This is a genomic window from Bradyrhizobium sp. cf659, from assembly GCF_900113725.1.
In the GTDB taxonomy this organism is placed as follows: Bacteria; Pseudomonadota; Alphaproteobacteria; order Rhizobiales; family Xanthobacteraceae; genus Bradyrhizobium.
The window spans coordinates 279,756-336,621 of the sequence record NZ_FOQJ01000004.1 but is presented as its reverse complement, the minus strand read 5'-3'; the positions used below and the strand labels follow the sequence as shown (position 1 = coordinate 336,621).

General features: G+C 64.9%; 51 protein-coding genes and 1 tRNA gene (1 of these 52 running past the window's edge). 24 read left to right on the top strand and 28 right to left on the bottom strand.

Annotation, left to right across the window (positions count from 1 at the left end; genetic code table 11):
- Together rbbA and BM118_RS20590 are read left to right on the top strand one after the other, a co-directional pair.
- Window positions 1-2,121, top strand: the 3' portion of a protein-coding gene (gene rbbA / locus BM118_RS20595) for a ribosome-associated ATPase/putative transporter RbbA (protein ID WP_177234500.1). Its footprint begins 651 nt before the window's first position; only the last 2,121 of its 2,772 coding nucleotides appear in the window; its start codon lies beyond the left edge, outside the window; its stop codon occupies window positions 2,119-2,121.
- A gap of 2 nt (window positions 2,122-2,123) precedes the next feature.
- Window positions 2,124-3,236, top strand: a complete 1,113-nt coding sequence (locus BM118_RS20590) for an ABC transporter permease (RefSeq protein ID WP_092187308.1) — start codon at window positions 2,124-2,126, stop codon at window positions 3,234-3,236.
- A 27-nt stretch (window positions 3,237-3,263) separates the two neighbouring features.
- On the opposite strand, the gene BM118_RS20585 is transcribed toward BM118_RS20590, so the two are convergent.
- From BM118_RS20585 to BM118_RS20575, 3 genes are all read right to left on the bottom strand, one after another.
- Entirely contained in the window at window positions 3,264-3,752 is a 489-nt protein-coding gene (locus tag BM118_RS20585; protein ID WP_092187307.1) for a DUF2059 domain-containing protein, read from the bottom strand.
- Between the two features lie 53 nt (window positions 3,753-3,805).
- Window positions 3,806-5,017, bottom strand: coding sequence for an OpgC domain-containing protein (locus BM118_RS20580; protein WP_092187306.1), 1,212 nt, complete (start codon window positions 5,015-5,017; stop codon window positions 3,806-3,808).
- Window positions 5,018-5,355: 338 nt separating this feature from the next.
- Window positions 5,356-8,412, bottom strand: coding sequence for an ATP-binding protein (locus tag BM118_RS20575; protein WP_092187578.1), 3,057 nt, complete (start codon window positions 8,410-8,412; stop codon window positions 5,356-5,358).
- A 286-nt stretch (window positions 8,413-8,698) separates the two neighbouring features.
- Here BM118_RS20575 and BM118_RS20570 point away from each other — a divergent pair, with 286 nt between their 5' ends.
- Both BM118_RS20570 and BM118_RS20565 read left to right on the top strand, forming a co-directional pair.
- On the top strand, window positions 8,699-9,193 hold the full coding sequence (locus tag BM118_RS20570; RefSeq protein ID WP_441299760.1) for a hypothetical protein: 495 nt from the start codon (window positions 8,699-8,701) through the stop codon (window positions 9,191-9,193).
- 249 nt (window positions 9,194-9,442) lie between these two features.
- On the top strand, window positions 9,443-10,480 hold the full coding sequence (locus tag BM118_RS20565) for a thermonuclease family protein (protein WP_092187304.1): 1,038 nt from the start codon (window positions 9,443-9,445) through the stop codon (window positions 10,478-10,480).
- Window positions 10,481-10,596: 116 nt separating this feature from the next.
- On the opposite strand, the gene BM118_RS20560 is transcribed toward BM118_RS20565, so the two are convergent.
- Window positions 10,597-11,349, bottom strand: coding sequence for an SDR family NAD(P)-dependent oxidoreductase (locus BM118_RS20560; protein ID WP_092187303.1), 753 nt, complete (start codon window positions 11,347-11,349; stop codon window positions 10,597-10,599).
- Window positions 11,350-11,444: 95 nt separating this feature from the next.
- Here BM118_RS20560 and BM118_RS20555 point away from each other — a divergent pair, with 95 nt between their 5' ends.
- A complete protein-coding gene (locus tag BM118_RS20555; RefSeq protein WP_092187302.1) occupies window positions 11,445-11,756 on the top strand; it encodes an ArsR/SmtB family transcription factor in 312 nt (103 codons plus the stop codon).
- Window positions 11,757-11,876: 120 nt separating this feature from the next.
- Here the strand turns inward: BM118_RS20555 and BM118_RS20550 are convergent.
- A tRNA-Met gene (locus BM118_RS20550) sits at window positions 11,877-11,953 on the bottom strand.
- Between the two features lie 311 nt (window positions 11,954-12,264).
- On the opposite strand from BM118_RS20550, the gene BM118_RS20545 reads away from it, so the two are divergent.
- Together BM118_RS20545 and BM118_RS20540 are read left to right on the top strand one after the other, a co-directional pair.
- The gene (locus tag BM118_RS20545) at window positions 12,265-13,734 is read left to right on the top strand and encodes a coniferyl aldehyde dehydrogenase (protein ID WP_177234499.1); all 1,470 of its coding nucleotides are present in this window, start codon (window positions 12,265-12,267) and stop codon (window positions 13,732-13,734) included.
- A gap of 144 nt (window positions 13,735-13,878) precedes the next feature.
- The gene (locus tag BM118_RS20540) at window positions 13,879-15,471 is read left to right on the top strand and encodes a GMC family oxidoreductase (protein ID WP_092187300.1); all 1,593 of its coding nucleotides are present in this window, start codon (window positions 13,879-13,881) and stop codon (window positions 15,469-15,471) included.
- A gap of 156 nt (window positions 15,472-15,627) precedes the next feature.
- Here BM118_RS20540 and BM118_RS20535 read toward each other — a convergent pair whose 3' ends face one another.
- The gene (locus tag BM118_RS20535) at window positions 15,628-16,389 is read right to left on the bottom strand and encodes an SDR family oxidoreductase (protein WP_092187577.1); all 762 of its coding nucleotides are present in this window, start codon (window positions 16,387-16,389) and stop codon (window positions 15,628-15,630) included.
- Window positions 16,390-16,510: 121 nt separating this feature from the next.
- Between BM118_RS20535 and BM118_RS20530 the strand changes: the two genes are divergently transcribed.
- Together BM118_RS20530 and BM118_RS20525 are read left to right on the top strand one after the other, a co-directional pair.
- Complete coding sequence (locus BM118_RS20530) at window positions 16,511-17,023, top strand: CvpA family protein (protein WP_092187299.1); 513 nt, start codon at window positions 16,511-16,513, stop codon at window positions 17,021-17,023.
- 201 nt (window positions 17,024-17,224) lie between these two features.
- Complete coding sequence (locus tag BM118_RS20525) at window positions 17,225-18,007, top strand: SDR family oxidoreductase (RefSeq protein ID WP_092187298.1); 783 nt, start codon at window positions 17,225-17,227, stop codon at window positions 18,005-18,007.
- A 239-nt stretch (window positions 18,008-18,246) separates the two neighbouring features.
- Here the strand turns inward: BM118_RS20525 and BM118_RS20520 are convergent, their stop codons facing one another.
- Entirely contained in the window at window positions 18,247-18,723 is a 477-nt protein-coding gene (locus tag BM118_RS20520) for a DUF3775 domain-containing protein (protein WP_177234498.1), read from the bottom strand.
- Between the two features lie 123 nt (window positions 18,724-18,846).
- Between BM118_RS20520 and BM118_RS20515 the strand changes: the two genes are divergently transcribed.
- The 8 genes from BM118_RS20515 (at window position 18,847) to BM118_RS20480 (ending at window position 27,057) form a co-directional block, all read left to right on the top strand.
- Window positions 18,847-19,695: an MBL fold metallo-hydrolase gene (locus tag BM118_RS20515; RefSeq protein WP_177234497.1), complete on the top strand. Its 849-nt coding sequence runs from the start codon at window positions 18,847-18,849 to the stop codon at window positions 19,693-19,695.
- Window positions 19,696-19,943: 248 nt separating this feature from the next.
- A complete protein-coding gene (locus tag BM118_RS20510; protein WP_092187295.1) occupies window positions 19,944-20,786 on the top strand; it encodes a fumarylacetoacetate hydrolase family protein in 843 nt (280 codons plus the stop codon).
- 186 nt (window positions 20,787-20,972) lie between these two features.
- Entirely contained in the window at window positions 20,973-21,584 is a 612-nt protein-coding gene (locus tag BM118_RS20505) for a glutathione S-transferase family protein (RefSeq protein ID WP_092187294.1), read from the top strand.
- 15 nt (window positions 21,585-21,599) lie between these two features.
- On the top strand, window positions 21,600-22,469 hold the full coding sequence (locus BM118_RS20500) for an MBL fold metallo-hydrolase (protein WP_092187293.1): 870 nt from the start codon (window positions 21,600-21,602) through the stop codon (window positions 22,467-22,469).
- Window positions 22,470-22,616: 147 nt separating this feature from the next.
- Window positions 22,617-23,759, top strand: coding sequence for an alpha/beta hydrolase (locus tag BM118_RS20495; RefSeq protein ID WP_177234496.1), 1,143 nt, complete (start codon window positions 22,617-22,619; stop codon window positions 23,757-23,759).
- Window positions 23,760-23,846: 87 nt separating this feature from the next.
- Window positions 23,847-24,818, top strand: a complete 972-nt coding sequence (gene mbfA, locus BM118_RS20490) for an iron exporter MbfA (protein WP_092187291.1) — start codon at window positions 23,847-23,849, stop codon at window positions 24,816-24,818.
- Window positions 24,819-25,072: 254 nt separating this feature from the next.
- Window positions 25,073-26,545 carry an amidase gene (locus BM118_RS20485; RefSeq protein ID WP_092187290.1) on the top strand — a complete coding sequence of 491 codons (1,473 nt, stop codon included), beginning with the start codon at window positions 25,073-25,075 and terminating at the stop codon, window positions 26,543-26,545.
- Between the two features lie 158 nt (window positions 26,546-26,703).
- Window positions 26,704-27,057 (top strand): nuclear transport factor 2 family protein, encoded by a 354-nt coding sequence (locus BM118_RS20480; RefSeq protein ID WP_092187289.1) that lies wholly within the window; start codon window positions 26,704-26,706, stop codon window positions 27,055-27,057.
- A 248-nt stretch (window positions 27,058-27,305) separates the two neighbouring features.
- Here the strand turns inward: BM118_RS20480 and BM118_RS20475 are convergent, their stop codons facing one another.
- On the bottom strand, window positions 27,306-28,394 hold the full coding sequence (locus tag BM118_RS20475; RefSeq protein WP_027543401.1) for a Zn-dependent alcohol dehydrogenase: 1,089 nt from the start codon (window positions 28,392-28,394) through the stop codon (window positions 27,306-27,308).
- Between the two features lie 44 nt (window positions 28,395-28,438).
- Window positions 28,439-30,223, bottom strand: a complete 1,785-nt coding sequence (locus BM118_RS20470) for an acyl-CoA dehydrogenase family protein (RefSeq protein WP_092187288.1) — start codon at window positions 30,221-30,223, stop codon at window positions 28,439-28,441.
- A gap of 234 nt (window positions 30,224-30,457) precedes the next feature.
- On the opposite strand from BM118_RS20470, the gene BM118_RS20465 reads away from it, so the two are divergent.
- Complete coding sequence (locus BM118_RS20465) at window positions 30,458-31,159, top strand: SDR family NAD(P)-dependent oxidoreductase (RefSeq protein ID WP_092187287.1); 702 nt, start codon at window positions 30,458-30,460, stop codon at window positions 31,157-31,159.
- Between the two features lie 109 nt (window positions 31,160-31,268).
- Window positions 31,269-32,099 carry an enoyl-CoA hydratase gene (locus BM118_RS20460; RefSeq protein ID WP_092187286.1) on the top strand — a complete coding sequence of 277 codons (831 nt, stop codon included), beginning with the start codon at window positions 31,269-31,271 and terminating at the stop codon, window positions 32,097-32,099.
- 72 nt (window positions 32,100-32,171) lie between these two features.
- Here BM118_RS20460 and BM118_RS20455 read toward each other — a convergent pair whose 3' ends face one another.
- Window positions 32,172-33,062, bottom strand: a complete 891-nt coding sequence (locus BM118_RS20455; RefSeq protein WP_092187285.1) for a LysR family transcriptional regulator — start codon at window positions 33,060-33,062, stop codon at window positions 32,172-32,174.
- A 119-nt stretch (window positions 33,063-33,181) separates the two neighbouring features.
- On the opposite strand from BM118_RS20455, the gene BM118_RS20450 reads away from it, so the two are divergent.
- Window positions 33,182-34,021: an oxidoreductase gene (locus BM118_RS20450; RefSeq protein ID WP_092187284.1), complete on the top strand. Its 840-nt coding sequence runs from the start codon at window positions 33,182-33,184 to the stop codon at window positions 34,019-34,021.
- Between the two features lie 53 nt (window positions 34,022-34,074).
- Here BM118_RS20450 and BM118_RS20445 read toward each other — a convergent pair whose 3' ends face one another.
- Window positions 34,075-34,698 carry a GNAT family N-acetyltransferase gene (locus tag BM118_RS20445; RefSeq protein ID WP_092187283.1) on the bottom strand — a complete coding sequence of 208 codons (624 nt, stop codon included), beginning with the start codon at window positions 34,696-34,698 and terminating at the stop codon, window positions 34,075-34,077.
- A 67-nt stretch (window positions 34,699-34,765) separates the two neighbouring features.
- Window positions 34,766-34,969 (bottom strand): DUF1127 domain-containing protein, encoded by a 204-nt coding sequence (locus tag BM118_RS20440; RefSeq protein ID WP_092187282.1) that lies wholly within the window; start codon window positions 34,967-34,969, stop codon window positions 34,766-34,768.
- Between the two features lie 110 nt (window positions 34,970-35,079).
- Here BM118_RS20440 and BM118_RS20435 point away from each other — a divergent pair, with 110 nt between their 5' ends.
- On the top strand, window positions 35,080-35,979 hold the full coding sequence (locus BM118_RS20435; RefSeq protein ID WP_092187281.1) for a transcriptional regulator GcvA: 900 nt from the start codon (window positions 35,080-35,082) through the stop codon (window positions 35,977-35,979).
- Between the two features lie 141 nt (window positions 35,980-36,120).
- Window positions 36,121-37,446, top strand: a complete 1,326-nt coding sequence (locus BM118_RS20430; protein WP_092187280.1) for an MFS transporter — start codon at window positions 36,121-36,123, stop codon at window positions 37,444-37,446.
- A 142-nt stretch (window positions 37,447-37,588) separates the two neighbouring features.
- On the opposite strand, the gene BM118_RS20425 is transcribed toward BM118_RS20430, so the two are convergent.
- The 3 genes from BM118_RS20425 to BM118_RS20415 are packed head-to-tail and all read right to left on the bottom strand — an operon-like array spanning window position 37,589 to window position 40,192.
- The gene (locus tag BM118_RS20425) at window positions 37,589-38,002 is read right to left on the bottom strand and encodes a Rieske (2Fe-2S) protein (RefSeq protein ID WP_092187279.1); all 414 of its coding nucleotides are present in this window, start codon (window positions 38,000-38,002) and stop codon (window positions 37,589-37,591) included.
- Complete coding sequence (locus tag BM118_RS20420) at window positions 37,971-39,110, bottom strand: amidohydrolase family protein (RefSeq protein WP_092187278.1); 1,140 nt, start codon at window positions 39,108-39,110, stop codon at window positions 37,971-37,973. Before BM118_RS20420 ends, BM118_RS20425 begins: the two co-directional genes overlap by 32 nt.
- Before the next feature lie 23 nt (window positions 39,111-39,133).
- Entirely contained in the window at window positions 39,134-40,192 is a 1,059-nt protein-coding gene (locus BM118_RS20415) for an amidohydrolase family protein (protein ID WP_177234495.1), read from the bottom strand.
- Window positions 40,193-40,357: 165 nt separating this feature from the next.
- On the opposite strand from BM118_RS20415, the gene BM118_RS20410 reads away from it, so the two are divergent.
- Window positions 40,358-40,840 (top strand): CinA family protein, encoded by a 483-nt coding sequence (locus tag BM118_RS20410; RefSeq protein WP_092187276.1) that lies wholly within the window; start codon window positions 40,358-40,360, stop codon window positions 40,838-40,840.
- Between the two features lie 189 nt (window positions 40,841-41,029).
- Here the strand turns inward: BM118_RS20410 and BM118_RS20405 are convergent, their stop codons facing one another.
- From BM118_RS20405 to BM118_RS20345, 13 genes are all read right to left on the bottom strand, one after another.
- On the bottom strand, window positions 41,030-41,305 hold the full coding sequence (locus tag BM118_RS20405; RefSeq protein WP_027543415.1) for a DUF1488 family protein: 276 nt from the start codon (window positions 41,303-41,305) through the stop codon (window positions 41,030-41,032).
- 136 nt (window positions 41,306-41,441) lie between these two features.
- Window positions 41,442-42,047 (bottom strand): tetratricopeptide repeat protein, encoded by a 606-nt coding sequence (locus tag BM118_RS20400; RefSeq protein ID WP_092187275.1) that lies wholly within the window; start codon window positions 42,045-42,047, stop codon window positions 41,442-41,444.
- Window positions 42,048-42,168: 121 nt separating this feature from the next.
- Window positions 42,169-43,638, bottom strand: coding sequence for an AMP nucleosidase (locus BM118_RS20395; protein WP_177234494.1), 1,470 nt, complete (start codon window positions 43,636-43,638; stop codon window positions 42,169-42,171).
- A 242-nt stretch (window positions 43,639-43,880) separates the two neighbouring features.
- Window positions 43,881-45,215, bottom strand: a complete 1,335-nt coding sequence (locus tag BM118_RS20390) for an HlyD family type I secretion periplasmic adaptor subunit (RefSeq protein WP_092187273.1) — start codon at window positions 45,213-45,215, stop codon at window positions 43,881-43,883.
- Complete coding sequence (locus BM118_RS20385; RefSeq protein WP_092187272.1) at window positions 45,212-46,957, bottom strand: type I secretion system permease/ATPase; 1,746 nt, start codon at window positions 46,955-46,957, stop codon at window positions 45,212-45,214. Before BM118_RS20385 ends, BM118_RS20390 begins: the two co-directional genes overlap by 4 nt.
- Before the next feature lie 263 nt (window positions 46,958-47,220).
- A complete protein-coding gene (locus tag BM118_RS20380; protein WP_011090639.1) occupies window positions 47,221-47,490 on the bottom strand; it encodes a GlsB/YeaQ/YmgE family stress response membrane protein in 270 nt (89 codons plus the stop codon).
- A 116-nt stretch (window positions 47,491-47,606) separates the two neighbouring features.
- Window positions 47,607-48,587 (bottom strand): ABC transporter ATP-binding protein, encoded by a 981-nt coding sequence (locus BM118_RS20375; RefSeq protein WP_092187271.1) that lies wholly within the window; start codon window positions 48,585-48,587, stop codon window positions 47,607-47,609.
- A complete protein-coding gene (locus BM118_RS20370; protein WP_092187270.1) occupies window positions 48,584-49,999 on the bottom strand; it encodes an amidase in 1,416 nt (471 codons plus the stop codon). Before BM118_RS20370 ends, BM118_RS20375 begins: the two co-directional genes overlap by 4 nt.
- The gene (locus tag BM118_RS20365; RefSeq protein ID WP_092187269.1) at window positions 49,996-50,193 is read right to left on the bottom strand and encodes a hypothetical protein; all 198 of its coding nucleotides are present in this window, start codon (window positions 50,191-50,193) and stop codon (window positions 49,996-49,998) included. Before BM118_RS20365 ends, BM118_RS20370 begins: the two co-directional genes overlap by 4 nt.
- The gene (locus BM118_RS20360; protein ID WP_177234493.1) at window positions 50,190-51,251 is read right to left on the bottom strand and encodes an ABC transporter ATP-binding protein; all 1,062 of its coding nucleotides are present in this window, start codon (window positions 51,249-51,251) and stop codon (window positions 50,190-50,192) included. Before BM118_RS20360 ends, BM118_RS20365 begins: the two co-directional genes overlap by 4 nt.
- A 3-nt stretch (window positions 51,252-51,254) precedes the next feature.
- Window positions 51,255-52,157 (bottom strand): ABC transporter permease, encoded by a 903-nt coding sequence (locus BM118_RS20355; RefSeq protein WP_092187268.1) that lies wholly within the window; start codon window positions 52,155-52,157, stop codon window positions 51,255-51,257.
- A 3-nt stretch (window positions 52,158-52,160) separates the two neighbouring features.
- Window positions 52,161-53,114 carry an ABC transporter permease gene (locus BM118_RS20350; protein WP_092187267.1) on the bottom strand — a complete coding sequence of 318 codons (954 nt, stop codon included), beginning with the start codon at window positions 53,112-53,114 and terminating at the stop codon, window positions 52,161-52,163.
- A 192-nt stretch (window positions 53,115-53,306) separates the two neighbouring features.
- On the bottom strand, window positions 53,307-54,965 hold the full coding sequence (locus BM118_RS20345) for an ABC transporter substrate-binding protein (protein WP_092187266.1): 1,659 nt from the start codon (window positions 54,963-54,965) through the stop codon (window positions 53,307-53,309).
- Window positions 54,966-55,164: 199 nt separating this feature from the next.
- On the opposite strand from BM118_RS20345, the gene BM118_RS20340 reads away from it, so the two are divergent.
- Window positions 55,165-56,760, top strand: a complete 1,596-nt coding sequence (locus tag BM118_RS20340; protein WP_092187265.1) for an ABC transporter substrate-binding protein — start codon at window positions 55,165-55,167, stop codon at window positions 56,758-56,760.
- Window positions 56,761-56,866 lie beyond the last annotated feature (106 nt).

Sequence of the window (56,866 nt, the reverse complement as noted above, 5' to 3'; positions counted from 1 at the left end):
CAATTCGACTTCCTGATCGCGATGAACGCCGGCCGCGTGCTGGCGACGGGAACGCCCGCCGCGCTCAAGCGTCAGACCGGTGCCGACACGCTCGACGACGCGTTCATCCGTCTCTTGCCGGAGGCAGATCGCGGCAATTACACCGGCGTCGTCATTCCGCCGCGCAGCGCGGACCATGACGAGATCGCGATCGAGGCGGACCACCTGACCCGGCGGTTCAACGACTTCGTCGCCGTTGACGATGTGAGCTTCCGCATCAGGAAGGGCGAGATCTTCGGCTTCCTCGGCTCGAACGGGTGCGGCAAGACCACGACCATGAAGATGCTCACCGGCCTGTTGCCCGTGAGCGAAGGCAATGCACGACTGTTCGGCAATCCGATCGATGCCGGCGACATGTCCGTGCGCCGCCGCATCGGCTACATGTCGCAGGGCTTCTCGCTCTATTCGGAGCTGACGGTCACCCAGAATCTCGATCTGCATGCGCGGCTGTTCGAGCTGCCGGCGGAGACCATCGCCGCGCGCATCCGCGAGATGATCACCCGGTTCGATCTTGCCGAGGTGGCCGACGCTCTGCCCGATGGGTTGCCGCTCGGCCTGCGGCAGCGCCTGTCGCTGGCGGTCGCCATGATCCATGCGCCGGACATCCTCATTCTCGACGAGCCGACCTCCGGGGTCGATCCCGTCGCTCGCGACCGCTTCTGGCAGATTCTCGCCGAGCTCTCGCGCAAGGACAACGTCACCATCTTCGTCTCGACCCATTTCATGAACGAGGCCGAGCGCTGCGACCGGATCTCGCTGATGCATGCGGGCAAGGTGCTGACGTCGGACACGCCTGCCGCGATCGTGGCCGCACGCGGCACCGCCACGCTGGAGCAGGCCTTCATCGCCTGCCTCGAAGAGGCGATCGCCGATACGGCGGATGCGGCCGGCCCGCCTGCGGCCGCATCGCCCGCGCCGGCCGCGACCGCCGCGCCGCCGCGCAAGCGCAGCGCGACGTTCAATCCGACCCGCATGCTGGCCTATTCCCGGCGCGAGGCGCTCGAGCTGCGCCGCGATCCGATCCGTGCCACGCTCGCGATCCTCGGCAGCGTGCTGCTGCTGTTCGTGCTCGGCTACGGCATCAGCATGGACGTCGAGAACCTGACCTTTGCCGTGCTCGATCGCGACGACAGCGCGATCAGCCGCGACTACAGTCTCCAGATCGCAGGGTCGCGCTATTTCACCGAGAAATCACCGATCACCGATTACGCCGATCTCGACCGCCGCATGCGCGCCGGCGAGATCGGCCTCGCCATCGAGCTGCCGCCGGGCTTCGGCCGCGACGTCAGCCGCGGCCGCCATGTCGAGATCGGCGCCTGGGTTGACGGCGCCAATCCGACGCGTGCGGAGACGCTGCGCTCCTATGCGCAGGCGATCCACGCCACGTGGCTCGCCCAGAAGGGCCGCGAGCTCTACGGCGAGGCGGCGATCGCCGGCTCCTACCAGCTTCAGCTGCGCTACCGCTACAATCCCGACGTCAGGAGCGTCGTCGCCATGGCGCCCGGAATCATCCCGCTGCTCCTGATCATGATTCCGGCGGTGCTCGCCGCGCTCGCGGTGGTGCGCGAGAAGGAGCTCGGCTCGATCGTCAATTTCTACGTGACACCGGTGACGCGGCTGGAATTCCTGCTCGGCACGCAGCTGCCCTATGTCGTGCTGGCCTTCGGCAACTTCCTGCTCCTCGTCGGCTTCGCGCTCGCCGTCTTCGGCGTGCCCTTCACCGGCAGTTTTCCGACCTATGCGCTCGCCGCCTTGCTCTATGTCACCACCACGACCGGCATGGGGCTGGTGATCTCGGCCTTCATGAACAGCCAGATCGCGGCGCTGTTCGGCACGGTCCTGATCACGCTGGTCCCGGCCATCCAGTATTCCGGACTGATCGATCCGGTTTCATCGCTCCAGGGACTGGGCGCGCTGGTCGGGCGGCTCTATCCCACCACCTATTTCGTCACGATCTCGCGCGGCACCTTCTCCAAGGGCCTCGGTTTCGAGACCCTCCACAACGATCTCCTGGCGCTCGCCATCATGATCCCGGTGCTGGTGGCAGCCGGCGCAATGCTGCTGAAGAAACAGGCCCGCTGACCATGCGCATCGACAACGTGCTTCAGCTCGGCATCAAGGAATTGCGCGGCCTCGTGCGCGACCCGATGCTGCTCGTGCTCATCGTCTACTCCTTCACGCTGGCGGTCTATAGCGGCGCCAAGGCAATGCCGGAGACGTTGAACCGCGCCGCGATCGCCATCGTCGACGAAGACCATTCGCCGGTCTCGACCCGCATCGAGATGGCGTTCACGCCGCCCTACTTTTCCGAGCCGCGCCTGATCTCGCAATACGAGATGGACCGGCGGATGGACGCGGGCCTCGACACCTTCGCGCTCGACATCCCGCCGGACTTCCAGCGCGACCTGCTGGCGCGGAAGTCGCCGACGATCCAGCTCAACGTCGATGCCACGCGCATCTCGCAGGCCTTCAACGGCGGCGGCTATGTCGAGCAGATCGTCAGCGCGGAGATCGCCGAATTTCTGGCGCACACGCGCAATGCGCAGGCCGCGCCGATCGAGCTGGCGCTGCGGGCGCGGTTCAACCCGGAACTGAAGAAATCGTGGTTCGGCGCCATCGACCATGTCATCACCTCGATCACCATGCTCTCGATCATCCTCACCGGCGCGGCGCTGATCCGCGAGCGCGAGCACGGCACGATCGAGCACCTGCTGGTGATGCCGGTCACGCCATTGGAGATCATGGTGAGCAAGGTCTGGTCGATGGGAGCGGTGGTGCTGATCGCCTCCGCCTTGTCGATCGTCTTCGTGGTCAAGGGATGGCTGGCGGTCACCATCGACGGCTCGGTGGCGCTGTTCCTCGTCGGCGCGGCGCTACAGCTGTTCGCCACCACCAGCATGGGCATCTTCCTCGCCACCGTCGCCGGATCGATGCCGCAGTTCGGGCTGCTGCTGATCATGATCCTGCTGCCGCTGCAAACCCTGTCGGGCAGCATGACGCCGCGGGAGAGCATGCCGCAATTCGTTCAGGACATCATGCTGGCGGCGCCCAACACGCATTTCGTGATGCTCGCGCAGGCGATCCTGTTCCGCGGCGCGGGGCTGGAGTCCGTCTGGCCGCAGCTCGTCGCGCTCGCGTTGATCGGCGTCGTCTTCTTCCTGATCGCACAGCGCCGGTTTCGCGCGTTTCTGGCCTAGGCACGACGCGGCCGCGCACCGCCTGCCTCAGAGCTTGTGCCCCTTCTGCCGCAGCGCCTCGATCAGGCGCTGCTTGAGCTCGTCGGCCGCCTTCTGGCTGACGTCCTGGCCGATCTGCATGCTCGCTTGCGCCAACGCGTCCGACTTCTCCAGAAACTTCCGTCCGGCCGGCTGGGCGTAGAACGCCTCGATCTGGCGCAGCTCATCGACGGTGAAGCTGGCGGCGTAGAGAGCCGCGATCTGATCGATCATCGAGGTGACGAACGGAGCGTAGATCTCGGAGCCAGGCGCCGTCAGCGCATCATAGTCACGCTCGATCTCCGGCCTGTCCTGGGCGACCACGGGCCTGAGCTTGAGCAGGAGCTGCGGCAGCAATACGCGGTATTGATCCGCGATCTTCAACGTGACCACCAGCTTGCGTGCCGCATTCATCGCCTCCGGCGACGGTGCCTGCGCGGAGGCGCCACAGACCAGGAACAGGAGAGCGCCGGCGATCGTCAACAAACGTCTGGACATGAACCTCTCCGTTGGATCTCTCCGTGAGATGGCGGGCTGGCGCCACGATGCTTTCAACGGCTCGCGGGGGTGGCGGCCGTGGCCGGAGCGATTTCGACTGCGGGCTCGGGATCCTCGACCTCCGTCACCTTCACGAACAGGCTGGGCACGCGTTCGGCACGATCGAGCAGCCAGGCGGCGCCGATCATGATGACGATGCCGACGACGGAGACGGCGAGCTGCTCCCAGACGCCCTTGGTGTATTGCGTCAGGATCCAGTGCGCGGAGAACGACAGGAACACCCCCAAGCAGAAGATCGGCAGCGAATGCTGGCCGCAGAGGATGACGGGGCGCAGCCAGGGTCTGTGCAGCGACCGCCATTTGCGCGAGATGAAATGGGTGACCCAGATCGCCAGCGCCAGGAAGTGGGTGAAGCGCAGCATGTCGAGATCGGTCTTGTCGATCGGGTAGATCGCCTTGATCATCCATTTCGGGATCAGGGCCTCGAGCGCGGGCACGTGCCAGGTCATCACGATCAGGAGCGCGAAGACGAGCCAGGCCGCCGCGAGCGCCATCGCCGCCCTCGACCACACCCATTTCTCGATCTTCCCGATCTGGCCGATGCCGCACCAGGCCGCGAACACGAACATCAGCTGCCAGCAGAACGGGTTGAAGTACCAGGTCGTGCCGGGCGGATAGGAGGCGATGTTCCAGTTGAACCAGCGCGACAGCACATAGAGCACCACGGACGCCGCAAGCGTCAGGTTCGGCCGCCGCACCAGGCACCAGACGATGAAGGGTGCAACGAACACCAGCGCGATGTAGAGCGGCAGCACGTCGAGATTGACCGGCTTGTATTTCAGCAGGATCGCCTGGCCGATCAGCTCGTCCGGATGCGACAGGAAATTGAACACGTTGAACTCGTGCTCGTACATCGGATTGTCGAAGCGGCGCGCGGTGCGCGCGATCTGCGCCGTGAACAGCAGGAACAGCATGATGTGGGCGACGTACATCTCGACGGCGCGCCGCCACAGCCGCTTGAGCGCGGCCAGAAACCAGCCGCCCGCGATGATCGGCCCATAGATCCAGCCGACGAGGTAGCCGGAGATGAAGACGAAGAACTCGGCGGCGTCGCTGAAGCCGTAATTGCGCAGCGTCAGCCAGGCCACGACGTCATGCGGGATGTGGTCGAGGAAGATCATCCACAGGCCGATGCCGCGGAAGAGATCGAGCCGCAGGTCGCGCTCGATCGGCGCCAGGAGTGCCGACTGGTCCCGTGTGATCATGGCCCCGCCTCTTCCGGTGGGCGTCGCGCCATGGCGGCGCCGGCAAAATGGAATGCTAAAAAATCTGCATCAAAAGATCATCTGGCCCTGCGGCTAGCTGACCGCCAACGGTAACCGACCCAGATGTCCGCGCAAGAGACTTCGTCATCACGGGCGGCGGGACCGCCGCCGGGCCGCGCCGAAGCGGCGGCCGGCTCACAAAAACATTGAAAACAACCCCATGCACAGTAGAAGCAGCAGACTAAGTCTTTGTTTTATCTAATAAATAAAATGACCCATCGGGGCTGACAATCGCCACCGACGGTACGATCGCACGCCAAGCGGATTGACCGGCCAGATCAGGTGAGCTCGCCGCCCCGGGCGAGCATCTCGTTCAGCATCGCCTCCGCCTTCTGCTTCAGCGGCAGCGCGCCGCTGTCGGAGGCGATCGCGATCGCCGCACGGAGGGCGGCAAGGATCGCGGCCTTGTTCGCTTCGCCCGCGGGCGGCGTCACCACGGCTTCGCCGAACAGGGCCTCGGCCTCGAGGCCGGCAAACCCCTGCTGCCGGGCGGTGTTGCGCGCCTCGCGCAGCATGTTCTGCGCGGCCTGGACGTCGCCGAGCCGGGAGGTGGCCAGCGCCAGGTAGATCGAGCTGCGCAGCACCGCCGAGGTGTAGCCGACCGCCTTCGCCTCCTCGCGCGCCTCGCCGAGCATGCCGCGCGCCCGGTCGAACAGCCCCTGCTCGAGATAGGCGATGCCGAGATGACAGGCGAGCACCGGCACGAACAGCCGGATGCCGTGCTTCTGCGCGAGGACGAAGCCGTCCTCGAGGATGGCCGCGGCCGCCGCCGGATCGTTCCGCCCCAGCTTCAGCCACCCGCCGCTAGAGGCGGCGGCAACGCGGTCATAGGGACGGCCCGTCTCCTCCGCGATCGCGGCGGCCTGCTGCTGGAGCTGTTCGGCCGCATCGAGCTCGCCCATCACGGTGTGGGTGAAGCTCTTCATCATGCAGCAGAGGAGGAGTGTGTATTTTGGAGGCGTTCCGAAGGGCGCGCTTGCCTCCGGCCCCATGAGATTAGCGCGGCCTCGCGCCAACGTCTGCTCCGCTTCGCGATATCGACCGGCGAGAAAATAGGCCTGTCCCAGATTGTATTGTGCAAGGTTGCGCCAACCGGGGTTGCCTGACTTCTCGGCGAGGCCAACGACCTCCTGGCCGAGCGCAACCGCTTCAGTTGGCGTTCCGTAGAAATTCTGTCCGCCCGCCATGACGGTCATGGCGGCGACCTTTCTTCCGATGTCGTCAATTTCACTAGACCTGCGTTCGGCCTCTTTTCCGAGATCGATCCACTCGGCAACCTGACCGGACCAGATGAATGCCATTCGCGCCTCCATCCGGAGGTCAATTGCATCTGCCTCCCGCGAAGGAGTCATCGGCGTTTTGTCGAGCGAACTCATCGCGATCCCGAAATAGTCGACCGCATCGGCATATGCCGAGCGCACAAGACATTTCTGCGCGGCCCCCCTCCCGTACCCGAACGCTTTCAGCCAATCCTTCGCGCGCATTGCGTGGTAGCAAAGCGTGTCAGGACCGTCGCTCCATGTCTCGTCGCTTTCGAAGGCCGCAAGAATTCGCGCATGTATATTTTCGCGCACCTTTTCGACCATCGACTCGTAGGTCACTTGGCGGACCATCTCGTGCTGGAACTCGATCGAGTCCTCAAGTTCACTATCGATCCTGACGAGGAGCTCGGCTCGGTCGAGCGCTCCAAGGCAATCCTGGAGAACGTCTTCGGGCAGCGCGGCGACGTTCCGCAGCATCATCACGCTTGAGCGCGGCCCCAGCGCCGCCGCTATTTGGAGAACCGAGCGCTCCTGCCTTGAGACACGATCGAGCCGCGCCGCAATCACCCCCTGAATGCTGGTGGGGATGCCGAGCTCGTCAATGGGTCGAACGAGCGCAAGGTCACCCCACTGACCGCGAAGCGTGCCACTATCTTTCAGTCCACGGCAGACTTCCTCGAGAAACAGGGGAACGTTGGCCGTGTGAGAGATGATACGGTTCTTCAAATCGGTGTTCGTCGCCGACGGTCCGAGCATATCGGCCAACATGGCCAATCCCGAATCGTCATCCAGGGGGCGCATTGCAATCACTTCCGCATGGCAGCGCGCGATCCACTCGGGCATGCCGTTCGGCCTGCTCGTGAGAAAAACTATCAGGTTGGGACTCTGTAACGACGCGATTGCAGCAACAACCGCATCGCTGGCTCGGTCGATCCAGTGCAGGTCCTCGATGAGAAGAACCGTACGCTGTTGAAAGGCCAAGCTTTGAACGATGGCGCAACTTGCATCGGAAATGGCACGCGCGCGTGCGTAAGGCTCCAACTCACTCCAGCGAGGATCCACGACCGGAATATCCAATATGGAATCGATCGCGAGCTGATGGATTGCCTGCAACTCCTTTCGGATGTCGACCAGACTATCCGAATCTCTGGCGGTAACTTCGGAGATCGAAAGTATAGTGCGCTTGAGCGCGCTGAACGGCACGCCCTGAAGGTTCGGGCTGCACTCGGCGTCAATCAACCGCCAGCCATCGGCCTTGAGCTCCTGGGCGAACTCATGCGCGAGCCGCGATTTTCCGATGCCTGCATCGCCGATCAGAAGGACCGTCTGCCGGCTTGCACTAGACCTCTCCGCGGCACGTCCCAACAGGGCCCGCTCGGTCGTGCGATCGACAAACCGCGAAACGCTCCGGGCTCGTCGCACCCGCCAGCTTGAAAGGTCGCTCGCTCCGACGACACGGTAGACCGGCAGCGGCTCGTTGAATCCGCGCAGCACCTTGAGACCCAAGGATTCGAATCGGACATGTCCATCCGCGAGTTTCTGGCAGGCTTCCGACACGTAGATCTGATTGGCCTCGGCCGCTGCCTCCAGCCGCGCGGCAAGATGCTGAGCGGCTCCTCCGATCTCGTAGACCTTGGAAAACTCGCTGGCGACCATATAGGCGACGACGTGCCCCGAATGGAGGCCGACCCGAACCTGAAGTCCGGGATCGCCAAGACGGCCAACACGCCGGACAAGCTCGATGGCCGCATGGCAGGCCAGCGGCGCATGGTTGTCGTCGGCGATCGGGGCACCAAAGACCGCGGCCAAGCCGTCCCCCAACTCCTTGCTGACGATGCCGCCAAACTGGCGTACCGCGCCCCTCATGGCCGCCAGCGCAGGCTCCAGGCGTGAGACGGCTTCCTCCGGCTCCAGTTCGGCAACAAGCCCTGTGGAGTCGATGACGTCGGCTCGGAGAATTGTCACAAACCGCCGCTCGCTGTCGGGATCAGCACGCCGACGTACCGCCGCCCCACACTTGGAGCACCAGCTATCGTCGGGATCAATCGCCGACTGACACGCGAAGCAATGCATTCCTGCGCCTTCAAGGATCGCGGCGTCGCTGTCGTCCAGCGCCCGCGAGCAACTCGTGGTAAGAATACCAATCAAGAACCGCTTAGCAATCGGACTTGCCCATCGCCGTTTAGCGGGGCACGGTGCGGTTGGCGATCTGGACGAAACACAGTCCTGAGTGGTAGCGTACGCAAATCCCAGCAAAGATGGGGCATATATTCCGGCGAGGCCAGGTTGGCAAAACTAACCGGCGTCGTGGAGCTGTATGTATTTTCGCAAAGCCAAGGACATATTGAGGGAAAAGGCGATGGGGTCGAGAACTTACACCGGGGCTTCATTCAAAGATTTGATGAACGACAATTATTTCCCTCTGGAAAACATGAAGAGGAGCGTGGACATCCTCAAGGCGTCGCCGGACATCCACCTGCCGACCCTGGAGTACGGCCAGTACCATCTGATCTTGACGCCCGCAGACAAATGGCCGGACGGGAGCGCGGCGTACTGGCACAAGGAGAAGGGACGGGCTCGCGTCGACCTCACCACGCAGCTGAATACGGTCCCGCTGTCCAAGGACGAGTCTGGCGTGATCCCGCTGACGCGATGCGCGCTGCTCGATGCCTGCGTGCGGAAATGCTTCAATTCCGAGCCGCCGATCCCGATGAAGACGAACATCATCACCCACGCAGCGAGCGACGCCTATGCCGACCGGCACGAAATCCGGCTGGAGTGGGAGTACGACAACGGTGAGGACCAGGCGCCGACGCTGCTCCACCTGACGATGGTCTGTCCGTACAGATCCTGATTCCGGGCGGGACCAGGCGCGGTCGTTTTCGCACCAATCGAAGATGGTCCGTCGTCACCACAGCATACGTTGCACGACGAACCAATCATGCCCTCGCCCGCTCGGCTCGAAGGCCGCGCCGCACTGTCTCGCACCCTCGCGGCCGCGCCCCGTCATGGGCCTGTCGCACGAAGATGATCTGCTCCTTCCAGCTGCGCGCGCGAGTCGCCTGCTTGAGGCGACCGTCGCGCCCGTTGACAGGAGCGGCCGATGCCCGTGGGACTGCTGGAGGTCGAAGGCACCATCGAGGTCAGCCAGTTCTGGCCGGAGGGCCGGTCGGATGCTGACACCACCAAGGTCGTGGTGGCCGTCGCGCCCGATGCGATCCGCTTTCGCAAGAACGACACCTCGCCATTCCAGCCGACCCATGTCTTCGACAACGCCAAGGTCAAGGGCCGAACCAACACGGCGCCGATCAAGAACGGCAAGCTGACCGTTCGCCTCCAGGGCATCGACGCGCCGGAGCTGCACTACCAGCCGTCGCCGCTGTCGCCCGCCGAGAAGAAGGGCCTGACGGATGCCAAGCGGCAGGCCTATCACGAGGTCACGCACCCCTACCGGCAATTCCTCGGCGCGACGTCGAGCAAGGCGCTGCATGATTTCCTCAGCCGTGGCGGCGGACCGACGCTGGCCTGCCGGGTGTTCACCCATGTCGATGCGCCGAACGAGGTGTTCGACACTTATGGACGGCTGGTCGGCGACATCGAGGTGACGGTCGCGAACCGGACGGTCGACATCAACCACTGGCTGGTCGAGCAGGGCTTTGCCTATCCGACGTTCTACTCCTCGATGAACGACGACGAGATCAAGGCCTTCCTCGCCCTCGCCAAAACCGCGCGAACGAAGAAGCTGCTGGTCTGGAAACATCTCGCCAGGACCATTCCCGCGTTCGACTTCGACCTGCGCGAGCCAAAAAGGAACGAGACCGACGTGCTCGCGACCGACAAGGGCCCGGTGATCATGCCAAAGCTCTACCGCCGCTACACCAACTGGTCGGCGCGCAAGAAGGCGAAGGTGACCAGCCAGAATTTCCAGAAGTTCCTGGGCGAAGGCTCCGGCGGCAAGCCGGACACCTGCTATGAGATCGACGACTTCCTGACCAACGGCGTGCACTCGGCCACGCCGCGGAATTTCGCGGAGTTCGTCGAGGGCGGGAAGACGATCAAGTTTCAGCCGGAGGGGCTGGTGTTCGGCGAGGCGCCGTCGAGCCTGGTTGGGGCGGACAACAAACCCATCCTCCATTTCTGACGCTCGCCTGTCGCCAAAACAAAAATGGCCCGCATCATGCGGGCCATTTACTCATCAGAAGCTGCGACGTCCGAACTTGGCCTTCAGCGACGTCGCGCCGCCAGAGCACCTACTTGTTAGCGAAGGCCGCCGGTGACGTGAAGTGTCTCGCCGGTGACGTAGGACGCCTCGTCCGATGCGAAGAAGGCCACCGCGGCAGCGATCTCCTCGACCTTGCCGATGCGGCCAAGCGGGGTGGCGGATTCGATCCAGTTGCGCATGTCGCCCTCGTGCAGGCCGGCCGACACGACGCCTTCGGTGGCGATCATGCCCGGATTGACGGCGTTGACGCGGATCTTGCGCGGCGCCAGCTCCTTCGCCAGCACGGCAGAAATCGCATCCACCGATGCCTTCGTCGCGGTGTAGACGGCGGTGTTTGCCGGCGCGATCGTCGATACGCCGGAGCTGATGTTGATGATGCTTCCGCCGTTGGCGTTGAAGTGCTTCGACGCTTCACCCGAGACCAGGAGAAGGCCGAGCACGTTGAGGTCGAAATGCCTGTGGAAATGCTCGGGCGTGATGGCCTCGAGCGGCGCGAATTCGTAGACGCCCGCGTTGTTGACGAGGATGTCGATCGCACCGAACGCCTTGACGGTCTCCGCGACGACGCTCTTCACGTCCTTGGCGTCGGCGAGGTTGCCATGGACCGCGACGGCTTTACCCCCCTTGGCGATGATGGCGGCGACCACGCGGTCGGCGGCCTGCTTGCTGGAGCTGTAATTGACGGCAACCGCCGCACCCTCAGCCGCAAGCCGGGCGGAGATTTCGGCACCAATGCCTTTGGATGCGCCGGTCACGAGCGCAACTTTGCCTTCGAGTCTCTTGGTCATCGCATGTCTTCCGTTGTTCGGCGGGATGCCGATATTCAATAGTTCAATACTATTAAACTATTGAATGAATTCAAGGGGCATGCTATATTTTGGGCATGGTGCAGTTCGTTCACCCGGCGCGGGATGAGATTACGCTGGCCGGAGTGCTCGGCGCCCTCGCCGATCCCATGCGGCTGCGTATCGTCAAGAGTCTGGCCGCGCAGAAGGATTGCATGTCGTGCACCGAGGCTGCGCCTTGCCCTGATATGGCGAAGTCGACCCTGTCGAACCATTTTCGCATTCTGCGGGAGGCCGGCCTGATCCGGACGTCAAAGCAAGGCGTCCAGCACCGCAACGTCCTGCGCGAGGAGGACATCAACGCGCGGTTTCCGAAACTGTTGAAAATGATCCTGAGCTTTCCGGACTGAGGACATTTCGATCGCGCTTGCTCAAGGTATGGCCGATGTTTCCACACGGAGCGCTGGTCAAACAAAAATGGCCCGCTTGATGCGGGCCATTTTCGTATCGGAACCGGTGAAGTCCGAATTTGGTTGCGGGGATAGGATTTGAACCTATGACCTTCAGGTTATGAGCCTGACGAGCTACCGGGCTGCTCCACCCCGCGTTAAACCGTTGCGCGCCTTCGTCAAAATGCCGGGGACGATGAGGTAAGGCCGACGCTGTTCGCGTGGCTTGCTTCGTCCGTCCCAAAGGCTTCCTTGGAAGACAACCCCGGGGCAAAGCCCGTCGGGTGCGGGGGGTATGTACCAACCCGGGCTGCCTTTGGAAAGGGCTGCGGGGACGTTTTTTTCGACTTTATGACAGGCAGATGGACCGGATTCCGGCCCGCCAGCCGCACTCTTGCCAGAAGTTCCGCAAAGGACCAGCTTGCGGCAACAAAACCAAAGGCGAAACGCCATTTTGGGGAGGAACGCCATGGGCCAGATCAGGGACCAGATCTTCGACCGATCTTTGGACCGATCCCTGACGAGCGCCCCGCTCCGGGGCCTCGAAGACGCCTTCCACGCCATGGTCGCGCGGTCGCGGGCCGAGCCGGCCGCTGATCTGGCCGGGCGGCTCGACCGGCTGGCGCGATTGCGCGCCGTCGTCGCCGACAATGAGGAGCGCTTCCGGCTGGCGATCTCGGCCGATTTCGGCCACCGCTCGGCGGTCGAGACCACCATCGCCGAGACCATGATGGTCTACAGCGAGATCCGGCATGCCACGAAGCACCTGAAGAGCTGGATGGCGCCGCAGCGCATCGCCACCGCGCTGCAATTCCTGCCCGCGCGCAACCGGCTGATGCCGCAGCCGCTCGGCGTCGTCGGCATCATCGCGCCCTGGAATTATCCGCTCCAGCTGACGCTCGCGCCCGCGATCGGCGCCATCGCCGCCGGCAACCTGGTCATCATCAAGCCGAGCGAGCTGGTCCCCCACTTCTCGGCGCTGCTGAAAGAGACGGTTGCGGAGAGGTTCGATCCGACCGAACTGCTCGTCACCGGCGTCGAGGACGAGATCGCCAAGGCCTTTGCGTCGCTTCCCTTCGATCATCTGGTGTTCACCGGCTCGACCCGGGTCGGGCGGCTGGTCGCGGAGGCCGCGGGACGCAATCTCACGCCTGTCACGCTCGAGCTCGGCGGCAAGTCACCAGCGATCATCGACGCCTCCGCCGATCTCGAGGAGGCGGCCGAGCGCATCGCCTACGGCAAGCTGCTCAATGCCGGGCAGACCTGCATCGCGCCGGATTACGTGCTGGTGCCGGAGCACTCGTTGCAGGCCTTCGCCGAGAAGGTACGCGCGCAGATGCGGCGCATGTTCGGCACCGATCCCTCGAACAAGGACTACACCTCCGTCATCTCCGACCGGCACTACGCGCGGCTGGAGGAACTCGTCGCCGATGCCGCCCAGCGCGGCGCAAAGATCCTGCAACCGGCAAAGGCCGACGATCCCAACTGGAAGGCGCACCGCAAATTCCCGCCGACGCTGATCCTCAGTGCCACCGAAGACATGGCGGTCATGCAGGAGGAGATCTTTGGGCCGGTGCTGCCGGTGCTGGGCTATCGCGAGCCGGCAGATGCGATCGCCTTCGTCAACCGCCGCGACCGGCCGCTCGCGCTGTACTGGTTCGGCAAGGACCGCGATGCGCGCGACGCGGTGCTGTCGCGCACCGTCTCCGGCGGCGTCACCGTCAACGACTGCCTGTTTCACTTCGCGCAAATCAACCAGCCGATGGGCGGCGTCGGCGCATCCGGCAGCGGCGCCTATCACGGCGAGTGGGGCTTCAAGACGTTCAGCAAGCTGAAGCCGGTGTTCTACCGCTCGAAATTCAACCGCCTCGCCGACCTCTACCCGCCCTATGGCGGCAAGATCGCGCGGCTGGAGAAGTTGATGCGGTTCATGTCGTAGCTATCCGTCATTCCGGGGCGCGCGCAGCGCGAGCCCGGAATCCATTTGTCCGCATCAATGGTGGTGGGATGGATTCCGGGCTCGCGACTTCGTCGCGCCCCGGAATGACGACCAACAAGAAGACTCTCAAAGGGGGAAACAACAGTGACTGACACATTCGATTTCGTCGTCGTGGGCGCGGGCTCCGGCGGCTGCGCGGTAGCGGGGCGGCTGTCGGAGGATGCGGCGACGTCCGTGGCGCTGCTCGATGCGGGCGGACGGAACGACAATTGGCGGATCACCACGCCATTCGGGCTCGCCTTGCCATACCGCGCGGCCAACTGGGCCTTCGATACTGTGCCGCAGAAGGGATTGAACGGCCGCATCGGCTATCAACCGCGCGGCAAGGGCCTCGGCGGTTCTTCGGCGATCAACGCGATGGTCTACATCCGCGGCAACAAATGGGACTACGACCACTGGGCCGCGCTCGGCAATTCCGGCTGGTCGTATGCGGATGTGCTGCCCTACTTCAAGCGCTCGGAGAACAACGCCGATTTCGACGGCGAATATCATGGCAAGGGCGGTCCGCTGCATGTCAACAAGCTGCGCTCGGACAATCCGATCCATGACGTCTTCCATCAGGCTGCGCGCGAGGCGCAGTTCCGCATCCGCGAGGACTTCAATGCCGAGGACCATGAAGGGCTCGGCAGCTACCAGGTGACGCAGCGCAATGGCGAGCGCTGGAGCGCGGCGCGTGCCTATGTGGATCCCCACATGGACAAACGCGCGAATCTGCGCGTCGAGACGCAGGCGCATGCCACGCGCATCTTGTTCGAAGGCAGGCGCGCAGTGGGCGTCGAGTACCGGCAGGGCAAGGAGCTGAAGCAGCTGCGCGCCCGCCGCGAGGTGATCCTCGCCGCCGGCGCCTTCCAGTCACCGCAGTTGCTGATGCTATCGGGCGTCGGCGACGGCGATGCGCTTGCCGCGCACGGCATCGGCGTCGTGCATCACCTGCCGGGCGTCGGGCGCAATCTGCAGGACCATCCGGATTTCGTGTTCGTCTACGCCTCCGACTATCCGCACTTCGTTCACTCGTCACTCGGCCGGCTGCCATCCCTCCTGCGCGCGATCCAGCGGTACCGCCGCGAGCGACGCGGCCTGATGACCACCAATTTCGCCGAGTGTGGCGGCTTCCTGAAGACGCAAGCCCACCTCGACGTGCCGGACATTCAACTGCACTTCATCATCGCGATGCTCGACGACCACGGCCGCAAGAAGCATAAGGAAGCGGGCTTCTCATGCCATGTCTGCCTGTTGCGACCGAAGAGCCGCGGCAGCGTCTGGCTGAAGAGCGCCGATCCGCTCGCAGCACCCATGATCGATCCGAATTTTTTGGGCGAGGCGGAGGATCTCGAGACGATGGTCGCGGGCTTTAAGACCACGCGACGGCTGATGGAGACGCCTGCGATGCGCGCGTTGCAGAAAAAGGACATGTTCACGTCCGACGTGAGAACGGACGACGATATTCGCGCCATCCTGCGCAATCGCGTCGACACCGTCTATCACCCCGTCGGCACCTGCAAGATGGGCGCGGACGCGATGGCCGTGGTCGATCCGCAATTGAAGGTGCACGGCATCGAGGCCTTGCGCGTCGTCGACGCCTCGATCATGCCGACGCTGATCGGCGGCAACACGAACGCGCCGACGATCATGATCGGGGAGAAGGCGGCGGATATGATCCGGGGGGAGATGCGGTGACTCTTCTCCCTCTCCCCGCTTGCGGGGAGAGGGTCGGGGTGAGGGGGAGTCTCCACGAGGACGGTGACAATTGAACTTGCGGAGACTCCCCCTCACCCGGAATTTGCTGCGCAAATTCCGGCCTCTCCCCGCAAGCGGGGAGAGGCGAAGACACAATCAATTCAACAAGAACCCGCCATCCACGGTCACCACGCTCCCCGTCATGTAGCGCGAGGCCTTCGAGGCCAGCAGCAGGATTGCGCCGTCGAGATCGGACTCGGCGCCGACGCGGCGCTGGGGGATGCGTTTTGCCAAACGCTCGCCCGCCGGCGTCGACCAGAAGGCGTGGTTCATTTCCGTGTCGATATAGCCGGGCGCCAGCGCGTTGATGCGGATGTTCTGCCCCGCGAGCTCCAGCGCCATCGCTTTCGTCGCCTGGATGATGCCGGCCTTGGAGATCGCGTAGGGCGACACCGCTTTCAAGACGCCGGTGCCGAGCACGGAGGCGATGTTGACGATGTTGCCTTCCTGCTTGCGCGCGATCATGCGCCGCGCGACTTCCGTCGCGAGGAAATAGGCGCCCTTGAGATTGGCGCCGATCACCGCGTCCCAATCGGCCTCGGTCTGCTCGGTCGCAAGCTTCTCGATGGCGATGCCGGCATTGTTGATCAGCACCGTGACGGGACCGAGCGCGGCCTCCGTCGCATCGACGGCCTTCGCGATGGATGCGGTGTCGGTGACGTCGAGCGCGACGGCGGCGGCGCGGCCGCCGTTGCCGCGGATCTCCTGTTCCAGATTCTTCAACTTGTCCGTTTGCCGTGCCGCAAGCGCGACGGCCGCGCCATGCGCCGCCAGCACCCGGGCAAACTGCCGCCCCAGCCCCTGGCTGGCACCGGTGACAAGGATGGTTTCTTTACTGACGTCGAATAGGCCTGACATGACGATGTCCTTGGACATGACCCCTGAGCTTCTGGAGCCAAAAATACAGACGATTTTAGCGATCTGAAACTGGAATGATCGGTTCGGCGTTCATTCGTTCCACCGGTGCAGGGCCTTGCTCATGAACAGTTTCGATCTCGCGGTCTATGCGGCGCTCGCCATCGCCATCGGCTTCGGATTCAGGACCGGCCTGCTGCGCAGCGCCATGACCATCCTCGCCTATCTGCTCGCCGCGCCCATCGCGGTCGCGCTGATGCCGCTGATCGCGCCGCAGATCACCAGCAATCCGAATTCGCCGCTGCTCCAGAACTGGGTCTGGTTCTTCGGCATCTTCGTGGTGGTCGGCATGTTGTTCGGCCATATCGGCCGTATCGCGCTGAACGACACCATCGGCGAGGCCGGGATCGGCGACCGCCTCGGCGGCGCCGCGCTCGGCGCCGTCAGGGTCGGCCTCGTCGCCACCACGCTGGTGCTGGTGTTCGACCAGATCGTGCCGGCCAACCGCCAGCCGCCCTTCCTCGCCGACTCGCGTCTGCGGCCGCTGTTCTCGGCGGTCGGGCAGATGGGCTTCAAGACATTGCCGCCGGAGGCCGCCGCTGCGATCGACCGCCTCAAACAGGAGCGGCGGATCTGAAGCGCGATAAGATCGCGCCTTGTCGTTTGGGCATGATCTTTTCGGAAAACCGCCACCCACTTTTCCGGATCATGCCTGCACATTTGCATCGCCGCGCGGATGCGCATGCATTTTGGTGCGAGCCGGTCCCTTATCAGCGGCACCACAGTTGGCTAGAGTGCCGCCCATCCAAAACCTGCCTGACATTACGGGAGTTAAACTGTGGATCTTGGGATCAAAGGTCGCCGCGCCATCGTCTGCGCATCCAGCAAGGGCCTCGGCCGCGCCTGCGCCGTCTCGCTGGCCGAAGCCGGTGTTCACGTCACGCTGACCGCGCGCGGCGCCGAAGCCCTGAAGAAGACCGCCGACGACATCCGCAAACTCTATCCGGCCGTCACGGTCACCGAGATCGTCGGCGACATCACGACGCCGGCGGGCCGCGAGGCCGTACTGAAGGCCTGCCCGGAGCCCGACATCCTGATCAACAATGCCGGCGGCCCGCCGCCCGGCGATTTCCGCAACTGGACCCGCGACGACTGGATCAAGGCGATCGACGCCAACATGCTGACCCCGATCGAGCTGATCAAGGCGACCGTCGACGGCATGATGGCGCGCAAGTTCGGCCGCATCGTCAACATCACCTCGGCCGCGGTGAAGGCGCCGATCGACATCCTCGGCCTGTCCAACGGCGCGCGCGCCGGCCTCACCGGCTTCATCGCCGGCCTATCGCGCAAGACCGTGATCAACAACGTCACCATCAACGGCCTGCTGCCGGGCCCGTTCGAGACCGATCGCCTGACCGGCACCGCGAAGGCCGAGGCCGACAAGCGCGGCGTCACGCCGGAGCAGATCCTGACCGAGCGCGCCAAGCTCAACCCCGCCGGCCGCTTCGGCCAGCCCGACGAGTTCGGCTATGCCTGCGCCTTCCTGTGCGGCGCCAAGGCCGGCTTCATCACCGGGCAGAACATCCTGCTCGACGGCGGCGCGTTCCCGGGCACGCTGTAAGCCCCCCATCGCCTCCGCAACAACGTCATCCGCAGAAGATCGTCATGCCCGGGCTTGCCGTCTTCGCTAAAGCTTCGCCGGCCCACCACCGAGTAGCCCGGCGAAGCCTTTTGGCGAAGCCGGGTCCCGGGCATCCACGTTCGGCCAGGTAAGACGTGGATGGCCGGGTCAAGCCCGGCCATGACGATGTGGAGACGTCAGAGCCCCATCATCCCTGCTCACCGCAAGGCCCACGCCACTCACCGCCGTTTCGTCGCTTCATCCTCGTCCCGTTCGCTGGGACCGGAGGAATCGGCGGTGAGCCGCTCATCGGTCCAGTCGACGCCGAGTTCGTCGAGACCGTCGGCCAACAGATCGCCCAGCATCGGCTCACCCAGTAGATATTGCACAGCTTCGCGCCGGGGCGCCTTGTATTCGGCGCGGGCCTCGGCGGCGCGGGCGCGCAGGTCGTCCCACTCGTCGACGGAGCCGTCGCCGCGGCCGAGCCACATCAGCGTCACGAGGTCGAGCTGCTCGTCCTCGTTCAGCGCCCCGATGAAGCCGGTCAACTCGCTTGCGACCGGATCGGACGCCGTGTCTTCCAGAACGTCGATGTCGTCATCGTCGGACGGGTTCGAGCCCGAGTCCGGATCGGATGCAGCTTCCTTGACGTCGAATTCGCGGGCCTTCTCGATGATGAAAGCGACCTTCTCGGCGGAAATTGCAAGCTCTGGCATCGTCTTCCCTCCGGCTTGTCCTGGGTTCCAGCGATAACGCGGCGCGCCATCAGATGATCCATTGCGCTTCATGGCGGAAACCCGCATGTTTCGGCGCAAAGCAAGAACATGGGGACACGCCGGATGTCGTGGAAGGTGGGCAAGGTCAAGATCACGAAACTCGTCGAGATGGAGACAGTCGGCTCGACCCGCTTCATCCTGCCGGCCGCGACCAACGATGAAATCCGGAAGCTGCCCTGGCTGATCCCGCATTTCGCCACCGACGAGGGCCGGCTGAAGATGTCGATCCACTCGCTGGTGGTGGAGACGCCGACGCGCCGCATCGTGGTCGACACCGGTCTCGGCAACGACAAGCAGGGCCGCGGCGTCCCGGTCTGGAATAACCGCAGCACGCCGTTTCTGGAGACCATGACGGCAGTGGGATTTGCCCCTGACAGCATCGACACCGTGCTGTGCACGCATCTTCATGTCGACCATGTCGGCTGGAATACGCGACTGGTCGATGGCAAATGGGTGCCGACCTTCCCGAAGGCACGCTATGTGTTCGGCAAGACCGAATATGAGTATTGGCGCGATTATACGGCCGAGCCGGACAAGGTTGCGGTGTTCAACGATTCCGTGAAGCCGGTCGCCGATGCCGGCCAGGTCGAGCTGATCCCAGGCGATCACCGGCTCTGCGAGGAGATCAGCGTGATCCCGACCCCCGGCCACAGCCCCGGGCACATGAGCGTCCTGATCGAGTCCGGCGGTGAACAGGGGCTGCTCACCGGTGACGTCGCCCATCACCCCTGCCAGATGGCGCATCTCGACTGGTGCTCGATCGTCGATACCGATCCCGCCCAATCGGCGGCAACGCGGCACAAGGTGTTCTCGCGCTTTGCCGACACCCCGACGCTGGTGATCGGCGGGCATTACTCGGCCGGACACATCAGGCGGGACGGGGATGCGTTCAGGTTCGTGGCGCTGACCTAGGTCTCGTGCCCCGGACGCTGCGCAGCACGAAGTGATGCGCTGCAGAGCCGGGGCCCATGTGGCCACAATCTGGGTCCCGGCTCTGCGCCGCATCGCTTCGCGCTGCGTCGCGTCCGGGACACGAGACTGACCGCCACCCACCGAATCCAGAAGCCTGCAATGCGCCCCGCTTTGAGCGGTTGAATTTCCCGCCGCCCTGTTCCATGAAGCTATTTAACCGATCGGTCCATCTCCAGGGAGAAACGAGAATGAAGCTTGTTCGTTACGGCGAAAAGGGTGCGGAAAAGCCCGGCCTGATCGACAAATCCGGCCAGTTGCGCGACCTGTCGGCGCATGTGAAGGACCTGACCGGCGAGGCCTATTCGCCGGAAAGCCTGAAGAAGCTCGCCGCGCTCGACCCCGCCTCGCTGCCCGCCGTCTCGGGCAAGCCGCGGTTCGGCGCGCCGGTCACCGGCATCTCGAAATTCGTCGCCATCGGCCTCAACTACAGCGACCACGCCAAGGAAACCGGCGCTGCGATCCCGACCGAGCCGATCATCTTCATGAAGGCGAACACCTCGCTCTCCGGCCCCAACGACGCGGTCGAGAAGCCGCGCGGCTCGACCAAGCTCGACTGGGAAGTCGAAATCGCCGCGATCATCGGCACCCGCGCCAAGTACGTCTCGGAAGCCGATGCGCTGAACTACGTGGCCGGCTATTGCGTCTGCAACGACGTCTCCGAACGCAACTTCCAGACCGAGCGCCTCGGCCAGTGGACCAAGGGCAAGTCGCACGACACGTTTGGCCCGGTCGGCCCGTGGCTCGCCACCAAGGACGAGATCAAGGACGTGCAGAACCTGTCGATGTGGCTCGACGTCAACGGCCAGCGCCGCCAGACCGGCTCGACCAAGACCATGATCTTCTCCATGGCCCAGTGCATCTCCTATGTCTCGCAGTTCATGACGCTGCTGCCGGGCGACATCATCACCACGGGCACTCCGCCCGGCGTCGGCCTCGGCATGAAGCCGCCGACCTTCCTCAATGTCGGCGACGTCGTGACGCTCGGCATCGAAGGCCTTGGCGAGCAGCGGCAGGAGATTATTGCGGCGTGAGCCGCAATCCGTACACTTCTCGTCGTCATGCCCGGGCAGCAGCGCGAAGCGCGTCTTCTCACAAGATGTCCCGGGCATCCACGTCTCACAGTCTAGCCGCGCGGAAGCGCGTGGATGGCCGGGTCAAGCCCGACCATGACGGTGGAGACGCTGTTCGTACAAGATCGACCGCAGGGAATTGTCCGCATGAAACTCTCCTTCTCCGCCGCCTCGCCCTTCGCCCGCAAGGTGCGCATCGCCGCGATCGAGCTTGGGCTGATCGACAAGATCGAGCTGACGCCCGCAACCGTCGCGCCGGGCACGGCCAACGAGGACTATTCGCGCATCACGCCGCTGAAGAAGCTGCCGGTGCTGATCACCAATGACGGCGACGTGATCCTGGATTCCTACGTCATCGTCGAATATCTCAACGAGATGGCCGGCGGCAGCCTGATCCCGGATTACGGCCCGCGGCGCTGGAAGGCCAAGACCAATCACTCCCTGACCAACGGCATGCTCGATTCCATGCTGCTGTGCCGCTACGAGAGAATGGTGCGGCCGCAGGGCTTGCAATGGCAGGCGTGGTCGGACGACCACTGGAACCGGGCCTGGACCGGCATGGCGCGCTTCGAGAACATGCCCGATGTCCTGAACGGTCCTTTCGACATTTCGCAGATCGGCCTCGTCTGCGTGCTCGGCTATGCCGATTTCCGCTTCGCCGATTGCGGCTGGCGCAAGGCCTATCCGAAACTCGACGCCTTCCACCAGAAGATGCTGGAGCGGCCCTCCGTGAAGATCTCGGTGCCGCCGGCCGCATAATCCGTGGGAGCTCTCATGAGCCTGAAATTCACCGTCGGCGACCTCACCATCCATCGCGTCATCGAGCAGGAAACCTCGTTCGTCCCGGCGATGGAGATGCTGCCGGGACTGACACCCGAGGTGCTGGCCGAGAACCGGGCATGGATGCGGCAGGCCAAGGCGCTGGATGAGCAGGATGTGCTGCTGCTGTGCTTCCAGTCCTATGTGGTGAAGACGCCGCACCACACCATTCTGATCGACAGCTGCATCGGCAACGACAAGCCGCGGCCGCAGCGGCCGAAATGGAACATGAAGGCCGACGACACCTATCTGCGCGCGCTGGGCGCCGCCGGATTCCCGCCTGGCGACATCGACTTCGTGATGTGCACGCATCTCCACGTCGATCACGTCGGCTGGAACACGCGGCTCGAGAACGGCCGCTGGGTGCCGACCTTCCCCAAGGCGCGCTACGTCTTCGCCAAGCAGGAGTTCGACCATTGGTCGGCTCAGAACGCGAAGACTGAGATCCCGCCTTTCGTGGACAGTGTGCTGCCGGTGGTCGAGGCGAAGCGCCACGAACTCGTCGGCAACGACCACCAGATCGGCGATCACGTCCGCATCCTGCCGACACCCGGCCACACGCCGGGCCATATCGCTGTTACGATGGGCCGCGGCAAGGACGATGCCGTGTTCTCCGGCGATCTCATGCACTCGCCGTTGCAGACGCTCTATCCGGAGCTGTCGATCAAGTTCGACGTCGACCCGGCCAGGGCGGCAACGACGCGCCGCAGCTTCCTGGAACGCTATTGCGACACCGACACGCTGTGCTGCACCGCGCACTTCCCCTCCCCGTCGGTCGGGAAGATCAGGCGCAAGGGCAACGCGTTCGTCTGCGCGGCGGTTTAACGAGATGCCGTAGGGTGGGTTAGCTCTGCGGCTGCGCAAAGCGCAGTCGCTGAGCGTAACCCACCTCTTTAAGTTCTGCAGAGACAGAAGAGGTGGGTTACGCCTTCGGCTAACCCACCCTACGATTCCACCCAAGTGGAGGAAACGATGACAGCGCTCCCCGACGTCCCCCTGCCCGCCGGCATCCGCTCGCGCTATGTCGACGGCATCAACGGCTTGCGCATGCATGTGCTCGAGGCCGGCTTCGAGACCAAGGGCCGCCCCTGCATCCTGCTGCTGCACGGCTTTCCCGAGCTCGCCTTCTCCTGGCGCAAGGTGATGCCGGCGCTCGCCGCCGCCGGCTATCACGTGATCGCGCCGGACCAGCGCGGCTATGGCCGCACCACGGGATGGACCGCGGACTATGACGGCGACCTCGCGCCATTCCGTCTGTTCAACCTGGTGCGTGACGCGCTGGGGCTGGTGTCGGCGTTCGGCTACAAGCAGGTCGATCTGATCGGGCATGATTTCGGCAGCCCGGTCGCATCCTGGTGCGCGCTGATCCGGCCCGATGTGTTCCGCTCGGTCGTGATGATGAGCGCGCCGTTCGGCGGACCACCGCCGCTGCCGTTCAACACGGTCGATGCGCCGGCGCAGATTTTGGCCGAAGATCCCGTGCATCGCGAGCTCGCGGCCCTGCTGCGTCCGCGAATCCACTATCAATGGTACTATTCGACGCGCACCGCGAACGCCGACATGCATCACGCACCGCAAGGCGTGCATGATTTCCTGCGCGCCTATTACCATCACAAGAGCGCGGACTGGACCGACAACAAGCCCTACCCGCTCAAATCGTGGTCGGCAGGTGAGCTGGCAAAGCTGCCGACCTATTATGTGATGGACCTGAACGAGACCATGGCGGAGACGGTCGCCAAGGAGATGCCCTCGCCGGCGGCGATCGCCGCCAATCAATGGCTGCCGGACAACGCGCTCGCCTATTACAGCGCCGAATATGGCCGCACCGGTTTCCAGGGCGGGCTGCAATGGTATCGCTGCGGCACGTCGGCCGCCTTCAACAACGAGTTGCAGCTGTTCTCGGGCCGCAGCATCGACGTGCCCTCCTGCTTCATCTCCGGCAAGCAGGATTGGGGCACTTATCAGCGCCCCGGCGTGTTCGAGGCGATGCAGAAAAGCGCGTGCACCAGGATGCTCGGCTGCCATCTCGTCGACGGCGCCGGCCATTGGGTGCAGCAGGAGCAGCCGGCCGAGGTGAGCCGCTTGCTGCTCGACTTCCTTGCCAAGACTTACTGACTGAAGCCCGCGCCGGCTGATTTGACCCGGGAACCACGGCGGCCTATATAATTTAGAACCATTCTAAACTAGTGGGACAGGGCCGTCGTGAAGAATTTTGCCGATCTGACCGAGCGCGAGGTGCTTGCGGTCGCGATCTCCTCCGAGGAGGAGGACAGCCGCATCTACATGACCTTCGCCGAGGATCTGAGGGAGCGTTATCCGGATTCGGCCAAGATCTTCGAGCAGATGGCCGAGGAAGAGCGCGGACATCGTCACATGCTGCTGGAAATGTACGAGCAGCGCTTCGGTCCGCACCTGCCTCCCATCCGCCGCGAGGACGTCAAAGGCTTCCTGCGTCGCCGCCCGGTCTGGCTCACCAAGAACCTGTCGCTCGACACCATCCGCAGGGAAGTCGAGACCATGGAAATGCAGGCCGAGCGCTTTTACGTGAAGGCCGCCGAACAGGCGCAGGATGTCGGCGTGCGCCGTTTGCTCGGCGATCTCGCCGAAGCCGAGAAAGGCCACGAAGAGATGGCCGCAAAGCTGGCGGGCCAGATCCTCAGCCCCGATGTGCGCGCGGAGGAAGATCGCACCAACCGCCGCATGTTCGTGCTGCAATATGTGCAGCCGGGCCTTGCCGGCTTGATGGACGGATCGGTCTCGACGCTGGCGCCGCTGTTTGCCGCCGCGTTTGCCACCCACCAGAACTGGCAGACGTTTCTGGTGGGCCTCGCCGCCTCGATCGGCGCCGGCATCAGCATGGGATTTGCGGAAGCGCTGTCCGACGACGGATCGCTCACGGGGCGCGGCTCGCCGTGGCTGCGCGGTCTCACCTGCGGCTTGATGACGACGCTCGGCGGGCTCGGCCATACCGCGCCCTATCTGGTGCCCGACAGCTGGGCCAATGCGTTCTGGATCGCAACCGCGATCGCCGGAATCGTCGTGTTCTTCGAGCTATGGGCGATCGCCTTCATCCGCTCGCGCTACATGGACACGCCGTTCCTCCAGGCCGTGTTCCAGATCGTGCTCGGCGGCGCCATCGTGCTCGCGGTGGGGATATTGATCGGGGCGGCGTAACGACCTCACACTCGCTGTCATCGCCCGCGAAGGCGGGCGATCCAGTACGCCGCAGCGGATATGGCGAGAGCGAGCTCTCAAACGCGGGCCTCTGGAACACTGGATCGCCCGGCCAAGCCGGGCGATGACACCGAAATTGTTGTTGGGCCGCCCCGATGACCACCGGCGAGACATATCAATCGCGATCAAACGGCGGTTGCGGTGTTCGGCCAAACTGCGCATCATCCTCCAACAACCAGAGCGGGAGAAGCGCCGTGGCCAAATCCGAATGGAGCTTCAAAAGCGCGGTCGAGCTGTCGGCCGCGCTGACCGCGAAGAAAGTCTCCGCGGTCGAGCTCGCGCAGGACGCGATCGACCGCATCGAACGGCACGACGGCAAGATCAACGCGGTCTGCGTGCGCGATTTCGATCGCGCGCTCGGTGCGGCGCGCGAGGCGGACGCCGCATTGGCGCGCGGCGAGCGCAAGCCGCTGCTCGGCCTGCCCTTGACGATCAAGGAATCGTTCAACATCGCCGGCCTGCCGACGACCTGGGGCTTCGTTCCGCAGAAGGATTTCAAGCCTGTCGAAGACGCGCTACCGGTGGTACGCATCAAGCAGGCCGGCGGCGTGATCCTCGGCAAGACCAACGTCCCGGTCGGCCTCGGCGACTGGCAGAGCTACAACGACATCTACGGCACCACGAACAACCCCTATGATCTCGGCCGCACGCCGGGTGGATCGTCCGGGGGATCTTCGGCAGCCCTCGCCGCAGGCTATTGCGCGCTCGCCACCGGCTCCGATATCGGCGGCTCCCTGCGTGTGCCGGCATTTCATTGCGGCATCTTCGCTCACAAGCCGACCATCAATCTCTGCGCAGCGCGCGGCGAGACTCCGCCGCCGTTTCCGGCCATTCCGCGCGAAGGCGACCTCGCCGTCATCGGTCCGATGGCGCGCACGGCAGCGGATCTTTCCTTGCTGCTCGACGTCATGGCCGGACCGGATCCGCTCGATGCCGGCGTCGCCTACAAACTCGATTTGCCTGTTGCGCGGCATCAGTCGCTGCGCGATTTTCGTGTCCTGGTGATCGAGAGCCATCCGCTGCTGCCGACTGACCGGGACGTGCGCGGCGCGATCGACAAGCTCGCCACCGACCTCACGAAGGCCGGCGTGACGGTCGCGCGCGAGAGCGCGCTGCTTCCGGACTTCGCGGAGACGTCGCGGCTTTACATGCGCATGCTGCTGGGCTTCCTCGGCGCGTTCTTCCTGCCCGACGAGCTGGCGGATTCGCGGGCACGAGCGAGCCAACTGTCGCCAGATGACCGGAGCCTCGGCGCGGAACGACTGCGCGGCATTACCGCAAGCCACCGCGCCTGGGTGCTCGACGCCGGCACCCGCGCCGGCCTGCGCGCGCAATGGCGCGCGCTGTTCAAGAACTTCGACGCGGTGATCTGCCCGATCATGCCGACGCCGGCCTTTCCGCATGATCATTCGCCGGAGCAGCGCCTGCGAAGAATCGACATCGACGGCACGGACTATCCTTATTCCGACCAGCTCGCCTGGCCCGGCATTGCGACGCTTCCGGGCCTGCCGGCAACGGCCGTTCCGCTGGGACTGTCGAAAAACGGGCTGCCGGTCGGCGTCCAGATCATCGGCCCCTTCCTCGAGGATCGCACGCCCTTGAGGCTCGCCGAACTGATCGAGCGCGAGTTCGGCGGCTTCACACCGCCGCCATTGTTCGATGATTAGTCTCTCTCGTCATTGCGAGCGACGCGAAGCAATCCAGACTGCCGCGACGGAGAAATTCTGGGTTGCTTCGTCGCAAGGGCTCCTCGCAATGACGGAGCAAAATAACGTCGCGCTTCGCGCGACGCGCGCTCCGGAATGACAAGAAGGAGAGGAACGCCATGAGCCAGGACATGGAAGAGCTCACCGCGCTCAACCGCGACTACGTCGCCTCCGTGCAGAACTGCGACGTCAAGCGGTTCGACGAGATCCTGGCGCCGGAGTTCTATTGCTCCAATCCCGACAAGACATTGGTCGACCGCGCCGCCTTCCTGGAACAGACGGCGCGGCCGATCGCGATCCGGAACCTCAGGGAGCACGACGTCATCATCCGCATCATGGGCGACTTCGCCATCATCCACGCGACGACAAGCTACACCACGGGAGACGGCCAGCAGGCGACGGGCCGCTACACCGATTGCTGGACGAAGAAGAACGGCAGATGGCTCGCGGTGTCGGCGCACGTGTCGCGGTGAGGATTTCACCTCTCCCCGCAATGCGGGGAGAGGTCGACGCCGGAGCGTAGCGCAGGCGGCGGGTGAGGGGCATGGCACACTGCCGACTACGAGTCCGGTAGTTGCCGACCGATCATTCGAGGAGTCGGAGAGGCCAATCGTAAGGCACCGTCGCGCACGGCCCCTCACCCGGATCGCGCCGGACGATGCTACGCATCGCCGGGGGCGATCCGACCTCTCCCCGCAAAGAGCGGGGAGAGGTGAAGCAATCAGCTATCAAACACGATCACGCTCCGCAGCGTCTTGCCCGCCTTCATGTTGGCAAAACCCTCGTTGATCTCCGACAGCTTCAGCTTGGCCGAGATCCAGTCCTCCAGGTGCAGCCGGCCGCGCAGGTAGAAATCGACCAGGCGCGGCATGTCGACGCGGAAATGGTTCGAGCCCATGGACGAGCCCTGGATCTTGCGTTCGCGGAGGAAGTCGAAGCCGTGCAGCTCGATCTTCTGGCCGAACGGGATCATGCCGACGATGGTGGCGGTGCCGCCGGAGGCGAGCATGCCAAACGCCTGCTCCGCCGTTTCCTTGCGGCCGAGCACCTCGAAGGAGTGATGCACGCCGCCATTGGTGAGATCGCGCACCTGCTTCACGACGTCGCCGTCGGCGGGATTGATGATGTCGGTCGCGCCCAGCTTGGTCGCGAGCTGGAGCTTGGCCGGGTTGGTGTCGATGGCGATGATGCGGCCGGCGCCGGCGATCTGCGCGCCGTTGATCGCGGCCATGCCGACGCCGCCGCAGCCGATCACCGCGACGGTCTCGCCGGCCGTCACCTTCGCCGTGTTCACCACCGCGCCGTAGCCGGTGATGACGCCGCAGCCGATCAGCGCGGCAAGATCAAGCGGCATCTCCTTCCTGATTTTGACGATCGCGTTCTCGTGCACCAGCATCTGCTCGGCGAAGGACGAGAGATTGAGGAACTGATGCAGCTTCTCGGAGCGCGACCATTGCATGCGGTCGGAGACGCCCGGCAGCAGCTTCACCGTGGTATCGGTGCAGAGCACGGTGCGGCCGGTGGTGCAGTTGTCGCAGGTGCCGCAGAACACCGACAGGCAGGTGACGACGTGGTCGCCCGGCTTCACGTAAGTTACGTCGGAGCCGACCTGCTCGACCACGCCGGCGGATTCATGCCCGAGCACCGCGGGCAGCGGATGCGGATAAAGGCCTTCCATGAAGTGCAGGTCGGAATGGCAGAGGCCGGCGACCGATGTGCGGATCAAGACCTCGCGCGGGCCCGGCTTCGGCAGGCTGACATCCTCGATGACCAGCGGCTTGTTGACTTCATAGAGGACGGCGGCCTTCATCGAGCACTCCCTGTCGCTTTTTTTGCTTTGAACGCGGGCGCAGCCTACGCTGCCAGAACCAGTTCGCCAACCTCGCTCATCCCAGCCACGCGCTCGCCAAGCAGAAGCTCGGCGATCTTCGCTTGCTCGGCATTTTCCGTCAGCCGGAACGGATCGTTCGGCGAGACCCGGTGATCGATCACGAGCCGCGACAGCAGCAGCCGGCGCGCATCGCCGCGCATAGCGTGGATGCGATGCGACTCCCAGGCGAGCGCGACCGCACTTGCGACGTGATAGAGCAGGCTGGTGGCGCGGCGCGCGTCAGCCTCGTTCTCGGATTTCCCCGCAACCTCGCGCGCGAAACCGACCGCGCGATCGGTGAGGCCGCGCAGGCGGTCGCACCAGGCCTGCGGCACCGAGGCGCTGTCGTCGAGCCGGGCATGCAGATCCGCGGCCAGCGCAGATTCGGCGCCGTGACGGCCGACCGCGCGCCGGAGCGCATCGATCGCGACGATGTTGCCGGTGCCTTCCCAGACCGAGCCGAGATGGGCGTCGCGCAGCAGGCGGGCCGTGGCGAATTCCTCGATATAGCCGATGCCGCCACGCATCTCGAGCGCATCGCCGCAGACCTTGCGTGCATCGCGCGTGGCGCGGAACTTCAATGTCGGGGTGAGGATACGCAGCAGCGCCGCCGCATCCTGGCTGCCCGCCTCGGCCCGGTCGAGCGCGTCCGCAGTGAGGAAGCTCATCGACAGCGCCTGCTCGACCGGCAGCATGATCTTTAGCATCTGCCGCCGGCCGAGCGGCAGATCGATGATGCGGCTGCCGAACACCACGCGGTTCTTCGCGACCGTCATGGCGTCGTGATAGGCGCGGCGCATCAGCGCGGTGGATTTGACGCCGTTGGAGAGCCGCGACGAATTCACCATCTCGGCCATCTGCACGAAGCCGCGGTCGAGCTTGCCGACGGCGTAGGCGATCGCGCCTTCGAGCTTGATCTCCCCTGACGCCATCGAGCGCGTGCCGAGCTTGTCCTTCAGACGCACGATCCGGTAGTGGTTCTGCGAGCCGTCGTCGAGGAAACGCGGCATCAGGAACAGGCCGACGCCGCGCGTGCCGGGGCCGGCGCCTTCGGGACGCGCCAGCAGCATCACGACCTTGGCATCGGCATTCGAGCAGAACCATTTTTCGCCGTAGAGGCGCCAATGGTCACCCTCCTGCACCGCGCGCGTGGCCAGCGTGCCGACGTCGGAGCCGCCCTCCTTCTCGGTCATGAACTGGCCGCCCTGGGTCAGCTTGCCCATGTCGGTCTGCGTCAGACCATCCAGATATTTCGCCTTCAACGCCTCGCTGCCAAAGTTCGCCAAGAGTTTTGCGCAGCCGTCGGTGACGTTGATCGGACAGCCCATGCCGAATTCGGTCTGGTTGAACAGGAAGGTGAAGGCGTGTTTCGCCACGACAGGATATTTGTCCGGCCAGCCCATGATGCCCTTGCGGATCGACAGTGCGTGGATGCCGAACTCGCCGAAGGCAGCCTTCTCCAGTTCGCGATAGGCCGGGTGGTATTCGATCCACTGCATGTCGCGGCCGAACTTGTCGCGCTGGTGCAGCACCGGCGTGTGCCGGTCGGCGAGGCGCGCGCAGTCGTCGAGATGACCGCCGGCGAGCTCACCAAGGCGGTCGAGATGCGGCTCGATGTGACGGAACAGCATCTCCGGCAGATGGATGCGCAAGAGATCCGTCAGCGCCGGATCGGCACGGTAGAAATTCATGCCTGTGGTATCGGGCGCCAGCAGGCCGGATGGTGCGGCCGCGGCATTTTTCGGCTGCGCTATGACCGGCTTGTGCATGATCGTCCTCTTCGTTTCCGCCCGCCGGCATTTCTTAGCACTTGCCGCTTGGGATGATGTCGATCATGCTCCAGCCAGGAAGCCGGATAAAGCCGCAAATTGTCAGGGAGGCATGATCGCCGTGAAGGAGCAATTCGCTCTGCGGAATTGTGATCGGCCGGGCCTGCACCCCGGCTGGTTGTCCGCACGGCGGATGCATAGATCAGCGGCTTCCCGTCTCCGAGAGATCACGCCATGGAACACCCGAAATACAAGATCGCGCTCATCGTCGGCGCCGGCGAAGGCCTGAGCGCCTCGCTGGCGCGGCTGCTGTCCACACAAGGCATTCGCGTGGCGCTTGCCGCGCGGAAGATCGAGAAGCTGGGCGCGCTCTGCACCGAGACCGGTGCAAGAGCCTATGCCTGCAACGCGACCGAGCCGGATGAGGTCGAGCGCCTGTTCGGCCTCGTCGAGCGCGAGATCGGCACGCCCGATCTCGTCGTCTACAACGCCAGCGGCCGCACCCGGGGACCGTTCGTCGACCTCGTCCCGGCCGATGTCGCGCAGGCGATCGCGATCAGCGCCTATGGCGGTTTCCTGGTGGCGCAGCAGGCGGCAAAGCGCATGCTGCCAAACAGGCACGGCGCGATCCTGTTCACCGGCGCTTCGGCCAGCGTCAAGGGCTATGCGCAGTCCGCTTCCTTCGCGATGGGCAAGTTCGCGCTGCGCGGTCTCGCCCAGAGCCTGGCGCGCGAATTGTCGCCGCAGGGCATCCATGTCGCGCATTTCGTGATCGACGGCGGCATCAGGAGCGCGGCACGGACGGAAGCAGCCGACAATCCGGATTCAATGCTCGATCCCGACGCGATCGCGGAGAGCTACTGGAACGTGTTGCAGCAGCCGCGCAGCGCCTGGAGCTGGGAGCTGGAGCTGCGGCCGTGGGTGGAGAAGTTTTGAGTTGAGTTTGTCATTCCGGGGCGGCTCGAAGAGCCGAACCCGGAATCTCGAGATTCCGGGTTCGATGCTTCGCATCGCCCCGGAATGACAACAATGAACGGGGAGCGACATGACCACGGACACCACCGTCGACACCGGCACAAACGAACTCCTCTGCGTCATCCGCGACCGCGTCGCGGTGATCACGCTGAACCGGCCGGAGGCGCGCAATTCGCTGTCGGATACGCTGACGCCGGCGCTGCGCACGATGATCCGCACCTGCGCCGAAGATCCCAAGGTCGGCGCGCTGCTGATTACCGGCGCGGGCGAAGCGTTCTGCGCCGGCGGCAACGTCAAGGGCATGGGTGCGCATCGCGATCCGAAGAAGCTGGAGATGTCGCTGGAGGATCGCATCACCGATCTCCAGGAGCGGCAGCGGCTGCTCACCGGCGCACTGGTGTCGGTGCGCAAGCCCACGATCGCCGCGCTGCCGGGGCCGGCGGTCGGCGCGGGGCTTGCCATCGCCATGGCCTGCGACATCCGCATCGCCGCGCAATCGGCCTTCGTCGCCACCGGCTATGCCCGCATCGCGCTGAGTGGCGATTACGGCATCGCCTGGCTGTTGACGCGGCTGGTCGGCACCGCGCGGGCGCGCGAGCTGATGTTCACCGGCGACAGGGTCGATGCCGCGCGTTGTGAAGCCATCGGCCTCGTCAACCGCGTCGTGCCCGACGACCGACTGCAAGCCGAGGCCTTCGCGCTGGCCAAATCCCTCGCCGAAGGCCCGCGCCTGGCGCTGCGCTACATGAAGGACAATCTCGACGAGGCCATCCAGTTCGATTTCGAGACCGCCCGCGACCACGAGGCCGAACGGCTGATCCGCCTCACCACGACCGCCGATCACAAGGAGGCGGTGCAGGCCTTCATCGAGAAGCGCAAGGCGGTGTTCACGGGGAAGTAGGGCGTCGCGGCGGTGCCACACACGCGGTGTCGTCCTGGCTTTCGCCGGGACGACGCCGGGGAGACACGGTGTCTACGTAGCAGCCGCCCGCGCGAAATCCACGAACGCCCGCAGCGCTGCCGGCAATTGGCGGCGGCTTGGGTAGTACAGGAAGAAGCCGGGATAGGCCGGGCACCAGTCGGCGAGCACGCGGACCAGCTGGCGTTTTGCCAATAGTGCCTCTACCTGCGCTTCGAACACATAGGCGAGGCCAGCACCATCGAGCGCGGCATCGACCATCAGATCCTGGTCGTTCATCGTCAGCGGTCCGGTGACGTCGATGGTGAGCTCGATGCCGCCGCGCTCGAACTCCCAGTGATAGAGCGCGCCTGAGGTGAAGCGGTAGCGAATGCAAGGCAGGCCTTTCAGGTCGCGCGGCGTGGCTGGCTGCTTGTGCGCCTTGAAGAAGGCGGGTGAGCCGACCACGGCAAAACGATGCCGCGGGCCGATCGGCACCGCGATCATGTCGGCGGCAATGGTCTCGCCGAAGCGCACACCGGCGTCGAAGCCGGCCGCGACCATGTCGATCAGCGCATCGTTGATGACGATCTCGACGTTGACGTCAGGGAATGATTTCAGGAAGCGCGTCACGATCGGCAGCAGCACGAGCTGTGCCGACTGGCGCGCGGCGGTGAGGCGCAGCGCGCCGGCGGGCTTGCCGCGAAAATTATTGAGGTCCTCGAGCGCGTCGTCGATGTCGCGGAAGGCCGGCGTGATGCGGGCGAACAGCCGCTCGCCGGCCTTGGTGAGCGCGACGCTGCGGGTGGTACGGTTGACGAGGCGCAAGCCCAGCCGCTCCTCGATATTGCGCAAGGCGTGGGACAGCGCCGACGGCGTAACGCCAAGCTCGGTCGCCGCCGCGCGAAAACTGCGGTGGCGGGCGATGGCGAGGAAGGTCGCGAGGTCGGACGGGTCGATCCGCATTGATGAATTTTACTCAGTAGCTTGCATAATACATAGCGGATTATCTCAGCTATGGCGAGTCGCTACACCTTGCCCATCGGCTTCGGCCATCGCCGGGCCAGAATGGAGAGGGCAACATCATGCGTGTCTGGTTCATCACAGGAGCGTCCCGCGGATTTGGCGCGTTGATCGCCGAAGCAGCCTTGAAGGCCGGCGATGCCGTCGTCGCGACCGCGCGCGATCCTTCCACGGTCACCGCCCGCCTCGGCAGTCACGAGCGGTTGCTGGCGACGCGGCTCGACGTCACCAGCGAAGCCGAGGCGCATGAGGCGGCGGGCCAGGCTGTGAAGCGCTTCGGCCGCATCGACATCCTGGTCAACAACGCCGGATACGGCCTGCTCGGCGCGATCGAGGAAGCCAGCGACGCGGAAACGCAAAAGCTGTTCGGCACGAACGTATTCGGCCTGCTCAGCGTCACCCGCGCGGTGCTGCCGCATATGCGCCGCCAGCGGTCGGGCCATATCGTCAACATCTCGTCGGTCGGCGGCTACGCCGGCTATCCCGGCTGGGGCGTCTACGGGGCGACCAAGTTCGCGGTCGAGGGAATCAGCGAGGCGCTGGTCGGCGAAGTCGCTCCGCTCGGCATCAAGGTGACCGTGGTCGAGCCCGGCTTCTTCCGCACCGACTTCCTCGACGACAGCTCGCTGTCGCGCACCGCGCAAGTGATCGACGACTATCGCGAAAGCGTCGGCAAGACCCGCGCCCATGCGGCCGACGTCAATGGTGGCCAGCGCGGCGACCCGCGCAAGCTGGCGCAGGCCTTCCTCAAGCTGGTCGAGGCCAGGAACCCGCCGCTGCGCCTGCCGCTCGGCAGCGACACCGTGGAGCGGATCGAGGCGAAAAACGCGTTCGTCGCGCAGGAGCTGGCGGGCTGGCGGTCGGTCGCGACCTCCACCGACTTCACCAACGACGGCGCTTGAGTGAGGCAAAAAAATGCCCGGCTCTGGATGAGAGAGCCGGGCTTGCAGTCGTGTCAGGCCGAGGCTGAGGGGCTGTCGGCCTGACGGGAAAGGGCGGCGAGACGCCAGCTCGCGCAGGGAATGTCCTTCGGTGCGACCACGATCTCCTTGTCGAAGCGCACCAGCTTCCAGTCATCGGGATGATTGACGAAGGCAAATCTGGATTTGCGGGCGAGCGAGATCATGGTCTCGTTGGAGCGCAGCGTGTCACCGAACATGTGCTCGGCGCCCAGCGCGGCCGCGCGGCATTCGAGATTCCTCATGAGCGCGGTGGCGATGCCGTGGCCCTGCCAGCGGTCGTCGACCGAGAGGCCGAATTCGAGCGTCGCGGTCTCGGCATGCAACGCGTAGCGCGCTTCAGCGACGATGGTCTCGAAGCCGTCGACCATCTTGGTCGCGACGATCGTGAAGCGCTCGCGCTCGCCGACCTGGAGGAAGTCGTGCAACAGGCCCTTCGGCAATTCGCTGATCGCGCCGAAGAAGCGGTTGTAGCGGGAGCGGGTCGAGAGCGCGCGGAAATAGTGCTGAAGCTCCTCGGTGTCGCGCGGCTCGACGAAGCGAACGTTGAGCGCCTCGCCGTCCCGCGTGCGCAGCACGTCCGAATATTGCTTCAGGTCTTCGAGGCGAAGGATGCTCATGACACGTGCCCTGGGAAAGGGGACCGCCGGCGCCCCTGTGATCAGGCGGCGCCGGCCTGGCGGCCAATCAGGCCCGCCAGAAGGGTTTGTCGGCCTCATAGGCGATGTCGGACCAGGACAGGCCGACGTCCTGCAGGTCGCGGGCCGTCCAGTTGGTCAGCTCGCGGCGGGTCCGGTAGCGCTCGTGCCAGACATGGAGCGTCTCGCCGATCTGCTGGATCAGGCCTGGCGCATGATGATTTGTCATCGAATTCTGGGTCAAGGTAGACATTTTCAGCTCCTAGAGCTAAGTTGACGGCTAATATCTGCGCTCCATCGCATTGCGACAAACGACAATTTGTACCTCTTCGCATGAAATAACGTCATGTATCCTGCTGCCAAATGACTGCCAGATTGCCCTCCCTGAACGGATTGCGGGCCTTTGAGGCCGCCGCGCGCCATCTCAGCTTCACGCTGGCGGCGACGGAGCTGAACGTGACGCAGACCGCGATCAGCCATCAGATCCGGCGATTGGAGGAGGAGCTCGGCATCCGCCTGTTCATTCGGCAAAACCGCGCGCTGGCGCTGACGCCGGAGGCGCGTGACTACCTGCCGGGGGTTCGCGCCGCCTTCAACGACCTCCGCCTCGCCACCGACCGCCTGCTGCGCAGGGACGACGACAAGGTGCTGACCCTCTCGACGCTGGCCTCGCTTGCGGCAAAATGGCTGCTGCCGCGGCTGACCGATTTCCAGGAGCAGCATCCCGGCATCGACGTCCGCATCACCACGTCGACCAGCCTCGTCGACTTCCAGCGCGACGATGTCGATGCCGCAATCCGCTATGGCCGCGGCCAGTGGCCGGGCCTGCGTGCCGACTGGCTGATGGCGGACGAGCTGTTTCCGGTGTGCAGTCCGTCGCTGCTGCGCGGCGACAAGCCGCTACAGCGTCCGGAGGATCTGCGAAATCATCCGCTGCTGCACACCTCCAACGCCAACAGCGACGACTGGCGGCTGTGGCTGACGGCGGCAGGCCTGCCGGCCGATATCGCCAAGCAGCCCGGCATCACCTTCGACATGATCTTCATGACCATCCAGGCTGCGATCGACGGCATCGGCGTGGCGATGGGGCGGACGTCCTACGTGCAGGACGACATCGCCAAGGGCCGGCTCGTCGTCCCCTTCAAGATCGCGCTGCCGGCCGATGCGGGTTTCTATCTGGTCGCGCCGGAGGGGCGCCGCGAGGCGCCAAAGCTCGCCGCGTTCCGTCAATGGATCGTTGCTGCGACGCAAAATAAAGCCTGAAAAATCATCAGCTTCCTCTGGAAAACCGATTGACCCGCCGCGCCCTGCGCGGCAAGGGGTAAGACAGATTGTCGCAGCATCAATCTGTCGCCTTGCCGTGACGCTGAGTTCCGGTCCGGCCACGTCCCAGGGAGTTCCGTCATGGCTGGACCAGCAACCAATCCGCCCGAGATCAAATCGCGCATCGGCGCGATCCTGCGCGCCACATCCGGCAATTTCCTCGAGCAGTTCGACTTCTTCCTGTTCGGCTTCTATGCGGCCGCCATCGGCAAGGCGTTCTTCCCCTCCACCAACGAGACGGCCTCGCTGCTCAACACCTTCGGCGTGTTCTGGCTCGGCGCATTGATGCGGCCCGTCGGCGCGATCGTGCTCGGGGCCTACATCGACCGCATCGGCCGCCGCCAGGGCCTGATCGTCACGCTCGGCATCATGGCCATCGGCACCGTCGTGATCGCGTTCTGCCCGAACTACGCGACCATCGGCATCGCGGCGCCGGTCATCGTGCTGATCGGCCGCCTGCTGCAAGGCTTCTCCGCCGGCGTCGAGCTCGGCGGCGTGTCGGTGTATCTCGCCGAAATCTCCACGCCCGGCAATCGCGGCTTCTACACCTCGTTCCAGTCGTCGAGCCAGCAGGTCGCGATCTTCGTGGCCTCGATCCTCGGCTATCTCCTCTCCGAGGTGATGCCGGCCGACACGGTGGCCGCCTGGGGCTGGCGCATTCCCTTCTTCGTCGGCTGCCTGATCATTCCCCTGATCTTCGTCCTGCGGCGCACGCTCGAGGAGACACCGGCCTTCCTCGCCATGAAGAAGCATCCGACGGCGAGCGAGGTGTTCGCCTCCGCGCTCGCCAACTGGCGCATCGTGATCCTCGGCATGATGATCGCGATCCTGACCACGACGACGTTCTACTTCGTCACGGTGTACACGCCGACCTTCGGCAAAACGGTGCTGAAGCTGTCGACGCAGGACGCGCTGCTCGTGACGCTGCTGGTCGCCGTGACCAACTTCTTCTGGAATCCGGTCGGTGGCGCGCTGTCCGATCGCATCGGCCGCAAGCCGGTGCTGATCACCATCGCCTGCCTCGCGCTCGTCACCGCCTACCCGGCGCTGCACTGGCTGGTGGCCGCGCCGACCTTCGGCAAGCTGCTCGCGGTCGAGATGATGTTCTCGTTCTATTTCGGCGTCTACAGCGGCACCATGCTCGGCGCCCTCGTCGAGATCGTGCCGGCGCATGTCCGCACCACCTGCTTCTCGCTCGCCTTCGCGCTCGCCGCCGCGCTGTTCGGCACCTTCACGCCGCTCGCCTCGACCTGGCTGATCGAGCGGACCGGCGACAAGGCCTCGCCCGGCTTCTGGCTGATGTTCGCCGCCCTGCTCGGCATCATCGCGGCCTCGACGGTGTATCGCAGCGGCGGCAAGGCGGTGCCGACATATGATGCGGTGGCGGAGCCGGTTGCGGGGCACTAGCTCAGTGTCATTCCGGGGCGCCTCGAAGAGGCGAACCCGGAATCCATTTCTCCCAGCATTCCTGTCGCACGATGGATTCTCTGATGCGCCATTGCGCATCATAGCTCGATGCTTCGCATCGCCCCGGAATGACAGTGGGGGCCTACAGCTCCACCACCACGTAATCGCTCTCGACCTTCACCGTGACAGTCTCGGCGACATACGGCCCCTTCACCACGCTCGCGCCCGGCTCGACATGGGCCGGATAGGCCTTCACGCGGAAGCGGCGGGGGTCGCAATAGGACTGGCCGGTGCGGATGTCGAACTCCCAGCCGTGCCAGGGACAGCGGATGATCTCGCCAAGCTTGGTGTATTCGATCTCGCCGGGATCGCTCGATTGCGCGAGCCCGATCAGCGGGCCCTCGCACAGCGCCGCGCCCTGATGCGGGCAGCGGTTCATCAGGCCGAAATATTCGCCCTTGATGTTGAAGACCGCGATCGGACGCCCGTCGATCTCCAGGAATTTTCGCGTGCCGGGCGGAAGCTCATCCACTGGCGCGATGACATGACGCGCCATCATCAATCCCGTAGAGAGTCCGGGCATTGCCCAGGTAAAACGCCTCGCGGTTGGCTTCGCTGACGCCCGCAGGCAGAACACGCGACGGCTCGTCGTAGTCCCAATGCGGATAGTCGGTCGCGAACAGCAGGCGGTCCCAGCCGATCCACTTGATGACGTCGAACAGATCCTCGCGCCGCTCCGGATCCTCCATCGGCTGCGTGGTCCACCACACTTGCTCGCGGATATATTCCGACGGCGGACGCTTCACGTGCGGCACTTCGCTCCTGAGCCGCTGCCAGGCCTTGTCCAGTCGCCACGCAAGCGACGGTGCCCAGCCGAAGCCGGCCTCGATCATCACCATCTTCAGCTTCGGGAAGCGCTCGAACACGCCTTCCAAAACGAGACTGGCCAGCGCCGATTGCTGGCACTGCGAATGCCCGACCATTTCCTCAATGTAATAGGAAGGCCAGCCCGACGGCGTGATCGGGTTGCCGCCGAAGCCGAAGGCATGGACGCCGACGGGAAGGCCGGCCTCTTCCGCGGCCTGATAGATCGGCCAATAGCGGCGCTGGCCGAGCGGCTCGACGTTGCGGCTGAGCAGCAGCACCTGAACGAAATTCTTGTCCCCGGCGCGCTCGCGGATTTCGGCGGCGGCCGACAGCCCGTCCTCATTGCCGACGACGATGGACGCTTTCAGCCGTTTGTCCCTGCTGGTCCATTTGTCGATCTGCCAGTCGTTGATCGCCGAGCACAAAGCGGCCGAGAGCTCGTGATTGCGGATGCCCTGCCCGGTGTTGAGAGGATTGAGCACGCCCAGCTGCACGTTGTTGGGGTCGAGCAACTGCTTCTGCATGAAGGAGAGCGAGGAGCCCTGCGGCCCGCCTTCCGGCGGATAGGCGTCGCGGCGCGAGGCGTTGGGCTGGGCCTTCGGATAGGGCGGGCCTTCCATCATGCCCTGATAGGCGTGCACGCCGTAGACTTCGAGATGATGCTGCCAGCGTTTGGCGAGATAGGGATAGAGCTCGGTGCGGGTGGCGCGGGCCGGATGGATGTCGCAATCCGCAATCGCGGTCTTGGTCGTCAGGGGGGAAGCGGCTTCGGTGCTTTCGCGGAATTGAATATTCATCGCCTTGCCTCCTCTGGCAGCGGCTAAGTCAGGCGGGGATAGGTCGCATGCGGATTGTCGATCATGATCTTGCGCACGAGATCGGGGGTGAGGCCCTGGGGCAGCGCGTCCTGGCCGTCGAACTGCCAGTGTGGATAGTCCGTGGAGAATAGGACCAATTCGTCCGACTGCATATGATCAAACAGGCGAATTAATGTCTCGGGTTCCGGCGGTGCATCAAATGGCTGTAACGAGAAGCGGATGTTGCTGCGCACAAGTTCCAGCGGCGCGCGATCGACCCAGGGCGTCTCCATCCGCACCCCGCGCCAGAATTTGTGAAGCCGCCAGAGATAAGGGGAGATCCAGGAGACACCGGACTCCAGCATCACCATTTTCAGCCGCGGATATTTGGCGAACACACCCTCGACGATCACGCTGGTGAGCTGGGTCTGGAACGCCTGGGCCTGACCGACATAATCCTCGATGTGGTAGGAACCCCAGCCCACTGCGGTCGGCGGATTGTGATAGGTGGAACCGGCATGGATGCCGACCGCGAGGTCCAGCCGTTCCGCGGCCTCGTAGATCGGCCATAGCACGCGCTTGCCGAGCAGCGTGTCGCCCATGACCAGCATCAAGACCTGCACGAAGCGCCGGTCCTGCGCGCAGCGTTCGATCTCGGCGACGGCCTTCTCGACGCTTTGCGTGGGGATCACGATCGAGCCGCGCAGCCGCTTGTCACGATCGAGCCATTCCTTCACCAGCCAGTCGTTCAGCGCGCGGCAGAACGCAGCCTGCATGTCCTCGGAAAACACCATCTGCACGCCGTAGAGCGGATTGCAAATGGCATGCTTGAGCTGAAAGGGATCGAGCACATGGCGCTGCATGGCCTCCAGGCTTTCGCCCGGCTTGCCGCTCTCGGGACGCCAGTCGGGACGTGCCACGATCGGCGAGTTCGGCGGGTAGGATTGCGAGATCAGGTCGACCATGCCGCGCGTCGTTACCTGATCGCGCCAATAGTCGTTCAGGTACGGCAGCAGGCTGGTCAGATGCGGCACGGCCGGATGCACATCGCAATCCACCCCGCCGGCAATCAGGGACGCCATCACGTCTCCTTCACGTTTCCTCGTCACGTCGTCTTGCGAGCGGCCTGGCCGCTCCGCCTTGTGCGCTATTCAAGCAGGCCTGACCGTCGCCCGCAACTCGGCCAAGGCAGCCAGCTTATGCTAGGAAGGCTGAGCTCGGTTGCGAGGCAATGAGAGGTTAAAGGGATGAAAGAGCTCGTCGGCATTGCGGAACAGGTCGCGGCCCAGTTGATCGCGCGCAAACAGACCATCGCGGTGGCGGAATCCTCGACCGGCGGCCTGATCTCGGCCAGCCTGCTCGCGGTGCCTGGTGCATCCGCCTATTTCGTCGGTGGCGCCGTGGTCTACACCCGCGATGCCAGGCGCGTGCTGATGGATATTTCGGATGACGGCATGAAGGGTCTTCGCTCCTCGTCGGAGCCCTACGCGAAGCTCCTCGCCGAACAGATGCGCAGCCGCTTCAATTGCGACTGGGGCCTGTCCGAAACCGGCGCCGCCGGCCCCACCGGCAACCGCTACGGCGACGACGCCGGCCATAGCTGCATGGCGGTCGCAGGCCCCGCGGTAGAGGTGATGACGCTGGAGACGGGCAGCAGCGACCGGTTTGCGAACATGCAGGTGTTCGCGGCGACGGCGCTGAGGTTGCTGCTGAGGAAGCTATCGGAGTAGCCGCATCATCGTCTGCGGACGAGAGAGAGCGGCGCCGCCTTACATTCGGTGTCGTCCTGGCGAAAGCCAGGACCCATAATCCCGAATGGAAATTGTTGCGGTCGGCGGGGCCACAGCTTCTTCCAGCAACATTCGATGGTGGTAATGGGTCCTGGCTTTCGCCAGGACGACGTTGGGGAGGCACGGTGCCTAGCGCCCCAAATGCCGCATGAAGATCCGCACCACATATCCCTGAAACCGCGGGGCTTCGTCGTAGAGGTCTGACGCGATCCGCTCGATGGTCTCGCGCAGCGACAGGAACTGCGCCTGCCGCGCGCTGCTTTCGGTGCCCTGCATGCCCGCGAGCTCGTCCATAGCGGCGTCGCTGATCTGACACTGCACGACCTCGCCGTCGTTCAGCATGGTAAAGCGAAAGGCCAGCCGTTCGAGATCATGACCAATGATTTTGTCGCGCGTCAGCGGCATCCAATTGTCCCGTTCGCGCCCCCGAACGGGACAATGCTGAAAATCTGGCGCGTTGTCACCATCCGCGCCAGGGGACATGGCAGTCATACGGAGCCTATCAACCAGCGCGGCGCTATGAGACGGCGACTCGCCACCTTCAGTAGGCGAACGCCGTGCCGGTCGGCTTATCGAGTGCCGCGGCCAGCGATCGGTACTCCTCGCAATCGGTCCCGCAGATGGATGCGATCCGGCCGAGGTGATAGAGCGCTTGCTCGCGGTTGCCCCGCTCGAGCTGCCACAGTCCATAATACTGCCACGTCAGCACGTGGTTCGGATCGGCCTTCAATGCGCGCTCGTACCAGACCTGCGACTGCTCGTAGTCACCGAGCTTGCGGTAGGAGTAGCCGATGAGGTTGGCGACGTTCGGATGGTCGTCATGTCCAAGCGATTTCAGTTGCGCGATCGCGGCCGCATAGTCGTTGCGCTCGTAGATCGTGTCATAGGCCACGCGGTAGCCGGCCGCGAATGCGGGATCGCCGATGCTCGACTGGTTGTTGGGCTTTTTGTTCTTCTGCGTGGCCTTCGTTCCCGAGCGCTTCGGATAGGTCGGTTGGGCCGTGCTCGGCGCTGAATAGGTGCTCGCAAAAGGATCCATGCCGCCACCTCCGCCACCGCCACCGCCGCCTCCTGCAGCATATGCCGGGGACGCCAGCACTGCCGCAAACGTTCCCAGCGCAACGAACCTGATCATCGTTTCGATCATTTCTGTCTCCTGTCTCCATCCAAGCGGCCCCGGACGAATTGATAACCCTGCGTTGGCTTCGATATTCCGTGACGCAGTGCTCACGGAGACGTCAGCGTTCGTACGACAGTTCTGTTGTCCTTTACTGGAATGCCACCTCGGCAAAGCTTCTCAGCTTTCGCGAATGCAGGCGCTCCGACTCCTGCTGCTTGATCTGCTCCAGCGCCTTCAGGCCGATCTCGAGATGCTGGCCGACGCGGCGGCGGTAGAATTCGCTGGCCATGCCCGCGAGCTTGATCTCGCCGTGCAGCGGCTTGTCGGAGACGCAGAGCAGCGTGCCGTAGGGGACGCGGAAGCGGTAACCATTGGCGGCGATCGCGGCCGATTCCATGTCGAGTGCGACCGCGCGCGATTGCGACATGCGGCGGATCACCCCAGGCCCGGAGATCTCCCAGTTGCGGTTGTCCACGCTCGCGACCGTGCCCGTGCGCATCAGGCGCTTGAGCTCGAAGCCTTCGAGGCCCGTGACGTCCTCGACCGCCTCCTCGAGCGCGACCTGCATCTCGGCGAGCGCCGGGATCGGCACCCAGAGCGGCAGTTCGCGGTCGAGCACATGGTCCTCGCGCACGTAACCATGGGCGAGCACGTAGTCACCGAGCCGCTGCGTGTTGCGCAAACCCGCGCAATGGCCGAGCATCAGCCAGGCGTGCGGGCGCAGCACCGCGACATGGTCGGTGACGTTGCGGGCATTGGATGGACCGGTGCCGATATTGATCAGCGTGATGCCGCGGTAGCCGGGCTCGACCAGATGGAAGGCCGGCATCTGCGGCGTGCGTGTCGGCGCGTCCCCGGTCGTCGCGCCGCCGCTCCGCGTGATCACATTGCCGGGCGCGATGAAGGCCTCGAGGCCGGCCTCGCCGGACTGAAGCCGCTGCTGGCAGAGCTGCGCGAAGGCATCGACGTAGAACTGGTAGTTGGTGAAGATCACGAAGTTCTGGAAGTGCTCGGGATCGGTGCCGGTGTAGTGATAGAGCCGCCGCAGCGAGTAATCGACGCGGGCGGCCCGAAACAGGGACAGCGGCTCGGGCGCCCCCGGCTGGAGCTCGAAGGTGCCGTCGGCGATCGAATCGTCCATGGTGGCGAGATCGGGGACGTCGAACGCGTCCCGCAGCGATCGCGCCACAAGGGAATTCTCGCCGGTGGTGATGGCGGCCTCGATGTTGATGTCGCGGCGATAGGCGAAGTGAATCGGGATCGGCTCGGCCGACTCGCCGATCTCCACGGGCACGCCGTGGTTCTGGATCAGCAGCCCGATCTGTTCGGTCAGATAGGCGCGGAACAGATCCGGCCGCGTGACGCTGGTCTCGTGCACGCCGGGGCCGGCGACGAAGCCGTAGGAGAGACGCGAATCCAGCCGCGCATACGTCGCGGTGGTGAGGCGGACAAAGGGATAGTAGGCCCGCGCCCGCGTCGTGATCGCTTCGCCGTTGACATAGGCCTCGAACCGGTCGCGCAGGAACTTCGTGTTGCGTTCGTAGATCTCTTCGAGCCGGGCGACGGCCGCGGACGCGTCGGAGAAGGATTCGGTGGCGATGGAGGGCGGGGATTGCATGGTTCGAACGCCGGGTTGCAGGGGCTTGGGTCGAACTATAGCAAGAACGATGGGAGTCGTCAGCGCAGGGCGGCTTGCGCATCAGGCGCACCGCTGTCATGCCCCGGCTTGACCGGGACGTCCAGTACGCCGCGACGTCGCGGTTCAATCACAGCGGCCAATGAATACTGGATCGCCCGGTCAAGCCGGGCGATGACAGCGGGTGTGCAGCACGCGCTCGCGGGATGACGCGCCGCGGCGCATCACTTCTCCCGGAACGCCCGCATGAACTGGTCGTGCAGCGGCTTCATCAAATAGGACAGCATGGTGCGGTCGCCGGTCTGGACGAAGGCTTCCACCGGCATGCCGGGGATGATCCTGGAGTCGCCGAGGCGGGCGATCTCTTCCGCCGGCAACGAGACGCGGATGGTGTAGTAGCTCTGGCCGGTGCGCTGGTCGGTGGTGACGTCGGGCGAGACGCGGCTGACGACGCCGTTGAGCTCGGGCGTGGTGCGCTGGTTGAAAGCGGACAGGCGCAGCAGCGTCTTCTGGCCGATCTGGAGCTTGTCGATATCGACCGGATTGACCTTGGCCTCGACCTGAAGATCGTCGGCCTGCGGCACGATCAGCATCAGCGCGTCGCCGGCGGTGATGACGCCGCCCACGGTATGCACGGTCGATTGCAGCACCATGCCGTCCTGCGGCGCACGGATATCGACGCGGCGCAGCTGGTCTTCGGCAGCGACCTTGCGCTCGATCAGCTCGCCGATCTTGTCGTTGGTCTCGCGCAGATCCTTGGAGACCTCGCTCACCATGTCCTTGTCGACCTGGATGATCTGGAGCTCGGTCTCGGTGATCTTGCCCTTGGCCTGCGCCCGCGAGGCGATGTACTGCGCGCGCTCACCGTTGAGGCGGGCGCTGTCGCGCTCGAGCGTGGTCAGGCGCGAGATCTGCACCAGGTGCTTCTCGTAGAGATCGCGGACGCCGGTGAGCTCCTGCTGCACCAGCGAGATTTCCTTGTCCTTGGCCCGTTCCTGCGCGGAGAGACCCTCGATCTCCTCGTTGAGCTGCTGGATGCGCTCGCGAAGCTGCGCCTTCTGGCCGGCGCGGCCGTTGACGCGGACGTCGAACAACTTGGTTTCGGCGGAGAGCAGCGTCTTGACGTCGGGGTCGTTGCTGCGATCGAGCAGCGATTGCGGGAATTCGATCCTGTCGACACCGCGCTGCTCGGCCTGGAGCCGCGCCGCGCGCACCTGTGCGGCGTCGAGATTCTTGGTGACGATGGCGAGGTTGGCCTTGGTGACGGTGTCGTCGAGCCGCACCACGATGTCGCCGGCCTTGACCACGTCGCCGTCGCGGGCGCGCAGCTCGCCGACCACGCCGCCGGTCGGGTGCTGCACCTTCTTGACGTTGGATTCGACCACGATCTGGCCCGGCGCGATCAGCGCGCCCGAGATCAGCACGGTGGAGGCCCAGCCGCCGAGGCCGACGACCAGAACCAGCACGATCCCGAGCCCGAGCATCAGGTGAAACCTGATGGAGTCCCGCACGGTCTTCCTGGCGGCGGGCTTCGTGCCGCCGATCGCCATCGTGCTCATGCCTTGGCTCCGCCCTCGCTGACGATCTTGATCGGTGCCGGCGGCGTCACGCGCGGCTGGAGCACCTGGGCGAGCACCTGCTCCTTCGGGCCGAAGGCCTGCATGCGGCCGTCGCGCAGCACCAGGATCTGGTCGACCGCCTCGACGCCGATGGGCCGGTGCGCCACCACGACGACGATGGCGCCACGCTCGCGGGCGGCGCGGATGGCGCGGGTCAGCGCCTCGTCGCCTTCGGTGTCGAGATTGGAGTTGGGCTCGTCGAGCACGATCAGGAACGGATTGCCGTAGAGCGCGCGCGCCAGCGCCACGCGCTGCGCCTGGCCTGCGGAGAGCGCGGCGCCCTGCTCGCCGACCTGCGTGTTGTAGCCCTCACGCATCTTGATGATCATCTCGTGCACGCCGGCCTCCTTGGCCGCGGCGATGATGGCGTCGGAGACGGCCTCGGGATCGAAGCGGCTGATGTTCTGCGCGATGGTGCCGCCGAACAGTTCCACGTCCTGCGGCAGATAGCCGATGTGGCGACCGAGCATGTCGGAGGACCATTGGTCGAGCGCGGCGCCGTCGAGCCGCACCTTGCCGCGCACCGGCTGCCAGACACCGACCAGCGCACGGATCAGCGAGGATTTGCCGGAGCCGCTCGGCCCGATCACGCCGAGACCGTTGCCGGCGGCGAGCGCGAAGGTGATGTCCTGCACGATGAGGCGCTGATCGCCCGGCGGCACCATGGCGACGCCCTCGACCGAGAGCCGGCTGGTGGGCGCCTGCAACTGGGTCGGCATCGTCTGCGCCGGCATCTGCTCCAGCAGGCGGGTCAAGCGCTGCCAGCTCTGGCGTGCCGCGACGAAGGATTTCCAATGCGCGATGGCGAGATCGACCGGCGCCAGCGCGCGGGCCGACAGGATCGAGCCGGCGATGATGATGCCGGCGGTCGCCTCCTGGTGGATGACGAGATAGGCGCCGACCGCGAGCACGGCGGATTGCAGCATCATGCGCAGCACCTTGGCGATCGCGCCGAGGCCGCCGGCGACGTCGCTCGCACGCTGATTGCCGGCGAGATATTTTTCGTTGGCCTCGCTCCAGCGCTGGTTCATCCGGCTGGTCATGCCCATCGACACCATCACTTCGGCATTGCGACGGCTGGAGGCGGCGAGATCGTTGCGCTGGGCCGCAAGCCCCATCGCCTCCTTCGCCGGCTGGCGGGACATGAACTCGGTGACCACCGTCAGCCCGACCAGGATGATGGCGCCGACCAGGGCGGTCACGCCGATCATGACGTGGAAGGCGAAGCAGATGGCGAGATAGAGCGGCAGCCAGGGCAGGTCGAAGAACGCGCTCGGTCCCATGCCGCCGAGGAAGGAGCGGACATTGTCGAGGTCGCGCAGCGGCTGGAGGCCCTCGTTGCGGTTGCCGACCAGCAGCGGCAGGCGCACGACGGTGTCGAACACGCGCTTGTTCAGGGCTTCGTCGAGCGAGGTGCCGATCCGCCCCAGGATCCGGTTGCGGATCATGTCGAGCACGCCCTGCGCCATGTAGAGGAAGCTGGCAAGGATGATCAGGCCGACCAGCGTCGGAATGCTGCGGCTCGGCAGCACCCGGTCGTAGACCTCCAGCATGAAGATCGACCCGGTCAGATAGAGCAGGTTGATCATGCAGCTCATCAGGCCAACGCCGACGAACGCCGTGCGACAAGCGCGCAGCGCGTCAGCGAGCTCCGAACGGCGAACGCCAGGGACGGCTGCCATCAGTCTGATCTCTTTCGGGTAAGGGGCAAAGCCCCTGATTTCAATGGCAATTTCAGGAGTAATTGACCCGGATTAACATCGCGTTTTCGTCCCTTGTCCAACGCGGCTGAATCAACCCGATCCCCCTGTGGGGGCACATCACCCCCTGATGGCCCGGCGCGCAAGTCCGGAATCTCACAGGCTTGCGGCTTTTTCTTGCAGACATGTCACCTCTCCCCAGGCGGGGAGAGGTCGAAAGTTTGGTCAACTGAACCCTGGGGCCGCTAGAACCGGCCGCCGCCGCGCACCAGCCGCACCACGAGCAGCAGGATGACCGCGCCGATGGCGGAATAGACGATCTCCGACACGAGCCCGGTGCCGATGCGAATACCGAGCTTTGGGAACAAGAAGCTGGCCACAAACGCGCCGGCGATGCCGATCACGATGTCGCCGATGATGCCGAAACCGGCTCCCCGCACCACCTTGCCGGCCAGCCAGCCGGCAACCAAGCCGACGAACAGGATGACGAGCAGGCCTTCGTTGGAAATGTACATAAGTGAGGTCCCTCTCCGTGAACGGGGCCATGGAACCGGAACCGGGATGAATGGGGTCTGAATGGTGGTCGCCCGCCCCGATTGCCCAGGCGCAGGCAAGAAAGTCGAAAGCAACCCTACTTCAGATCGACGGTGAGCGGCTCCGCCAGCACGCACCTTGCCGCCCGGCCCGGTCCCACCTCCACATTCGCAGGCAGCTGCTCCAGGCAGCGCGGCTGGGCGGCGGGGCAGCGGGGGGCGAAGGAGCAATTGTGGGGCTTTTCGGCCAGCGACGGCGGGGTGCCGGGGATGGTTTCGAGGCGGGCGCCACGCTTGGCGCCGTGGATGGTGGAGGCGAGCAGGCCCTTGGCATAGGGGTGCACCGGCGTGCGGACGATGTCACGCAAGGTTCCCTGCTCCACGATCTGGCCGGCATACATCACCGCGACGCGGTCGCAGATCTCGATGGCGACGCCGATGTCGTGGGTGACGAAAATGACGGACATGCCGAACTCGCGTTGCAACTCGCGCAGCAGCAACAGGATCTGGATCTGCACGGTGGCATCGAGCGCCGTGGTCGGCTCGTCCGCGAGCAATATCTTGGGACGACAGGCGAGGGCCAGCGCGATCATCGCGCGCTGGCGCATGCCGCCGGACATCTCGTGCGGATAGGCGTCTAGCCGGCGCCTGGCCGAGGGAATGCGCACGACTTCGAGCATTTCGAGCGCGCGTGCCCTGCCCTCCGCATGACTCTTGCCTTCGTGACGCACGACGCTTTCGGCGATCTGCGCGCCGATAGTGTAGACCGGATCGAGCGCGAGCGCGGGCTCCTGAAAGATCATCGACACGGTCTGGCCGCGGAACGACGAGAGCTCCTCGTCGTTCATGGCGAGAACGTCGCGCCCCAGAACATTGACGCGGCCGGAGATCTGCGTGCGCTTCTTCGGCAGCAGCCGCATCAGCGCGCGCAAGGTCACGCTCTTGCCCGAACCGGACTCGCCGAGCAGGCCCAGCACCTCGCCGTCTCCCAGCGAGAGGCTGAGATCGTTCACGGCATAGACCGTGCGCTCGCCGGTGAAACGGATGTTGAGGCCTGAGATCTCGACGAGCTTTGTCATGACGGCAATTTCGGCAACCTGTCGTGATAGTCGGTGACGCGCTGGAACGCCGCGCCGATGGTGAGCAGGGTCGCTTCATCGAAGGAGCGGCCGATCAGCTGCATGCCAACAGGCAGGCCGCTCTTGGTGAAGCCGGACGGCACGGTCAGCGACGGCAGGCCGAGGAAATTCACCGGACGGGTGAACAGCGTCAGCCGCTGCAACAGCGCCGGCGCGTTCGGCCCGCCGCCGACGTCGCTCTCCTCGATCGTCGGCGCCGGCACGGGCGACGCAGGCGCGATCACCGCATCGACGCCGGCGGTTGCGGCGTTGTGCGCCGCGAGCGCCGGGCCACGCCAGCGCATCGCCTCGAGATAGGTGATGGCGGGCACAGCAAGCCCGTTCTGAAGCCGCATCAGCACCTGAGGGCCATAATCCTGCGGGCGCTCGATCATCCAGCGCTTGTGGAAGGCGGCGGCTTCCGCCGCGAGCACGAGCTGGCTCGCCGAAGACAGTTGCCGCTGGTCCGGCAGCTCGACCTTGACGATGTCGGCGCCCTCGCGCTTGAGCACCGCGATGGTCTCGTCGAGCACGCGCGCGACCTCGCCGTCGAGATCGTCGACGTAGAAGGACGCGGGTACGCCGATCTTGAGGCCCTTCAGCGAACCCTTGGTCGCGCCGACATAGTCAGACAGCGGCTCGTGGCTCGCGGTCGAATCCTCGGGATCGGGGCCGGCCATCAGCGCCAGCAGCAGCGCACAGTCCTCGGCGGTGCGGGCGAGCGGGCCGACCGTGTCGAGCGATTGCGACAGCGGCATCGCGCCGGCGCGGCTGACGCGGCTCCAGGTGGTCTTGAGCCCGGTGACGCCGCAGAAATGCGCGGGCATGCGGATCGAGCCGCCGGTGTCGGAGCCCAGCGCCGCATAGGTCAGGCGCGCGGCAACCGCCGAGCCGGAGCCCGAGGACGAGCCGCCGGTGATATGCGCGACGTTCCAGGGATTGCACACCGGACCGTAATGGGCGTTGTGGCCGGTCGGGCCATAGGCGAATTCGGCGAGGTGCAACGTGCCGAGCCGGACCTGGCCGGCATCCTTCAGCCGCTGCAGGGCGGTGGAGGTCGTCGTCGCGACGAAATCGCGGCGGATCAGCGAGCCGCAGGTCGAGACCTTGCCGGCGTCGTAATACATGTCCTTGTGCGCGAGCGGCACGCCATGCAGCGGCCCGCGCACGTCATCCTTGGCCAGCTCGGCATCGGCGGCCTCGGCCGCCTTCAGCGCGGCCTCCGCCTCGATCGACATGAAGGCGTTGAGATGCGGCTGCCACTGCGCGATGCGGTGCAGCAGCGCGCGCGTCACCTCATGGGAGGACACCTGCTTCATCGCGATCGCACGCGCGACCTCGGTGAGCGTCATCAATGCAGGTTCGGTACTCATTTCGACACCTTCTGCGTCTGCGCGAGCACGTAAGAAGCCGGCTCGAGGTCGAACGGCAGCGTGCCGGCAATGGCGGCGAAGCCTTCGAAGGCGGGTCCGATGGAGTTGGAGATGCGCGTTGCGATCTCGTCATCCACGGGAACGCCGGCGATCTGCGCCATGGGCTTGATCTCTTTTGGTGTCGGTCTCGTCATGCGATATCCCCTGCGGACGCGCGGCTATGGCCTGAACCCGGAATGGCCATGTAGCACGCGGCCTCGTGGCCCATTGTATCGACCGCCGTGAGCTTTGGTGCGGCATTTGCGCAGAGCGGCTCCGCAAACGCGCAGCGCGTGTGGAAGCGGCAGCCCGAGGGCGGATCGATCGGATTGGGCGGATCGCCGGTGATCGGCGGCTTTTCCGTACGCCTGTCAGGATCCGAGGACGGCATCGCCGCAAGAAGCGCGCGCGTATAGGGATGCGCAGGGCTATCCCAGACCTGGTCGACCGGACCGAGCTCGACGACCTCGCCGAGATACATCACCAGCACGCGATCGCTGATGTAGCGGACCACGTTGAGGTCGTGGCTGATGAAGAGATAGGTCAGGCCGAACTCGCGCTTGAGATCGGCGAGAAGATTCAGCACCTGCGCCTCGACGGATTTGTCGAGCGCGGAGACGGCTTCGTCCAAAATCACCAGCCGCGGCGACAGCGCCAGCGCCCGCGCGATGTTGACGCGCTGGCGCTGACCGCCGGAAATCTCGTGCGGATAGCGATTGGCGAAGTTTTCCGGGCGCAGGCCGACCTTGCCGAGCAGCTCGCGCGCCAGCGCGCGTGCCGTGCCGTCGGCCATGCCGTGGACCTTCGGGCCGAAGGCGATGGATTCCTCGATCGTCAGGCGTGGATTGAGCGAGGCGTAGGAATCCTGGAACACCATCTGCATGCCGCGGCGCAGCTCGCGCAGCGACAGCGCCTGGCCGACGGTCATGCCGTCATAGATGATGTCGCCGTCATCGCGCGGCATCAGATGCATCAGGAGGCGCGCGGTGGTCGACTTGCCGCAGCCGGACTCGCCGACGATGCCGACGGTCTCGCCCTTGGCGACGGAGAAGGAGACGTTGTCCACCGCGCGCACGGTGCGTTTCGCGGCGAACAATCCGCCACGGACGGGGAAGTGCTTCGTCAGGCCGTTGACCTGGAGCAGCGGCTGCGCGACGCCGCCGCGGTCCTCGACCGGCTCGAGCATTGCGACGGAAGTGCTGGTTTCGCTCATGGCCTAATTCCTGATGTCCATGGCGCTACGCAGGCCGTCCGAGAGCAGGTTGAAGCAGATCGAGACCGCGAAGATCATCGCGCCGGGAAGCGCGGCGACCCAGGGATTGATGTAGATCGCGGTACGCAGCGTGTTCAGCATCAGCCCCCATTCCGGCTCCGGCGGCTTGGTGCCGAGGCCGAGGAAGGAGAGGCCGGCGGCCAGGATCATCGAGACCGAGATCAGGCTGGTGGCATAGACGAAGATGGCGCCCAGCACGTTGCCGAGGATATGCACGCGCATGATGGTGAAGGCTCCGGCACCCGAGGCGCGCGCGGCCTCGACGAAATCCATGTTGCGCACGCCGGTGGTGACGCTTTCCGCGACGCGGGTGATCTGCGGCACGAACACGATGGTCAACGCCACGATGGAGTTGAGGATGCCGGCCCCGAGCGCGCCGGAGATGGCGATGGCGAGCAGCACCGACGGAAAGGCGTAGAACACGTCCACCGTGCGCATGATCGCGGTATTGAGCTTGCCGCCGACGTAGCCGGCGACGAGGCCGAGCGAGGTGCCGATGCAGAAGGCAAGGATGACGGGCAGGATGCCGATGACCAGCGACAGCCGCCCGCCATAGATCAGCCGCGCCAGCATGTCGCGGCCGAGCTCGTCGGTGCCGAGCGGGTAGCCCGTTGTGCCGATGTGGCGCAGGCGCCGGATCATCGAGCCCTTGTAAGGATCTTCCAGACCCAGCCACGGCGCGAGGATCGCTGACAGGAAGATCAGCAGCAGCACCAGCGCGCAAGCCATGCTGACCTTGTCGCGCATGATGCGGCGGCCGACCGTCGCCCAATAGCCGCGCGCCTTGGTCGCCGGCGCGGCCTGGAGCGCGGCATCGCTGGTGGCAGACAACGGAAGCTCGCTCATCGGCTAGCCCCGCTTGATGCGCGGGTCGATCGCGGCTTGCGCGATGTCGACCAGCAAATTGAGGAAGACGAAGAACAGCGCCAGGACCAGGATCGTGCCCTGGAGCAGCGGCAGGTCGCGCTGGAAGATCGCCGAATTGAGCAGGAAGCCCGAGCCCGGCCAGGAGAACACGGTCTCGATCAGGATCGAGCCACCGAGCATGTAGCCGAGCTGGAGCCCCATCACCGCGAGCGCGGTGGGCGCGGCGTTCTTGATGACGTGACGGAACACGCCGGTTTCGTGCAGGCCCTTTGCGCGCAACGCCTCGACGAAATCCTGCGAGAGGATGTCGCCGGTGAGCGCGCGCACCGTGCGGGTGACGATGCCCATCGGGATCACCGAGGTCGTGATCGCCGGCAGCACGAGATATTTCAGATGCGCCCAGTCCCACGCCCAGGAGTTGGAGCCGTTGGGCCCGGCGCCGACCGCGGGCAGCCAGTTCAGCTGGACCGAGAAGATGATGACCAGCACCATGCCGAGCCAGTAATGCGGCACCGAGACGCCGGCGATGGCAAAGGAGGTCGCGACCTTGTCGATCCAGGTCTCGCGGAAATAGCCGGCGATCAGGCCGAGCAGGATGCCCATGGTGAAGCCGATGATGGCGGCGGCAATCGCGAGCGTGACGGTGTTGCCGACCGCGCGCATGACCTCGGCGAGCACAGGGCGCCCCGTCGCGATGGAATTGCCGAGATCGCCATGAAGGGCACGGAGCAGCCAAAGCCCGAACTGCACCGGCAGCGGCCGGTCGAAGCCGTAGGCGGCGCGCAGCTGCGCCGCGAGCTCCTGCGAGGCGTCGGCCGGCAGCACGGCAACGAGCGGATCGCCCGGCGTGATGTGCACGAGCAGAAAGCACACCAGCGCCACGCTGATGACGATCGGGATGACATAGACGATGCGTCTGGCGGTATAGGCAAGCACGGTTGGTTCTTTCTTCCTTCTCCCCTTGTGGGAGAAGGTGGCGCGCAAGCGCCGGATGAGGGGTTGTTTCCGCGGACGACATTGCATCGATTGAGAGGTCCGCATCCGCGGAGAGAACCCCTCACCCGGCTTCGCTTCGCGAAGCCACCCTCTCCCACAAGGGGAGAGGGTGCACCGTGCGTGTGGCGCGAACTACTGCATCGACACCAGCGAGAAGTCGATGAACCAGCTCTTCGGCTGCACGACGCCGGTCACCTTCGGGCTCATGGCGCGCGGGCCGACGTCGTGGGCGACGTAGAGGAAGGCTGCGTCGTCGACGGAGGCTGCGTGCAGCTCGGCGAGCGCGGCATCACGCGCGGCGGGGTCGAAGGTCTGGCGCGCCTTCTTGACCAGCTCGTCGAACTTGGAATCGTTGATGAAACCCCAATTGTTCGAGACCGGCGGCGCCATGCTCGATTGCAGGAAGCGCACCAGCGCGAAGAACGGGTCCATCGCCGCGTAGGTGACGTTGGTCGCGTTCGAGCCGTTGGCGCTGGGATCCTTGGCGCCGCGGCGCCAGTTGGTGAACAGCGTATTCCACTCGATGACGTCGAGCTTCACGTCGAAATAGCATTCGGCGAGGGCCTGCTGGAGATATTCGTTCATCGGCAGCGGCTGCATCTGGCCCGAGCCGGACGCCGAAGTCTGGATCTTCACCGTCAGCTTCTTGGCTGGACCAAAGCCCGCCTCCTGCATCAGCTTTTGCGCGGCCGCCTTGTCATACTTGATCTCGAAGCTCGGCTTGCCGCGCCAGGGATGGCCGGGCTCGAAGGTGCCGGTCGCGGGCACCATCAGGCCGGCGAGCAGTCCGTCCTTGAGGCCTTCGCGATCGACGCAGAGGTTAGCGGCCTTGCGCACGCGGATGTCGTTCCAGGGCGAGCCTTCGGTGCGCGAGAACTGCCAGGGCCAGACATGCGGCTGCTCGTTGGCGTAGAGCTTGAAGCCGCGCTGCTTGAGCTCGGGCAGCGCATCCGGCGCCGGCGCCTCGACCCAATCGACCTGACCGGAGAGCAGCGCGGCGGTGCGGGCGTTCGCCTCCGGCATCGGCAACAGCACCATCTTGTCGACCTTGGGCACGCGTGCCTTGTCCCAATAGCTCGCGTTCTTGACCAGCTCGAGCCGCTCGCGCGGGGTGAAGCTCGCCATCTTCCAGGGGCCGGTGCCCGCGGCGTCCTTGGCGAAGGCGGTCCAGGCGGCCTGCGACTTCGCCTTGGCGTCAGCACCTTCCGCCTTGTCATAGAAATGCTGCCACTTCGCCGGGCTCGCCATGAAGAGGTTGGTGAGATTGATCGGCAGGAAGCTGTCGGGCTCCTTGGTGGTGAGCTCGACCGTCATGTCGTCGATCTTCTTCGCGGAGGCCAGCGTCGGCATGCGCGAGGCGGTGACGCCGACCTGGCTGGCGTCGAACTGCGGCGCATCCTGCTTCAGCACCTTCTCGACGTTCCAAACCACGGCATCCGCATTGAACGGCGAGCCGTCATGGAAGGTGACGCCGGGGCGCAGCTTGAAGGTCCATTTGGTCTTGTCGGCATCATCGACCTTCCACTCGGTCGCAAGGCCGGGGATCACCACGCTCGGCTTGTCGGCGGAAGACAGGTCCCAGCCGGTCAGCGCATCATACATGGTGAGGCCGGTGAAGCGGTTGCCTTCAAAGCCCTGATCGGGCTGACCCAGCGTGCGCGGAATATCGGCAGCAGTCATGCCGATGCGCAGCACCGTCTCCGCGCTGGCCACGCGCGGCCAGGCGGCGGCACTGCCGAGCGCCACCAACGCGATCAGCGCCGCGCGGGTCTTGTTCTTCTTGATAAGCATCGCCTCAGTCCTTTTCCGGCTTCCGATGATTAATTTTGATGCAATCGTATGCAATGGCTATGCCAAGGAGATACTTTTTCTGCAAATTGCTCCTGCGACGACAAGTCCTTGTGATGACGCACGGGCGAAATCGGCGCGCTGCCTATTCTGGCATCAAGATTGCAAGTTTGGCCCCAGATCCTCCCTGGAGCTTTGGGCCATGCGTATTCGTCTGTCGACCTGTCTCGCCGTGCTTGCGCTGGCGGCTTCCGCAATCTCGGCACGCGCCGAAACGGTGGTGCGCTACGGCATCTCGATGGCGGACATTCCGCTGACCACCGGCCAGCCCGATCGCGGCGCCGGCGCCTATCAGTTCACGGCCTACACGATCTACGATCCGCTCGTCGCCTGGGAGATGGACGTCGCCGATCGTCCCGGCAAGCTGGTGCCGGGGCTCGCGACCGAATGGAAGGTGGACGATGCCGACAAGACCAAATGGCGCTTCACGCTTCGCAAGGGCGTGAAGTTTCACGACGGCAGCGAATTCAACGCCGACGCCGTGATCTGGAATCTCGACAAGGTGCTCAACGACAAGGCGCCGCAATTCGACAAGCGGCAGAGCGCGCAGGTGAAGACGCGACTGCCGTCCGTCGCGAGCTACGCCAAGATCGACGATTCCACCGTGGAGATCACCACCAAGACGGTCGATTCCTTCTTTCCCTATCAGATGCTGTGGTTCCTGGTGTCGAGCCCCGCGCAGTACGAGAAGCTCGGCAAGGACTGGGACAAGTTCGCCAGCCAGCCCTCCGGCACCGGCCCGTTCAAATTGACCAAGCTGGTGCCGCGCGAGCTTGCGGAGCTGACCAAGAATCCGGACTACTGGAACAAGAAGCGCATCCTCAAGGTCGACAAGCTGGTGCTGGTGCCGATGCCGGAAGCGCTGACGCGCACCAACGCGCTGCTCGCCGGGCAGGTTGACCTGATCGAGACGCCGGCGCCGGACGCCGTGCCGCAGCTCAAGGCGGCCGGCATGAAGCTCGTCGACAACGTCACGCCGCATGTCTGGAATTATCATCTGAGCGTGCTGCCGGGCTCGCCCTGGACCGACATCCGCCTGCGCAAGGCGCTGAACCTTGCGATCGATCGCGAAGCGGTGGTCGGCCTGATGAACGGCCTGGCAAAACCCGCCAAGGGCCAGGTCGATCCGTCGAGCCCGTGGTTCGGCAAGCCGAGCTTCGAGCTGAAATACGATCCTGCGGCGGCGAAGAAGCTGGTCGAGGAAGCCGGCTACTCGAAGGCCAAGCCACTCAAGACCACCTTCATCATCGCGCAGGGCGGCACCGGCCAGATGCTGTCGCTGCCGATGAACGAGTTCTTGCAGCAGAGTTTCAAGGAAATCGGCATCGAGATCGACTTCAAGGTGGTCGAGCTCGAGACGCTCTACACGCATTGGCGCAAGGGCGCGGCCGACGAGATGAACGCCGGCATCACCGCCAACAACATCGCCTATGTCACCTCAGACCCGCTCTACGCCATCGTCCGCTTCTTCCATTCCGGCCAGATCGCGCCGGTCGGCGTCAACTGGGGCGGCTACAAGAACCCGAAGGTCGACGCCTTGATCGACGAGGCCAAGCAGACCTTCGATGCCGCCAAGCAGGACGAACTCTTGGCCCAGGCCCACGCGCTGATCGTCGACGACGCCACGCTGGTCTGGGTGGTCCACGACACCAACCCGCATGCGCTGTCGCCGAAGGTGAAGCAATTCGTCCAGGCGCAGCACTGGTTCCAGGACCTGACCACGATCGGGGTGGAGTGAGGGCCACGTAGGCCGCTCCACTTAACACTGTCGTCCCGGCGCAGGCCGGGACCCATAACCACAGGATTGGGTTTGGCGAAGACAGCCCACTCCGATCTCGCGCAAC

What these genes read in the sequence shown, in the direction of transcription:
- BM118_RS20590 (WP_092187308.1), top strand. Translation starts at nt 2,124, where the DNA reads ATGCGCATCGACAACGTGCTTCAGCTCGGCATCAAGGAATTGCGCGGC.
- BM118_RS20585 (WP_092187307.1), bottom strand. Translation starts at nt 3,752, where the DNA reads ATGTCCAGACGTTTGTTGACGATCGCCGGCGCTCTCCTGTTCCTGGTC.
- BM118_RS20580 (WP_092187306.1), bottom strand. Translation starts at nt 5,017, where the DNA reads ATGATCACACGGGACCAGTCGGCACTCCTGGCGCCGATCGAGCGCGAC.
- BM118_RS20575 (WP_092187578.1), bottom strand. Translation starts at nt 8,412, where the DNA reads ATGCATTGCTTCGCGTGTCAGTCGGCGATTGATCCCGACGATAGCTGG.
- BM118_RS20570 (WP_441299760.1), top strand. Translation starts at nt 8,699, where the DNA reads ATGGGGTCGAGAACTTACACCGGGGCTTCATTCAAAGATTTGATGAAC.
- BM118_RS20565 (WP_092187304.1), top strand. Translation starts at nt 9,443, where the DNA reads ATGCCCGTGGGACTGCTGGAGGTCGAAGGCACCATCGAGGTCAGCCAG.
- BM118_RS20560 (WP_092187303.1), bottom strand. Translation starts at nt 11,349, where the DNA reads ATGACCAAGAGACTCGAAGGCAAAGTTGCGCTCGTGACCGGCGCATCC.
- BM118_RS20555 (WP_092187302.1), top strand. Translation starts at nt 11,445, where the DNA reads ATGGTGCAGTTCGTTCACCCGGCGCGGGATGAGATTACGCTGGCCGGA.
- BM118_RS20545 (WP_177234499.1), top strand. Translation starts at nt 12,265, where the DNA reads ATGGGCCAGATCAGGGACCAGATCTTCGACCGATCTTTGGACCGATCC.
- BM118_RS20535 (WP_092187577.1), bottom strand. Translation starts at nt 16,389, where the DNA reads ATGTCAGGCCTATTCGACGTCAGTAAAGAAACCATCCTTGTCACCGGT.
- BM118_RS20530 (WP_092187299.1), top strand. Translation starts at nt 16,511, where the DNA reads ATGAACAGTTTCGATCTCGCGGTCTATGCGGCGCTCGCCATCGCCATC.
- BM118_RS20520 (WP_177234498.1), bottom strand. Translation starts at nt 18,723, where the DNA reads ATGCCAGAGCTTGCAATTTCCGCCGAGAAGGTCGCTTTCATCATCGAG.
- BM118_RS20515 (WP_177234497.1), top strand. Translation starts at nt 18,847, where the DNA reads ATGTCGTGGAAGGTGGGCAAGGTCAAGATCACGAAACTCGTCGAGATG.
- BM118_RS20510 (WP_092187295.1), top strand. Translation starts at nt 19,944, where the DNA reads ATGAAGCTTGTTCGTTACGGCGAAAAGGGTGCGGAAAAGCCCGGCCTG.
- BM118_RS20505 (WP_092187294.1), top strand. Translation starts at nt 20,973, where the DNA reads ATGAAACTCTCCTTCTCCGCCGCCTCGCCCTTCGCCCGCAAGGTGCGC.
- BM118_RS20500 (WP_092187293.1), top strand. Translation starts at nt 21,600, where the DNA reads ATGAGCCTGAAATTCACCGTCGGCGACCTCACCATCCATCGCGTCATC.
- BM118_RS20495 (WP_177234496.1), top strand. Translation starts at nt 22,617, where the DNA reads ATGACAGCGCTCCCCGACGTCCCCCTGCCCGCCGGCATCCGCTCGCGC.
- BM118_RS20480 (WP_092187289.1), top strand. Translation starts at nt 26,704, where the DNA reads ATGAGCCAGGACATGGAAGAGCTCACCGCGCTCAACCGCGACTACGTC.
- BM118_RS20475 (WP_027543401.1), bottom strand. Translation starts at nt 28,394, where the DNA reads ATGAAGGCCGCCGTCCTCTATGAAGTCAACAAGCCGCTGGTCATCGAG.
- BM118_RS20470 (WP_092187288.1), bottom strand. Translation starts at nt 30,223, where the DNA reads ATGCACAAGCCGGTCATAGCGCAGCCGAAAAATGCCGCGGCCGCACCA.
- BM118_RS20465 (WP_092187287.1), top strand. Translation starts at nt 30,458, where the DNA reads ATGGAACACCCGAAATACAAGATCGCGCTCATCGTCGGCGCCGGCGAA.
- BM118_RS20460 (WP_092187286.1), top strand. Translation starts at nt 31,269, where the DNA reads ATGACCACGGACACCACCGTCGACACCGGCACAAACGAACTCCTCTGC.
- BM118_RS20455 (WP_092187285.1), bottom strand. Translation starts at nt 33,062, where the DNA reads ATGCGGATCGACCCGTCCGACCTCGCGACCTTCCTCGCCATCGCCCGC.
- BM118_RS20450 (WP_092187284.1), top strand. Translation starts at nt 33,182, where the DNA reads ATGCGTGTCTGGTTCATCACAGGAGCGTCCCGCGGATTTGGCGCGTTG.
- BM118_RS20445 (WP_092187283.1), bottom strand. Translation starts at nt 34,698, where the DNA reads ATGAGCATCCTTCGCCTCGAAGACCTGAAGCAATATTCGGACGTGCTG.
- BM118_RS20440 (WP_092187282.1), bottom strand. Translation starts at nt 34,969, where the DNA reads ATGTCTACCTTGACCCAGAATTCGATGACAAATCATCATGCGCCAGGC.
- BM118_RS20435 (WP_092187281.1), top strand. Translation starts at nt 35,080, where the DNA reads ATGACTGCCAGATTGCCCTCCCTGAACGGATTGCGGGCCTTTGAGGCC.
- BM118_RS20430 (WP_092187280.1), top strand. Translation starts at nt 36,121, where the DNA reads ATGGCTGGACCAGCAACCAATCCGCCCGAGATCAAATCGCGCATCGGC.
- BM118_RS20425 (WP_092187279.1), bottom strand. Translation starts at nt 38,002, where the DNA reads ATGGCGCGTCATGTCATCGCGCCAGTGGATGAGCTTCCGCCCGGCACG.
- BM118_RS20420 (WP_092187278.1), bottom strand. Translation starts at nt 39,110, where the DNA reads ATGAATATTCAATTCCGCGAAAGCACCGAAGCCGCTTCCCCCCTGACG.
- BM118_RS20415 (WP_177234495.1), bottom strand. Translation starts at nt 40,192, where the DNA reads ATGGCGTCCCTGATTGCCGGCGGGGTGGATTGCGATGTGCATCCGGCC.
- BM118_RS20410 (WP_092187276.1), top strand. Translation starts at nt 40,358, where the DNA reads ATGAAAGAGCTCGTCGGCATTGCGGAACAGGTCGCGGCCCAGTTGATC.
- BM118_RS20405 (WP_027543415.1), bottom strand. Translation starts at nt 41,305, where the DNA reads ATGCCGCTGACGCGCGACAAAATCATTGGTCATGATCTCGAACGGCTG.
- BM118_RS20400 (WP_092187275.1), bottom strand. Translation starts at nt 42,047, where the DNA reads ATGATCGAAACGATGATCAGGTTCGTTGCGCTGGGAACGTTTGCGGCA.
- BM118_RS20395 (WP_177234494.1), bottom strand. Translation starts at nt 43,638, where the DNA reads ATGCAATCCCCGCCCTCCATCGCCACCGAATCCTTCTCCGACGCGTCC.
- BM118_RS20390 (WP_092187273.1), bottom strand. Translation starts at nt 45,215, where the DNA reads ATGAGCACGATGGCGATCGGCGGCACGAAGCCCGCCGCCAGGAAGACC.
- BM118_RS20385 (WP_092187272.1), bottom strand. Translation starts at nt 46,957, where the DNA reads ATGGCAGCCGTCCCTGGCGTTCGCCGTTCGGAGCTCGCTGACGCGCTG.
- BM118_RS20380 (WP_011090639.1), bottom strand. Translation starts at nt 47,490, where the DNA reads ATGTACATTTCCAACGAAGGCCTGCTCGTCATCCTGTTCGTCGGCTTG.
- BM118_RS20375 (WP_092187271.1), bottom strand. Translation starts at nt 48,587, where the DNA reads ATGACAAAGCTCGTCGAGATCTCAGGCCTCAACATCCGTTTCACCGGC.
- BM118_RS20370 (WP_092187270.1), bottom strand. Translation starts at nt 49,999, where the DNA reads ATGAGTACCGAACCTGCATTGATGACGCTCACCGAGGTCGCGCGTGCG.
- BM118_RS20365 (WP_092187269.1), bottom strand. Translation starts at nt 50,193, where the DNA reads ATGACGAGACCGACACCAAAAGAGATCAAGCCCATGGCGCAGATCGCC.
- BM118_RS20360 (WP_177234493.1), bottom strand. Translation starts at nt 51,251, where the DNA reads ATGAGCGAAACCAGCACTTCCGTCGCAATGCTCGAGCCGGTCGAGGAC.
- BM118_RS20355 (WP_092187268.1), bottom strand. Translation starts at nt 52,157, where the DNA reads ATGAGCGAGCTTCCGTTGTCTGCCACCAGCGATGCCGCGCTCCAGGCC.
- BM118_RS20345 (WP_092187266.1), bottom strand. Translation starts at nt 54,965, where the DNA reads ATGCTTATCAAGAAGAACAAGACCCGCGCGGCGCTGATCGCGTTGGTG.
- BM118_RS20340 (WP_092187265.1), top strand. Translation starts at nt 55,165, where the DNA reads ATGCGTATTCGTCTGTCGACCTGTCTCGCCGTGCTTGCGCTGGCGGCT.